Origin of the sequence: Streptomyces sp. NPDC085932, from assembly GCF_044540525.1 — a bacterium.
Taxonomy (GTDB): domain Bacteria; phylum Actinomycetota; class Actinomycetes; order Streptomycetales; family Streptomycetaceae; genus Streptomyces; species Streptomyces levis.
The window spans coordinates 228356-286026 of record NZ_JBITSJ010000009.1 but is presented as its reverse complement, the minus strand read 5'-3'; the positions used below and the strand labels follow the sequence as shown (position 1 = coordinate 286026).

The 57671-nt window shown below is 72.6% G+C and carries 43 protein-coding genes (1 of these 43 cut by a window edge); 8 read left to right on the top strand and 35 right to left on the bottom strand.

Going from position 1 to position 57671, the window contains the following annotated elements; all coding sequences use genetic code 11:
• The 9 genes from ACIGAQ_RS36085 to rimP form a co-directional block, all read right to left on the bottom strand.
• Positions 1-386 carry the 5' portion of a bifunctional riboflavin kinase/FAD synthetase gene (locus ACIGAQ_RS36085; protein WP_311688506.1) on the bottom strand. The gene continues 571 nt to the left of window position 1, outside the view, so 386 of the gene's 957 nt are visible here — the first part of the coding sequence; its start codon is at positions 384-386; its stop codon lies beyond the left edge, outside the window.
• Between the two features lie 149 nt (positions 387-535).
• Positions 536-4006 (bottom strand): trypsin-like peptidase domain-containing protein, encoded by a 3471-nt coding sequence (locus tag ACIGAQ_RS36080; RefSeq protein WP_399790534.1) that lies wholly within the window; start codon positions 4004-4006, stop codon positions 536-538.
• A gap of 256 nt (positions 4007-4262) precedes the next feature.
• Positions 4263-5168: a tRNA pseudouridine(55) synthase TruB gene (gene truB / locus ACIGAQ_RS36075; protein ID WP_399790531.1), complete on the bottom strand. Its 906-nt coding sequence runs from the start codon at positions 5166-5168 to the stop codon at positions 4263-4265.
• Positions 5165-5617 carry a 30S ribosome-binding factor RbfA gene (gene rbfA / locus ACIGAQ_RS36070; protein WP_311688512.1) on the bottom strand — a complete coding sequence of 151 codons (453 nt, stop codon included), beginning with the start codon at positions 5615-5617 and terminating at the stop codon, positions 5165-5167. Before rbfA ends, truB begins: the two co-directional genes overlap by 4 nt.
• 44 nt (positions 5618-5661) lie before the next feature.
• On the bottom strand, positions 5662-5955 hold the full coding sequence (locus ACIGAQ_RS36065) for a DUF503 domain-containing protein (RefSeq protein WP_010042759.1): 294 nt from the start codon (positions 5953-5955) through the stop codon (positions 5662-5664).
• 202 nt (positions 5956-6157) lie between these two features.
• Complete coding sequence (infB, locus tag ACIGAQ_RS36060; RefSeq protein WP_399790527.1) at positions 6158-9250, bottom strand: translation initiation factor IF-2; 3093 nt, start codon at positions 9248-9250, stop codon at positions 6158-6160.
• 147 nt (positions 9251-9397) lie between these two features.
• Positions 9398-9694, bottom strand: a complete 297-nt coding sequence (locus ACIGAQ_RS36055; protein WP_399790524.1) for a YlxR family protein — start codon at positions 9692-9694, stop codon at positions 9398-9400.
• A 180-nt stretch (positions 9695-9874) separates the two neighbouring features.
• Positions 9875-10861, bottom strand: coding sequence for a transcription termination factor NusA (nusA, locus tag ACIGAQ_RS36050; protein WP_311688518.1), 987 nt, complete (start codon positions 10859-10861; stop codon positions 9875-9877).
• Positions 10862-10863: 2 nt separating this feature from the next.
• Complete coding sequence (gene rimP / locus ACIGAQ_RS36045; protein ID WP_311688520.1) at positions 10864-11376, bottom strand: ribosome maturation factor RimP; 513 nt, start codon at positions 11374-11376, stop codon at positions 10864-10866.
• Positions 11377-11593: 217 nt separating this feature from the next.
• On the opposite strand from rimP, the gene ACIGAQ_RS36040 reads away from it, so the two are divergent.
• Genes ACIGAQ_RS36040 through ACIGAQ_RS36030 form a run of 3 tightly spaced genes read left to right on the top strand, consistent with a single transcriptional unit; the run spans position 11594 to position 13539 of the window.
• Positions 11594-12127 (top strand): hypothetical protein, encoded by a 534-nt coding sequence (locus ACIGAQ_RS36040; RefSeq protein ID WP_399790520.1) that lies wholly within the window; start codon positions 11594-11596, stop codon positions 12125-12127.
• Complete coding sequence (locus tag ACIGAQ_RS36035) at positions 12124-12588, top strand: ferritin-like domain-containing protein (protein ID WP_399790518.1); 465 nt, start codon at positions 12124-12126, stop codon at positions 12586-12588. Before ACIGAQ_RS36040 ends, ACIGAQ_RS36035 begins: the two co-directional genes overlap by 4 nt.
• Before the next feature lie 48 nt (positions 12589-12636).
• Positions 12637-13539 (top strand): aminoglycoside phosphotransferase family protein, encoded by a 903-nt coding sequence (locus ACIGAQ_RS36030; protein WP_362281682.1) that lies wholly within the window; start codon positions 12637-12639, stop codon positions 13537-13539.
• A gap of 45 nt (positions 13540-13584) precedes the next feature.
• On the opposite strand, the gene ACIGAQ_RS36025 is transcribed toward ACIGAQ_RS36030, so the two are convergent.
• The 4 genes from ACIGAQ_RS36025 to ACIGAQ_RS36010 all read right to left on the bottom strand — a co-directional run bounded on the left by ACIGAQ_RS36025 (position 13585) and on the right by ACIGAQ_RS36010 (position 18898).
• Entirely contained in the window at positions 13585-15285 is a 1701-nt protein-coding gene (locus ACIGAQ_RS36025) for a proline--tRNA ligase (protein WP_399790514.1), read from the bottom strand.
• 72 nt (positions 15286-15357) lie between these two features.
• A complete protein-coding gene (locus ACIGAQ_RS36020) occupies positions 15358-15888 on the bottom strand; it encodes a GNAT family N-acetyltransferase (RefSeq protein ID WP_311688530.1) in 531 nt (176 codons plus the stop codon).
• Positions 15889-15931: 43 nt separating this feature from the next.
• Positions 15932-16780, bottom strand: a complete 849-nt coding sequence (locus ACIGAQ_RS36015) for a GNAT family N-acetyltransferase (RefSeq protein WP_094055832.1) — start codon at positions 16778-16780, stop codon at positions 15932-15934.
• 105 nt (positions 16781-16885) lie between these two features.
• Positions 16886-18898, bottom strand: coding sequence for a tetratricopeptide repeat protein (locus ACIGAQ_RS36010; protein ID WP_399790510.1), 2013 nt, complete (start codon positions 18896-18898; stop codon positions 16886-16888).
• Between the two features lie 188 nt (positions 18899-19086).
• Here ACIGAQ_RS36010 and ACIGAQ_RS36005 point away from each other — a divergent pair, with 188 nt between their 5' ends.
• Positions 19087-19308: a hypothetical protein gene (locus tag ACIGAQ_RS36005; RefSeq protein WP_311688533.1), complete on the top strand. Its 222-nt coding sequence runs from the start codon at positions 19087-19089 to the stop codon at positions 19306-19308.
• A 48-nt stretch (positions 19309-19356) separates the two neighbouring features.
• Here the strand turns inward: ACIGAQ_RS36005 and ispG are convergent, their stop codons facing one another.
• From ispG to ACIGAQ_RS35985, 4 genes are all read right to left on the bottom strand, one after another.
• The gene (gene ispG, locus ACIGAQ_RS36000; protein WP_399790507.1) at positions 19357-20514 is read right to left on the bottom strand and encodes a flavodoxin-dependent (E)-4-hydroxy-3-methylbut-2-enyl-diphosphate synthase; all 1158 of its coding nucleotides are present in this window, start codon (positions 20512-20514) and stop codon (positions 19357-19359) included.
• Between the two features lie 168 nt (positions 20515-20682).
• Positions 20683-21975 carry a site-2 protease family protein gene (locus ACIGAQ_RS35995; protein ID WP_311688567.1) on the bottom strand — a complete coding sequence of 431 codons (1293 nt, stop codon included), beginning with the start codon at positions 21973-21975 and terminating at the stop codon, positions 20683-20685.
• Positions 21976-21983: 8 nt separating this feature from the next.
• Positions 21984-23240 (bottom strand): 1-deoxy-D-xylulose-5-phosphate reductoisomerase, encoded by a 1257-nt coding sequence (gene dxr, locus ACIGAQ_RS35990; RefSeq protein ID WP_399790504.1) that lies wholly within the window; start codon positions 23238-23240, stop codon positions 21984-21986.
• Between the two features lie 94 nt (positions 23241-23334).
• Positions 23335-25275: an acyl-CoA dehydrogenase family protein gene (locus tag ACIGAQ_RS35985; protein ID WP_311688539.1), complete on the bottom strand. Its 1941-nt coding sequence runs from the start codon at positions 25273-25275 to the stop codon at positions 23335-23337.
• A 259-nt stretch (positions 25276-25534) separates the two neighbouring features.
• Between ACIGAQ_RS35985 and ACIGAQ_RS35980 the strand changes: the two genes are divergently transcribed.
• Positions 25535-26548: a LacI family DNA-binding transcriptional regulator gene (locus tag ACIGAQ_RS35980; protein ID WP_311688569.1), complete on the top strand. Its 1014-nt coding sequence runs from the start codon at positions 25535-25537 to the stop codon at positions 26546-26548.
• Between the two features lie 230 nt (positions 26549-26778).
• On the opposite strand, the gene ACIGAQ_RS35975 is transcribed toward ACIGAQ_RS35980, so the two are convergent.
• The 7 genes from ACIGAQ_RS35975 to ACIGAQ_RS35945 all read right to left on the bottom strand — a co-directional run bounded on the left by ACIGAQ_RS35975 (position 26779) and on the right by ACIGAQ_RS35945 (position 37695).
• Positions 26779-27492: a hypothetical protein gene (locus ACIGAQ_RS35975; protein ID WP_399790501.1), complete on the bottom strand. Its 714-nt coding sequence runs from the start codon at positions 27490-27492 to the stop codon at positions 26779-26781.
• 38 nt (positions 27493-27530) lie between these two features.
• Positions 27531-29726: a glycosyl hydrolase family 95 catalytic domain-containing protein gene (locus ACIGAQ_RS35970; protein ID WP_399790498.1), complete on the bottom strand. Its 2196-nt coding sequence runs from the start codon at positions 29724-29726 to the stop codon at positions 27531-27533.
• A complete protein-coding gene (locus ACIGAQ_RS35965) occupies positions 29723-31690 on the bottom strand; it encodes a beta-galactosidase (RefSeq protein ID WP_399790495.1) in 1968 nt (655 codons plus the stop codon). Before ACIGAQ_RS35965 ends, ACIGAQ_RS35970 begins: the two co-directional genes overlap by 4 nt.
• Complete coding sequence (locus tag ACIGAQ_RS35960) at positions 31690-33894, bottom strand: WD40/YVTN/BNR-like repeat-containing protein (protein WP_399790492.1); 2205 nt, start codon at positions 33892-33894, stop codon at positions 31690-31692. The genes ACIGAQ_RS35965 and ACIGAQ_RS35960 overlap by 1 nt, the downstream gene beginning before the upstream one ends.
• A gap of 115 nt (positions 33895-34009) precedes the next feature.
• Complete coding sequence (locus ACIGAQ_RS35955) at positions 34010-34945, bottom strand: carbohydrate ABC transporter permease (protein WP_362281703.1); 936 nt, start codon at positions 34943-34945, stop codon at positions 34010-34012.
• Positions 34942-35976 (bottom strand): ABC transporter permease subunit, encoded by a 1035-nt coding sequence (locus ACIGAQ_RS35950; RefSeq protein ID WP_311688550.1) that lies wholly within the window; start codon positions 35974-35976, stop codon positions 34942-34944. Before ACIGAQ_RS35950 ends, ACIGAQ_RS35955 begins: the two co-directional genes overlap by 4 nt.
• A 27-nt stretch (positions 35977-36003) precedes the next feature.
• On the bottom strand, positions 36004-37695 hold the full coding sequence (locus ACIGAQ_RS35945) for an extracellular solute-binding protein (protein WP_399790488.1): 1692 nt from the start codon (positions 37693-37695) through the stop codon (positions 36004-36006).
• A gap of 322 nt (positions 37696-38017) precedes the next feature.
• Here ACIGAQ_RS35945 and ACIGAQ_RS35940 point away from each other — a divergent pair, with 322 nt between their 5' ends.
• A complete protein-coding gene (locus ACIGAQ_RS35940) occupies positions 38018-40855 on the top strand; it encodes a glycoside hydrolase family 3 C-terminal domain-containing protein (protein ID WP_399790485.1) in 2838 nt (945 codons plus the stop codon).
• A gap of 107 nt (positions 40856-40962) precedes the next feature.
• Here the strand turns inward: ACIGAQ_RS35940 and ACIGAQ_RS35935 are convergent, their stop codons facing one another.
• The 3 genes from ACIGAQ_RS35935 to ACIGAQ_RS35925 form a co-directional block, all read right to left on the bottom strand.
• Positions 40963-42408, bottom strand: coding sequence for an aldehyde dehydrogenase family protein (locus ACIGAQ_RS35935; RefSeq protein ID WP_399790482.1), 1446 nt, complete (start codon positions 42406-42408; stop codon positions 40963-40965).
• A 122-nt stretch (positions 42409-42530) separates the two neighbouring features.
• Positions 42531-44204 (bottom strand): PucR family transcriptional regulator, encoded by a 1674-nt coding sequence (locus tag ACIGAQ_RS35930; RefSeq protein WP_399790479.1) that lies wholly within the window; start codon positions 44202-44204, stop codon positions 42531-42533.
• Positions 44205-44336: 132 nt separating this feature from the next.
• Positions 44337-46469 carry an ATP-binding protein gene (locus ACIGAQ_RS35925; RefSeq protein WP_311688559.1) on the bottom strand — a complete coding sequence of 711 codons (2133 nt, stop codon included), beginning with the start codon at positions 46467-46469 and terminating at the stop codon, positions 44337-44339.
• Between the two features lie 254 nt (positions 46470-46723).
• On the opposite strand from ACIGAQ_RS35925, the gene gabT reads away from it, so the two are divergent.
• Positions 46724-48058 carry a 4-aminobutyrate--2-oxoglutarate transaminase gene (gene gabT, locus ACIGAQ_RS35920; RefSeq protein ID WP_399790475.1) on the top strand — a complete coding sequence of 445 codons (1335 nt, stop codon included), beginning with the start codon at positions 46724-46726 and terminating at the stop codon, positions 48056-48058.
• A gap of 407 nt (positions 48059-48465) precedes the next feature.
• On the opposite strand, the gene ACIGAQ_RS35915 is transcribed toward gabT, so the two are convergent.
• Complete coding sequence (locus ACIGAQ_RS35915) at positions 48466-49068, bottom strand: DinB family protein (RefSeq protein ID WP_399790472.1); 603 nt, start codon at positions 49066-49068, stop codon at positions 48466-48468.
• A gap of 94 nt (positions 49069-49162) precedes the next feature.
• Here ACIGAQ_RS35915 and ACIGAQ_RS35910 point away from each other — a divergent pair, with 94 nt between their 5' ends.
• Positions 49163-49852, top strand: a complete 690-nt coding sequence (locus tag ACIGAQ_RS35910; protein WP_399790469.1) for a phosphatase PAP2 family protein — start codon at positions 49163-49165, stop codon at positions 49850-49852.
• Here the strand turns inward: ACIGAQ_RS35910 and ACIGAQ_RS35905 are convergent.
• The 7 genes from ACIGAQ_RS35905 to ACIGAQ_RS35875 all read right to left on the bottom strand — a co-directional run bounded on the left by ACIGAQ_RS35905 (position 49849) and on the right by ACIGAQ_RS35875 (position 57636).
• Positions 49849-50304, bottom strand: coding sequence for a hypothetical protein (locus tag ACIGAQ_RS35905; RefSeq protein WP_309096158.1), 456 nt, complete (start codon positions 50302-50304; stop codon positions 49849-49851). The genes ACIGAQ_RS35910 and ACIGAQ_RS35905 overlap by 4 nt on opposite strands.
• 176 nt (positions 50305-50480) lie before the next feature.
• On the bottom strand, positions 50481-51899 hold the full coding sequence (locus tag ACIGAQ_RS35900; protein ID WP_399790466.1) for an NAD(P)/FAD-dependent oxidoreductase: 1419 nt from the start codon (positions 51897-51899) through the stop codon (positions 50481-50483).
• An 18-nt stretch (positions 51900-51917) separates the two neighbouring features.
• Positions 51918-52718, bottom strand: coding sequence for an ABC transporter permease (locus tag ACIGAQ_RS35895; protein ID WP_311685270.1), 801 nt, complete (start codon positions 52716-52718; stop codon positions 51918-51920).
• Positions 52718-53647, bottom strand: coding sequence for an ABC transporter permease (locus ACIGAQ_RS35890; RefSeq protein WP_311685272.1), 930 nt, complete (start codon positions 53645-53647; stop codon positions 52718-52720). Before ACIGAQ_RS35890 ends, ACIGAQ_RS35895 begins: the two co-directional genes overlap by 1 nt.
• Positions 53647-54801: an ABC transporter ATP-binding protein gene (locus tag ACIGAQ_RS35885; protein ID WP_399790462.1), complete on the bottom strand. Its 1155-nt coding sequence runs from the start codon at positions 54799-54801 to the stop codon at positions 53647-53649. Before ACIGAQ_RS35885 ends, ACIGAQ_RS35890 begins: the two co-directional genes overlap by 1 nt.
• Entirely contained in the window at positions 54798-56045 is a 1248-nt protein-coding gene (locus ACIGAQ_RS35880) for a spermidine/putrescine ABC transporter substrate-binding protein (protein WP_399790459.1), read from the bottom strand. The genes ACIGAQ_RS35885 and ACIGAQ_RS35880 overlap by 4 nt, the downstream gene beginning before the upstream one ends.
• Before the next feature lie 55 nt (positions 56046-56100).
• Entirely contained in the window at positions 56101-57636 is a 1536-nt protein-coding gene (locus tag ACIGAQ_RS35875; RefSeq protein ID WP_399790456.1) for a gamma-aminobutyraldehyde dehydrogenase, read from the bottom strand.
• Positions 57637-57671: the final 35 nt, after the last annotated feature.

The following is a 57671-nucleotide window of genomic DNA, read 5'->3' as shown; positions in this document are numbered from 1 at the left end:
CCGAAGCGGAAGTTGGGGCCCTCGACGACCGCCTTGGCGTGCAGCTTGTCGACGAGCACCTTGACGACGAAGTCGGCCGGGGACAGCTTCGAGAACTCGGTCGTGAAGGGGAGGATGAGCACCGCGTCCACGCCGAGGTCCGCCATGAGTTCGGCGCGGCGGTGGTGCGGGGCGAGCAGCGGCGGGTGGCTGCCGGGGCGGACCACTTCGCTGGGGTGCGGGTCGAAGGTGACGACGACGGCGGGCACGCCCAGCTCCCGGGCGCGGTCCACGGCATGCCGGATGATCAGCTGGTGTCCGCGGTGGACTCCGTCGTAGGAGCCGATGGTGACGACGCTGCGCCCCCAGTCCTGGGGGATGTCCTCCAAGCCACGCCAGCGCTGCACTGTGCCTGCTCCTTGTCGAAAGCTCGTCGAACCCGTGTCCGGTCGGTTGTCCGTGGTGACGCGTACGCAGGTCTAAGGGTGCCATGCCGGGTCGCCGCCGCCCGCATCGGCATGGAGGCTGTGACCGGGCGCACGGCTCCCCGCGCCGGTCAGGCCGGGACGCCGACGCCGGCCAGGTTCTCGATCGTCCGGTGGGAGCTCGGCCCGACCAGGGCCGCCCACTCCTCCGGCGCGTCGGCGAGCCAGCCGGCCACGCGGGCGGCGAACCCGGGCACGTGCCGGCCGAGGTCGACCAGGGCGCGGTCGAAGCGGCCCGCGCCCTCGGGGGTGCGGCCCAGGAGCAGGCCGATGCGGTGAACGAGGTCGCGCAGGTCGTCGCCGCCGTTGCGGGCGGCGGCGTGCAGCAGCGCGTCCAGGACGTCGGTGTCGTGCTCACGGGCCAGCAGCACCTCGCGCAGCTCCCGGCGCAGCGGGCGCGAGGCGGGGATGCCGGGCGGGGTGAGCACGGCCGCGAGGGCACAGCGCAGCCGCACGGGGCCGCCCTCCAACAGGCCGGTGACCAGGGGCAGGAGCACGGCCCGGGCGGCGGGACCCCGGTCGAGCCGCTGGTCCACGTACGCGGCGACCGGCCCGGCGAGGTCCGGGCGCCGCTCCGCCGCGTGCCTCACCAGTGCGGCGACGGGCCGGGCCAGGCCGGGCGGGGTGGCGTCGGCGAGCGCCCGCAGCGCCTCGTCCGCGTCCGGCCGCTCCAGCCGGGCCGCGAAGGCGCCGAGCACCGGTTCGGGGTGGGTGAGCAGGGCCCCGGCGAGCGCGTCGGGCGGAAGGTGCGGGTCGCCCGCCGCGAAGTGTTCCAGCGCCCGGGGCAGGTAGCGGATCCGGGTGTGCGGGTCCTGGACGAGCAGGGCGAGCGCTCCGCCGTGCAGGGCGCGGTCGGCCGGGCGGGCGAGCAGGGTGAGGGCGGCGTAGCGCAGCAGGGCGCGGTCGCCCGCGGTGGTGACGTGGGGGGCGACGCGCAGTCCGTGCGCCATCGCCGCGGCGCGCCGGGCCGGCCGCTCGTCGCGCGCCCACCGGTCGGCGGCCCGGCACAGCGCCGACGGCTCCTCCTCGGCCAGCACCGCGAGCAGTTCGTCGGCCCGCCGGTGGGCGCGGTCGGCGAGCACGTCCGCCAGCTCGTCCAGGGCACGGTGGCGGTGGGTGTGCAGCAGGGCCTGCGCGGCCAGGGCCACGGTCGCGTGCGGGGTGGCGGGCAGCGGCTGTTCGTCGTCGAACCAGCGGACCAGCTGCGGCTGCGCGGCGACCGGGTCGGCGGCCAGCAGCCGTGCCACGGCGTCCAGGAAGCGCGGGCCGGTCTCGCACGGAGGTCCGTCCGCGTGCACCAGCCGCCTGAGCAGCCGGAACCGCGGGCCGTCCGGCAGCCGCAGACCGGTCCAGAAGTCCGGTCCGAGCACGTCCGGCACGGGCCGCTCCTGCCGCCGCCAGGCCACGACCCGGTCGGCGAGCAGTCGCAGCACGTCCGTGTACGGCGTCGCGTCCGGCACGGCCGACAGCGTCCCGGCCAGCAGCCGGGCGGCCCACCAGGATCCCGGGTCGGCGTCCAGGGCGTGCACCAAGTCGGCCAGGCGGGAGGCCAGCGGGCCGGTGCCGTGCTGCCGCTCCAGCCACAGCAGGGCCTGGACGACGGGTCCGATGCGGTGGTGCGGGACGGGGTCCGCCTGGTCGTCCCGGCCGCGGTGGACGAGGGCGTGCAGGGCCTCGTCGAGGTCGAGGTGCAGCCCGTGGAGCCAGTCGGCGAGCTCCTCGTGGGCGAAGCGGTAGCCGGCTCCGGAGGGCACGAGGAGGCCCTCCGCGAGCACGGCCGACGCCCAGCCGTCACCGCCCCCGAGCCGGTCGGGGGCGGTGCCCCACGGGAACACGGCCCCGAACGTGTCCCGGTCCAGGTCCCCGAGGCCCGGGCCGAGACTGCGCCGTGCGGCCTCGTGCACCTGCCCGGCGACCTTCGCGGCCAGCCGACGCACGGCGGTGCCGCGCAGGCCGTTGACGGCGGCCAGGCGCTGGGCGATCCGCAGGGCCGTCAGGTCCAGGTAGGCGGAGAAGACGTCGTTCCGGTCGAGGGTGGCGTTCCGGTCGAGGGCGACGTTCCCCCCGGCGGCGGCGCTCCGGTCGAGCGTGGCGGCGGGCCGCTCCGGGGCGTCGGCGAGCGCGGCCCGGACCTCGGCGAGCAGGCGGAGCGTGAGGGGGTGCCGGGCGTCGGTGCCGGTCAGGGCGCTCTCCGGGATGCCGAGGCGCTCGCGGGCCTGACGGGCCTCGTCCTCGGTGAGGTCGCCGAGCAGGACGCGTGCGGGCCGGTGCAGCGGGTCCGAGGCCTCCTCCCAGTACTCCGCGCGGCAGGTCAGCACCAGCCGTACACCCGTCTCGCGCAGCCACCGCAGCGTCCCCTCCGCCCAGTCGGCGAACCGGCGGGCCAGGGCCGGCGGCATCTCCTCGGGGCCGTCGAGCAGGAGGAGCAAGGGGTGGCCGAGAGCGGAGGCGCGGTGGGCGAGGCGTTCCGGCGAGAGGTCGCCGAGGCCGGCCGGGGTCCGGGCGGCGGCCACGGCGGGAGCGGCCCGGGTCAGGGCCCGGCGTGCCGCGTCAGCCACCGAGGTGTCGTCGTCCCGCAGGTCGCAGCCGCGCAGCCACAGTGTGGGACACCCGCCGCGGGCGCGGCGGGCCGCGAGCGCGGCGAGCTCCGTCGTACGGCCGCTGCCGGGCGCTCCGACCAGGCCGAGGACGGGCTCCGGTCCGCACGCGAAGGAGCTGAACTCGGCCGCCACCGCCGCCCGTTCGACCGGTTCCGCGAGCCCCGGCGGCGCCGGAGGGCCGTCCAGGCCCACGGAGACGCCGGTGAGCTCCAGCACTCCGGCCAGGTTGAGGTCGTCGCCGTACGCGGGGACCGTCGCCGCGTTCTCGGCGAGCAGGTCGGCGAGCGGGCCCGCCGCCCCGGGCACCCCCGGATGCAGGGGCACGGCGAACCCGACGTCGCGGTGGCCGGAGCGGAGCGCGGTGCCGAGGACGGCGACGACGGCCCCGGTCGCGGCGTCGACCACCGGACCGCCGGCCGCTCCCCCGCCCAGCCGCAGCGCGTCCCGCCCCGCCGTGCCGACCGCCAGCTCCAGCGCGCCGTCGATGCGGTGGAAGCGGTCCGTGGCCGCGTACGTCACACCGGTCGAGCCCAGGACCCGCGCCTCGCGCCAGCCGCCGGCGGCGATCCGCACGTAGGTGCCCGTCCCGGCCCCGTCCCGGGCGGTGACGGGCAGCGGCGGCACGCCGAGGCCCTCGGTCCGCACGAGGGCCAGGTCGAGGGCGGGCAGCGGCGTGATCGCGTCGGCGGTCACGACCCGGCGGCGGTCGCCCGCTCCGTACAGCACGAGCCGGGGCAGGCCGTCGACGGCCTCGTGGCTGGTGACGAGCGTGCCGTGGTGGTCGGCGAGGAAGCCGGTGCCGCGCGGGCGGCCCGCCAGGTCGTGGATGCGCACGAGCGCCTCGTCCGGGGGCGCCTGGTCCGCGCACTCCACCGCTCCGGGGTGGTCCGGGGAGTCCGGTGCGCTGTCGTCCGTCTCCCGGGACCGGTTCCGCGACGTCATCGTCGAGCCTCCCCGCCGTACACCCGTGCTCTTGTGTTCGACGTTAGGGGCGGGATGATCAGCGGGACAGATCGCTTCGCGAAAGCGCCCCCTTCCGCTCCCCCGGTTCACTCCGAGCGCCCGCACGGACGGGTGAACGGACGGGGGCGGCTGGATACACCCTAGGGGTGGGGGAACCGAGGGGGGACCGTGGAGCGGCGACAGTGGAGGTACCCCGTGGTCGCCGCTCCACGGGCGGACCGCCCCCGGGGGGCGGTCAGCCGAAGACGGCCAGGCTCCTGGCCTTGCCCCGCTGCTCCTCGACGAGGGCGAGGAAGCGGCCCTCCGGGTCGAAGACGGCGACCGGGCCGGAGCCCGCGTACTGATCGGGCATCTCCAGCCGGACGCCGTTGGTGAGCAGCTTGGCGCGGCGGGCGTCGACGTCCCAGCGGGGGAACGCGGCCGCGGCGGCCTCGGCGACCGGCATCACGGTCAGCTCCTGCTGGAGCTGGTCCAGGGTGCGGGCCGCGTCCAGCTTGTAGGGGCCGACGCGGGTGCGGCGCAGGGCGGTGAGATGACCGCCGACGCCGAGGTCGGCGCCCAGGTCACGCGCGAGGGCCCGGATGTAGGTGCCGGAGGAGCAGACGACCGACACGACCAGGTCGAGCACGGGCGTGCCGTCCTCGGCGACGGCGTCCCGGACGTCGTACACGCCGAAGTGGGAGACCGTGACGGGCCGGGCCGGGATCTCGAACTCCTCGCCCTCCCTGGCCCGCTTGTAGGAGCGCACGCCGTTGATCTTGATGGCGCTGACCTTGGACGGCACCTGCATGATGTCGCCGGTGAGCCGGGCGATGCCGGCGTCGATGCCGTCCCGGGTGACCCGCGAGGCGTCGGTGGAGGAGGTGATCTCCCCCTCGGCGTCGTCCGTGAGGGTGTTCTGTCCCAGGCGGATGGTGCCCAGGTACTCCTTCTCGGTCAGCGCGAGGTGGCCGAGGAGCTTGGTGGCCTTCTCGACGCCGAGGACGAGGACGCCCGTCGCCATCGGGTCGAGGGTGCCGGCGTGCCCGACGCGTCGCGTCCTGGCGATGCCGCGCATCTTGGCGACGACGTCGTGCGAAGTGAAGCCCGACGGCTTGTCGACGATGACGAGGCCGTCGGGCGTGGTGTGCTTCTGGGTCATTCGGCGGTGTCGTCCGTCTCGTCGTCCTCGTCCGGCTTGCGGTACGGGTCGGCCTCACCGGCGTACTTCGCCCCGGCGGACGCCTCACGCACCTTCGCGTCGGACTGGCGCGCCTTGTCGAGGAGGTCCTCGATGGTGCGGGCGTTGTCCGGCAGGGCGTCCATGACGAAGGTCAGGGTCGGCGTGAACTTCACGCCGGCGGCCCGGCCCACCTCGGAGCGCAGGATGCCCTTGGCGCTCTCCAGGCCGGCGGCGGCCGCCGCGCGCTCCTCGTCGTCCCCGTACACGGTGTAGAAGACGGTCGCCTCCCTGAGGTCACCCGTGACCCGGGTGTCCGTGATGGTGACGTGCGAGCCGAGCCGCGGGTCCTTGATCCCGCGCTGCAGCTTCTGGGCCACCACCTCTCGGATGAGGTCCGCCAGCCTTTTAGCCCGCGCGTTGTCGGCCACTGGTCCGTCTCCCGTTCTTTCCTGTCCGGTTCGTTCTCGGTTCGTCAGTCGTCTTCGCCGTGGAAGCGCCGCCTGACGGACAGCAGCTCCACCTCGGGGCGGGCGGCGACCAGCCGTTCGCACCGGTCGAGCACCTCGCTCAAGTGCCCCGCGTCGCCGGACACCAACGCCAGGCCGATGACCGCCCTGCGGTGGAGGTCCATGTGGTCCACCTCGGCCGCGCTCACCGCGTACTTGCGCTGGAGCTCGGCGACGATGGGGCGGACGACGGAGCGCTTCTCCTTCAGCGACCGTACGTCGCCGAGAAGCAGGTCGAAGGACAGAGTCCCCACGTACATGTGTGTGTCCGGATGACCCGCCGGTACGGGATCGATGGCCCGCGCGGTCGGAGCGCGGGAACACCAGGAACGTTACCGCGATCGGGCCGGGGGCTCGATCGGGTTTTCCGGCGCGCACCGCACCCCGACGCGCACCGCGGCCCCAACGGCCAGCCGGCCGACGCGGCGGGTGCCGCGTCGGCCGGCTGGTGATCCGTGGGTGTTACACCCGCGGCTTCTCGCGCATCTCGTACGTCGCGATGACGTCGTCGACCTTGATGTCGTTGAAGTTGCCGAGGTTGATACCGCCCTCGAACCCTTCGCGGATCTCGGTGACGTCGTCCTTGAAGCGACGCAGGCCCTCGATGTTGAGGTTCTCCGCGACCACCTTGCCGTCGCGGATGAGGCGGGCCTTGGTGTTCCGCTTGACCTCGCCGGAGCGGATGAGAACACCCGCGATGTTGCCCAGCTTGGACGACTTGAAGACCTCGCGGATCTCCGCCGTACCGAGCTCGACCTCTTCGTACTCCGGCTTGAGCATGCCCTTGAGGGCCGCCTCGATCTCCTCGATCGCCTGGTAGATGACCGAGTAGTACCGGACGTCCACGCCTTCGCGCTCGGCCATCTGCTGCGCACGCCCGGCGGCGCGCACGTTGAAGCCGATGACGATGGCGTCGGAGCCCATGGCCAGGTCGATGTCGGACTCCGTGACCGCACCGACGCCGCGGTGCAGGACGCGGATGTCGACCTCTTCGCCGACGTCCAGCTGGAGCAGGGAGGACTCCAGAGCCTCGACCGATCCGGACGCGTCGCCCTTGATGATCAGGTTCAGCTGCTGGATCTCGCCGGCCTTCAGCACCTTGTCCAGGTCCTCCAGCGACACGCGGCGCGTGCGCTTGGCGAACGCGGCGTTCCGCTCGCGGGCGGCGCGCTTCTCGGCGATCTGACGGGCCGTACGGTCCTCGTCGACCACCAGGAAGTTGTCGCCCGCGCCCGGGACGTTGGTCAGGCCCAGGACCTGGACCGGCGTCGACGGGCCCGCCTCGGTGACGAGGTTGCCGTTGTCGTCGTGCATCGCCCGGACCCTGCCGTACGCGTCGCCGACCACCATGGTGTCGCCGACCCGCAGCGTGCCGCGCTGGACGAGGACCGTCGACACGGCACCGCGGCCGCGGTCGAGACGGGACTCGATCGCGATGCCCTGCGCGTCCTGGTGCGGGTTGGCCCGCAGGTCGAGCGAGGCGTCGGCGGTGAGGATCACGGCCTCCAGCAGGGAGTCGATGTGCAGACCCTGCTTGGCGGAGATGTCGACGAACATCGTGTCGCCGCCGTACTCCTCGGCCACCAGCCCGTACTCGGTGAGCTGACCGCGCACCTTGGTCGGGTCGGCGCCCTCGACGTCGATCTTGTTGACCGCGACGACGATCGGGACCTCGGCCGCCTTGGCGTGGTTGAGCGCCTCGACCGTCTGCGGCATGACGCCGTCGTTGGCCGCGACGACCAGGATCGCGATGTCGGTCGACCGGGCACCACGGGCACGCATGGCGGTGAACGCCTCGTGACCCGGGGTGTCGATGAAGGTGATCTTGCGCTCTTCGTCGTTGACCTCGGTCGCGACCTGGTAGGCACCGATGTGCTGGGTGATACCGCCGGCCTCGCCCGCGATGACGTTCGTCTTGCGGATGGCGTCGAGGAGCCGGGTCTTACCGTGGTCGACGTGACCCATGACGGTGACGACCGGCGGGCGGACCACCAGGTCCTCCTCGTCGCCCTCGTCCTCGCCGAACTCGATGTCGAAGGACTCGAGCAGCTCGCGGTCCTCCTCCTCCGGGCTGACGATCTGAACCGTGTAGTTCATCTCGTCGGCGAGGAGCTGGAGCGTCTCGTCGGAGACGGACTGCGTGGCCGTGACCATCTCGCCGAGGTTCATCATGACCGCGACGAGCGACGCCGGGTTGGCGTTGATCTTCTCCGCGAAGTCGGTGAGGGACGCACCGCGCGACAGGCGAACGGTCTCGCCGTTGCCGCGAGGCAGCATCACACCGCCGACCGACGGGGCCTGCATGGCCTCGTACTCCTGGCGCCTCTGCCGCTTCGACTTGCGGCCACGACGCGCGGGACCGCCGGGACGGCCGAAGGCGCCCTGCGTGCCACCACGGCCACCCGGGCCACCGGGACGACCACCGAAGCCGGGACGGCCACCGCCGCCACCGGGACCACCCGGACGGCCGGCGAAACCGCCGCCACCGCCACCGGGACCACCGGGACGGCCGGCGAAACCGCCACCGCCGCCACCGGGACGGCCGGCGAAGCCGCCGCCACCCGGGCGACCGCCGCCGCCACCGGGACGACCGCCGCCACCGGGACCGCGACCGCCGGGGCCACCGCCACCGGGACGCGGGCCGGCAGCCGGACGCTGCGGCATCATGCCGGGGTTGGGACGCGGTCCACCGGGACCGCCGCCGGGACGCGGACCGCCGCCCTGCGGACGGGGCATGCCGCCCGGCGTGGGACGCGCGCCACCCGGAGCCTGCGGACGGGGACCGCCCGCCGCACCCTGGGGACGGGGACCGCCCTGGCCCTGCGGACGCGGAGCGCCGCCGGGCGCACCCGGGCCGCCCGGACGCGGGGCACCGCCGGGACGGGGCGCCTGCGGGCGCGCCATGCCGGTGGAGCCACCGGAGGTGAAGGGGTTGTTGCCCGGACGGGGACCCGCCGGACGAGCGCCGGGACGCGGGGCGCCGCCACCCGGACGCGGAGCGCCGGGACGGTCGCCGCGGTCACCACGGCCCTGGCCGCCCTGGCCGGGACCGGCCGGACGCGGAGCGCCCGGACGCGGGGTCTGGCCGGCCGGACGCGGGGCGCCCGGACGCGGGCCGGAGCCCTGGGAGGGCGCGGCGGGAGCCGACGGCGGCGCCGTGAACTCGGGCGTGGTCGGAGCCGGGGACGCCGGGGCGGGCCGCGGCGCGGGCTTCGGGCCCGGGGTGGGACGGGGGCCGGGAGTGGCCGGCGCGGCGGGAGCCGCGGGCTTCTCGGCGGCGGCCGGCTTGGGCGCCGGCGGGCGCGGGGCGGCCGGACGGGCGGCCTGCGCCGGGGAGGGGGCTGCCGGCTTCGCCGGGGCAGCCTTGCGGGCGGAGGCGGGCTTGCCGCCACCGTTGCCCTGCTGGAGGGCGTCCGTCAGCTTGCGTACAACGGGCGCTTCGATGGTCGAAGACGCCGAACGGACGAATTCACCGAGTTCCTGGAGCTTGGCCATGACGACCTTGCTCTCGACACCGAACTCCTTGGCGAGTTCGTAGACCCGGACCTTAGCCACTTCGCTCCTTTGAGGTCCGGGTTGCGTCCGGACCGTCGCTAGTTCATGGGCGTACTCATCGCGTACTCATCGAGTGCTCATCGCAATCTCGACCTGCTTTCGACTCGCGAGGTACCTAGACCACACGGGGTTCCGTGCGGCACGTTCTTACGGTGTTGCCCGATCGGCAACTGTTGTCTGCTCGACGTATCGGCGCAACGCCTTTGTGTCGAGCGCTCCCGGGACGCGCAGTGCCCTCGGGAACGCCCGGCGGCGTACCGCCTGGTCCAGACAGACCTGGGCGGGGTGTACGTACGCACCCCGGCCGGGCAGCGTACCGCGTGGATCAGGGACGCACGCGTCCTCGATCGCCACGATCCGCAGCAGTTCAGCCTTGGCCGCTCGCTCCCGGCACCCCAAGCAGGTGCGCTCGGGGCATGCTCGGTCGCGTGTCCGGCCAGACACAGTTAAGTCTACCTCCCCGTACGCGCCTCACCCCTGCGGGGCAGCATTCGAACAGTTGCAGCGCGTGAACCTGTCGTGATCTGAACGACTCACGGCTTGGATCCATTCCCCGGATGCGGCGCGGATCCGCCGTCGATCTTCGGCCGATCTGTTCCGCGCCTGCTCCGGGCCCGCTCGCGGCTACTCCGCGGCCGGTTCCGTGTCCGGGCGGATGTCGATCCGCCAGCCGGTCAGCCGGGCCGCGAGGCGGGCGTTCTGGCCCTCCTTGCCGATGGCCAGGGACAGCTGGTAGTCGGGCACGGTCACCCGGGCGGACCGGGTCGCCATGTCCACGATCTCGACCTTGGAGACACGGGCCGGGGAGAGCGCGTTCGCCACCATCTCGGCCGGGTCCTCCGACCAGTCGACGATGTCGATCTTCTCACCGTTGAGCTCGCCCATCACGTTGCGCACCCGGCCGCCCATGGGGCCGATGCAGGCACCCTTGGCGTTCAGGCCCGAGCGGGTGGACCGTACGGCGATCTTGGTGCGGTGACCGGCCTCACGGGCGATCGCGGCGATCTCCACCGATCCGTCGGCGATCTCCGGCACCTCCAGGGCGAACAGCTTCTTCACCAGATTGGGGTGCGTGCGCGACAGCGTGACGGACGGGCCGCGGACGCCCTTGGCCACCCGGACGACGTACGACCGCAGCCGCATGCCGTGCGGGTAGGTCTCGCCCGGCACCTGCTCCTGCACCGGCAGGATGGCCTCCAGCTTGCCGATGTCCACGAGCACGTTCTTCGGGTCGCGGCCCTGCTGGACCACACCGGTGACGATGTCGCCCTCGCGGCCGGCGTACTCGCCGAGCGTCGCGTCGTCCTCGGCGTCGCGCAGGCGCTGCAGGATGACCTGCTTGGCCGTGGTGGCGGCGATACGGCCGAAACCGGACGGTGTGTCGTCGAACTCGCGGGGCTCCTGGCCCTCCTCGAGGTCGTCCGCGTCCTCCTTCGCCCACACGGTCACATGGCCGGTCTCCCGGTTGAGCTCCACGCGCGCGTGGCGGCGGCTTCCCTCGGTGCGGTGGTAGGCGATGAGGAGGGCCGACTCGATCGCCTCGACCAGCAGGTCGAAGGAGATCTCCTTCTCCCGAACCAAGCCCCGCAGGGCACTCATGTCGATGTCCACGGCTACGCCTCCTCTTCCTTCTCGTTGTCCTGCTTGTTGTCCTTGCGGCTGAACTCGACCTGGACACGCGCCCGGACGATGTCGTCGAAGGCGAGTCTGCGCGCGGTGGCCTTGCGGCCCTTGACCCCGGGCACCTCGGTGTCGACGCCGTCGTCGTCGACCTTCAGGATCCTGGCGACCAGTTCGCCGCCCTCGGCCAGCTGGAACTTCACCAGCCGGTCCGTGGCCCGGACGTAGTGCCGGTGTTCCGTGAGGAGGCGCTCCGCGCCCGGGGTGCCGACCTCGAGGGTGTACTCCCCCTGTCCCATCGCGTCCGTCTCGTCGAGCTTCGCCGAGAGCGCGCGGCTCACATCGGCGATCTGGTCCAGGTCCGCACCGGTGTCCGAGTCGACGACGACGCGCAGCACACGCTTGCGGCCGACGGAGTCCACTTCGATCTCTTCGAGGTCCAGGCCCTGGGAGCTGACGAGCGGTTCCAGTAGCTCTCGCAGCCTCTCGCTCTGGGTGGTGCTCATCCGGGTGACTCCTCGGCCGCGTGTGCTGTTGTGGGATGGGTCGCGTGTCTGGTCAAAGGGTATCCGGTCGCAGGGAGTGTTGCCGTCCACCCGGTGACGAACGGTGCCGCTGAGTGGTCCCGGGCGACGGCCCGGGTACCGTGATCACGGGCGGGCAGCCCTTGCGGTCCCTTCCTTCTCGCATGTTTCCCACCACGAGCCCCCGAGGACGTCTGACGTGCCGTTCCCCTCATCGCCGCGCCCCCGCTCGGGGCCGCGCAGAAGGAGTCTGCTCGCGGTCGGGCCCGCGGCGCTCGCCCTGGCGGGCTGCACCGCCGGTCCGGAGGGGTCCGCGGACCCGGGCGAAGGAAACTCGGACGCCGAACGCCGGGCACGCGCGCGTGCGGCCCGGGACAGCGAGGGGCTGCTGGAGCGGTACGACGCGGTGATCGCCGCCCGGCCGGCCCTGGCGGGGCGGCTGGGACCACTGCGGGACAACGTCGTCCGGCACGTCCAGGCGTTCGGAGGTGGCCGAAAAGCATCGCCCTCGGCGTCGGCCTCGCCGTCCCGCGCGGCAACGGCGTCGGCGCCGGTCGCCGTGCCGGGGAACGACAAGGACGCCCTGGCCGGGCTCGCCGCCGCGGAGCGGGAGCTCGCCGACCGGCGCTCCAAGGAGCTGCTCGGAGTGCCCGGCGAGCTGGCGCGGCTGCTGGCGTCGGTCGCGGCGGCCGGGGCGGCGCACGTGTACGTGCTGACGGAGGGGGACGCGTGAGCGAGGCGAAGGACCGCGAGCTGCGGGCCCTGCAGGCGGCCCTGGCGGCCGAGCACGCGGCGGTCTACGGGTACGGAGTCGTGGGCGGGAAGATCGGCGAGGGGCAGCGCGGCGAGGCCCGGACCGCGTACGACGCGCACCGGGCGCGCCGGGACGCGCTGGTGCGCGAGGTGAAGGACCTGGGCGGCCGGCCCGTGGCGGCGGCCGCCGGGTACGCGCTGCCCTTCGCGGTGCCGGACGCGGCGGCGGCCGCGCGGCTGGCCGCGGAGCTGGAGGACCGGGTGGCCGGGGTCTACTCCGACCTGGTGCGGGCCGCGGCCGGTGAGCGGCGGGCGCTGGCCGCCGAGGCGCTGCGGGAGGCGGCGGTGCGGGCGGTGCGCTGGCGCGGGGAGAGCGTAGCCTTCCCTGGGCTCGCCGAGCGGGCGGGCACGGCCCCGCCCTCGGCGGCGCCGACGGCGTGAACCGGTCGGGGCACGCTCCGCCACCAGCACGAAGGGAACGACTCGCGCATGGTTTTCGAGCCGCCGCGGCGCCTGGTCAGGGCGCTCGGAGAGACGGCCCCGGAGGGTGACGACTGGCTGGAGAAGCTGCCCGAGGCGGCACGGCAGGCCGTCGCGCTACGCGAGTTGACCGTGGAGCGGGTGCAGGTGCCCGGCGGGCGCAGCAGCCTGGTCGTGCTGGTGCGGACGGCCGACGGGACGCCCGCCGTGCTGAAACTGGCGCCGGGGCGGGCCCGGCCGGAGGCGGAGCGGGCCGCGCTGGCGCACTGGGCCGGGCGGGGCGCCGTGCAGCTGCTCGAACCCGACCAGCCGACCGAGGGGGTGCTGCTGCTGGAGCGGCTCCATCCGGACGTGTCGGTGCGGTCCCTGCCGGAGGCGAAGGCGCTGCTGGAGGCGGCGGGGACGCTGCGGCGGCTGTGGATCGAGCCGCCCGCCGGTTTCCCGTTCGAGACGGTGGCCGAGCGGACCGGGCGGCAGGCCGAGGCGATGCGGGCCCGGGCGCAGGCCGACCCCGAGGTGGCCCCGCTCGTGGGACCGGCGCTGGCCGCGCGCGAGGAACTGCTGGCCGCACCGCCCGAACACCGGCTGCTGCACGGCACGTTCCGGCAGAGCAAGGTGCTCGCCGGGGAACGGATGCCGTGGCTGGCCGTGGGACCCGACCCGGTGGTCGGCGAGTGCGCGTTCGACCTGGCCCGGCTGGTCCGCGACCGGGTGGAGGACCTGATCGCCCAGCCGTCCGGCGCGGCGACGACCCGGCGCCGGGTGAAGCGGCTGGCCGAGTCGCTGGAGGTGGACCAGGAGCGGCTGCGCGGCTGGACCCTGTTCCGGGCCGTGGAGTCGGGTGTGCGGGCGGGGCGGGTGGGGCGCCCTCGCGACGCCGAGCTGCTGCTGGAGTTCGCGAGCTGGCTGTGAGCGCCCCGGCCTTGCGGAGCGCTCACCCCTGCCCCTGCCGGGGCCTTACGCCGTGACGCGGGCGACGGCCTCCTCGACCGTCAGTTCCTCGCGCTCGCCGGTGCGGCGGTCCTTCAGCTCCACCACGCCCTCGGCGGCGCGGCGGCCGGCGACCAGGATCTGCGGGACGCCGATCAGCTCGGAGTCGGTGAACTTGACGCCCGGGGAGACACCGGCGCGGTCGTCGACCAGGACGCGGACGCCGGCCGCGGCCAGCTTCTGGGAGATGTCGAGGGCCAGTTCGGTCTGCAGGGCCTTGCCGGCGGCGACCACGTGGACGTCGGCCGGGGCGACCTCCTTGGGCCAGCACAGGCCCTTGTCGTCGGCGCTCTGCTCGGCGAGTGCGGCGACCGCGCGGGAGACGCCGATGCCGTAGGAGCCCATGGTGACGCGGACCGGCTTGCCGTTCTGGCCGAGGACGTCGAGCTTGAGGGCGTCGGCGTACTTGCGGCCCAGCTGGAAGATGTGGCCGATCTCGATGGCGCGGTCCAGGACGAGGCCCGTGCCGCACTTCGGGCAGGGGTCGCCCTCCTGCACGACCACGACGTCGACGTACCGGTCGACCTCGAAGTCACGGCCCGCGACGACGTTCCTGGTGTGCGTGCCGGGCTTGTTCGCGCCGGTGATCCAGGAGGTGCCCGGGGCGACACGCGGGTCGGCGATGTACGTGACCTTGTCCAGGCCCTGCGGTCCGACGTAGCCGCGGACCAGGTCGGGGCGGCCGGCGAAGTCCGTCTCGGTGACCAGCTCGACGGTGGCCGGGGCGAAGTGCGCCTCGACCTTGTCCAGGTCGACCTCGCGGTCACCGGGCACGCCGACGGCGACGATCTCGCCGTCGACCTTCACGAGGAGGTTCTTCAGCGTGGCCGAGGCGGGGACGCCGAGGGAGGCGGCGAGGGTCTCGATGGTCGGGGTGTCCGGGGTGGGGATGTCCTCGGCGGCCGGCACGCCCGCTGCGTCGACGGGCTTCAGCTCGTAGGTGATCGCCTCCGTGTTGGCGGCGAAGTCGCAGTTCGGGCAGTCGGCGAAGGTGTCCTCGCCGGCCTCGGCCGGGGCCAGGAACTCCTCGGACTTGGAGCCGCCCATGGCGCCGGCGGTCGCGGCGCAGATGCGGTAGTCGAGGCCGAGCCGGGCGAAGACGCGCTGGTAGGCCTCGCGGTGCAGGGCGTAGGACCGCGCGAGGCCCTCGTCCTCGGTGTCGAAGGAGTAGGAGTCCTTCATCAGGAACTCGCGGCCGCGCAGGATGCCGGCGCGCGGCCGGGCCTCGTCGCGGAACTTGTTCTGGATCTGGTAGAGGATCACGGGCAGGTCCTTGTAGGAGGACGCCTGGTCCTTCACCAGCAGGGTGAAGATCTCCTCGTGGGTGGGGCCGAGGAGGTAGTCGCCGCCCTTGCGGTCCTGGAGGCGGAAGAGCTCGGCGCCGTACTCGTTCCAGCGGCCGGTCGCCTCGTAGGGCTCGCGCGGCAGCAGGGCGGGCAGGGACACCTCCTGGGCGCCGATGGCGTCCATCTCCTCGCGGACGATGCGCTCCACGTTGGACAGGACCTTCTTGCCCAGGGGCAGCCAGCTCCAGATGCCGGCGGCGGTGCGGCGTACGTAGCCGGCGCGGACGAGGAGCTTGTGGCTGAGGACCTCGGCGTCGGCCGGGTCGTCGCGCAACGTCTTCGCCAACAACTGGGACATGCGCTGGACCGGTGCGTTCGCCATGGTTCGTCTGCTCCTGCTACGTGTGGGTGATGGCAGGAGGTTAGCCGGGGGGCGGGGGGCGGCGGAAATCGGTTAGCGGCGCAGGAGCGGGAGCGGGGCGCCCATCACGGCGTACGGCTTGGGGGCGCTCGGGAAGAGGACCTGGCGGGCCAGGTCCCGGTAGCCGAGGGAGCGGTACAGGGCGCGGGCGGGGCTGTCGGTGTCGATCGCGGAGAGGATCGAGCGGGGTTCGTCGGCGCCGTCGGTGATCGTGGTGATCAGGGAGCGGCCGATGCCGCGGTTCTGGTGGGCGGGGTGCACGTGCAGCTCGGTGATCACGAAGGAGTCGTCGAGCCAGTGGTCGTGGTGCTGGGCCCGCAGGTAGGGCTCCACGACGGTGGACCACCAGTGGGTGCGGTCGTTGGGCATGCCGTAGACGAACCCGACCAGGCGTCCGCCCGCGGTGGCGCCGAGGGCGCGGGCCCCCGGGTAGGTCATGTGGCGCAGGACGATCTGGCGGCGGACGGCGACCTCGTCGGGGCCGAGCCCGAAGGCCACGGCCTGCACGGCCAAGGCCTCGTCTACGTGGGCGGAGAGGTCGAGGGAGCCGATCACCAGGTCCATGGCGGGGAGCCTACAGGGGGGTTTCCGCCGCCGTCCGGGTGCTTCAGAACAGAACGCTCATGAAGGCGCCGACCTCCTGGAAGCCCACGCGCCGGTAGGTCCTCCTGGCCGCGGTGTTGAAGTCGTTCACGTAGAGGCTGACGAGGGGGGCCACGTCCGCCAGGGCGTAGCGCAGCACGGCCGCCATGCCGGGGGCCGCCAGACCGGTCCCCCGGTATTCGGGGGCGACCCAGACGCCCTGGATCTGGCACGCGCGGTCCGTAGCGGCGCCGATCTCGGCCTTGAAGGCGACCTTGCCGTCGGCGTCGAAGCGGGCGAAGGCGCGGCCGGAGCCGACGAGTTCGGCGACCCGGGCCTGGTAGAGCAGGCCGCCGTCCCCGGCCAGCGGCGAGACGCCCACCTCCTCGGTGAACATCGCCACGCACGCCGGCAGGATCGTCTCCATCTCGTCCTTGCGGACGCGCCGGACGTAGGGGTCGGGGGTGACGTCGTCCGGCAGCCGGTCGGTGATCATCAGCGGCTGGTGGCGGCGTACCTCGCGGGCCGGGCCCCAGTGGGGCTCCAGGAGCCGCCACAGGTCGGCGGTGGGTCCGGCGGGGCCGACGATGGAGGAGCAGCGGCGGCCGGAGCGGCGGGCGCGGTCGGCGAAGGCGCGCACGGCACGCGGACCGGCGCAGATCGGGACGAGGTTGGCGCCCGCGTAGCACAGGGAGGTGAGGATGCCGTCCTCGTACCAGCCCCACATCTCACCGCCGAGCCGCCACGGGTCGAGTCCGGCGATCTGCACCCGTGACGTCACGAAGGCGTTCGCGACCGGCTCGCGGTCGAGGACGGCGAGCGCGGCGTCCAGGTCGCTCGGTTCGAGGACCCGTGAGGTGGTCTGCGTCAACACGTGCGGGGCGCCTCACACACTGGGGTCGGCTGATTCCCCGCACTGTACCTGGCGGAGCTGGGGAGTGCCGCCGCGCCGGCGGCCGGGACGGGCACGGGCCCGGCCCTACGGCCCGTCCAGCCGCTCCCTGAGCCGGCCCACCTCGTCCCGGAGGCCGCTCACCATCCGGTACAGCGCCTGCACGGCCACGACGGAGACTCCGTTGGCGTCGATGGGGTGGATGGTCCGGTCGTCGGCGCCCAGACCGAGCGCCGCGTACCAGTCCTGGGCCATGGGGCCGAGGTGCCGGACGCCCTCTTCGCCCAGGTAGCTCCAGGTGCTGACGGGCAGGGCGGCGACGGCACGCAGGACGGCGTAGCCGTCGGTCGGGGGGTGGGCGCCGGGGTCCGGCCCGGCGGACCAGGTGACGGGTTCGACGGCCGACTTGAGGGCCCGGTCGCTCTGTCCGCCTCCGCCGTCGTACGAGGTGCCGTACGAGCGCCCGTACCCCTGCGGTGGGACGGGCGGGGCGCTCGCCGCCCGCCGCGGCTCCCGCTCGTCGATGTCGCGCAGCAGTTCCCTTGCCAGTCGGGTCTCCTGGTGGTCGTCGCCCAGCACTCTGCGCAGCGATTCGACGGCCCGGGCGCACAGGTGCACGGCCTCCCGCACCTGCCCGTCCTCCAGGGTGGCGATGACCAGGTTCATGCGGACGCGGAGGGTCGCGGGGTGGTCCTCGCCCAGGGTCGCGGCGAGATCGCGGGCGAGTTCGCGGAACAGGTCGAGGGCGGGTCGGGGGCCGTCGACCGTGGCGAGGACGGCCGCGTGGTTCGACCTGGCCTGGGCGGTGTGGGGGTGGGTCCGGCCGAGATGCCGCTCGCGGCGGTCGACGACGTGCCGGAGGGCGACGATCGCGGCGTCCGGGTCGATGTCCAGCCGGCACAGCGCCTCGACCTCGGCGGCCTCGGTGCTCAGGGGGTGGTCCGGTCCCAGCAGCCGTTCGGAGCGCTGCCGCACGGCCGTGGCCGTGGCGAGTGCCTCCTCGGCCGCGCCGCCGCGCTGCGCCCAGTAGGCCAGCGAGGTGAGGATGCGCAGGCTCGTGGGATGGTCCGGGCCGAGGGTGGCGTCGCAGTCGTCCGCGAGCCGTGCGAGCAGCGTGCGCGCCGTGTCGTGGTGGCCGGCCCGTGCCGTGGCCCAGGCGTGGGAGTGGCGGGCGTCGAGCGTGGCCGGGGCGTCCGGCCCGAACTCCTCGATCAGCTCCGGCAGCAGTTGGTCCAGTTCGATGTGCGCGTGGATCCAGTTGCCCGACCGGCCTCCCGTGCGGGCCATGCCCCAGCGGGCGAGCAGGAGCAGGGTCCGGTCGCGGTCGGGGAACGACGACTCGCGGTGGGCGGTCCTCGCATAGAGGCGGTTGGCCTCGTGCCAGTGGCCCATGTGTCCGAGCCACAGGGCCCGCCGCAGTGCGGCGAGCCGGGTGAGGACGTGTGCGGGCCCCAGGTGGCGCGAGCAGTCCTCGTGCAGGTCGGTGGTGAGGTCCAGGGCGCGGCGGACGTCCTGGGTGTGGCCGGTCCAGAAGGCCAGGGCGTGCCGGGCGGCCAGGGTCCTGGGGTCGGCCTCGCCGAACGCGGCCACGGCGCCGGTGGCGAGCCGCGACGCGGCGTGGCGGGCCAGTTCCGGCTCGCAGGCGGCGCTGAGACGGGCGACCGCCTGGGCGAGGGCGTCGAGGCGCTCCTGACCCGCCGGCCAGACCGCGAACTCCTGGGCCGAGGAATAGGCCAGGACGGCGTCGGCCGCGCCGTCCCAGCCGCCGATCCAGGTGTCGGCCGACAGACGCGGGGCCGGCTCCCCGCCCTGTCGGCGGGAGGGTCCCTGGCGGTCACGGAGCCGCTGCCAGTCCCGCTGCCACCGGGCATGGTCGATCACGAGGGTGTGGCCGTTGGCCCGCGCGAGCTTCTCGATGCAGCGCAGCAGTGCCCCGACGGTCTCCCAGTCGCCGTTGCCGACGCCGGCCTCACGGTCACGCCGGTAGCCGTAGAGCGTCTCGCGTCCGATGGGGATCTCCCGGACCACCTGCGCGACGGTGACCCCGTTCTCGTCCATGAGCCGGGCGAGTTCCGCCCGGAAGTGCCGCCACGTCTCCACGGTGCCCTCTCGACGACCGGTCCGGGACAGGTGTCCATGGTGTCCGGGCGTCCGGGAGGGCGTCCAGCGGATCGCGCCAGTCCGGATGCGGTGTCCCGGACGTCCGGGCTTTCCCCGTCCGGGGGCGGCTCGCGGTGGGCTCCTCCCAGGTGCCCGGCGCTGGTGCCGGGCCGTTCCGGGAGGTGCTCGTGTCTCACTTCGTCGTCGGTCTGCTGGACGGTTCACCGGTCGTCGCCGTCCTGGCGTTCGCCGTGCTGTCGGCGCCGGTGCTGCTGAGGCAGCTGCTGCTGTTCCTCGGCTTCCGGTGGGCGCTGCGCGGCGCGCGGCAGGACGTGTCGCGGGTGTCGCTCTTCAGCACGTACTCCGCCGCCCTGACGGCGCGCCGGGCGCGCACGGGCCGTCGTCGGTGACCCGGCCGGGAGCGGGTGTGTCCCCCGGCCCGAGTGGATACTGCGCGGTCAGCCCGCGACGGCCACCGACGGCTCGCCGGAGGCCACGCCGTCCTTCTCCATCTGCTCGGCCAGCTTCATGGCCTCCTCGATGAGGGTCTCGACGATCTTGGACTCGGGGACGGTCTTGATGACCTCGCCCTTGACGAAGATCTGGCCCTTGCCGTTGCCGGAGGCGACACCGAGGTCGGCCTCGCGGGCCTCGCCGGGGCCGTTGACGACGCAGCCCATGACGGCGACGCGGAGCGGGACCTCCATGCCGGTCAGGCCGGCCGTGACCTCTTCGGCCAGCTTGTAGACGTCGACCTGGGCCCGGCCGCAGGAAGGGCAGGAGACGATCTCCAGGCCGCGCTGCTTGAGGTTCAGGGACTCCAGGATCTGGATGCCGACCTTGACCTCCTCGGCGGGGGGCGCGCTCAGGGACACCCGGATCGTGTCGCCGATGCCCTGGGAGAGCAGGGCGCCGAAGGCGACGGCCGACTTGATGGTGCCCTGGAAGGCGGGGCCGGCCTCGGTGACGCCGAGGTGCAGCGGGTAGTCGCACTGCGCGGCGAGCTGCTTGTACGCCTCGATCATGACGACCGGGTCGTTGTGCTTGACGGAGATCTTGATGTCGCGGAAGTCGTGCTCCTCGAAGAGGGACGCCTCCCACAGGGCCGACTCGACCAGGGCCTCGGGAGTGGCCTTGCCGTACTTCTGCAGGAGGCGCCTGTCGAGGGAGCCGGCGTTGACGCCGATGCGGATCGGGGTGCCGTGGTCGCGGGCCGCCTTGGCGATCTCCTTGACCTTGTCGTCGAACTGCTTGATGTTGCCGGGGTTGACGCGCACCGCCGCGCAGCCGGCCTCGATCGCGGCGAAGACGTACTTCGGCTGGAAGTGGATGTCGGCGATGACCGGGATCTGCGACTTGCGGGCGATGGTCGGCAGGGCGTCGGCGTCGTCCTGGGTGGGGCAGGCGACCCGGACGATCTGGCAGCCGGAGGCGGTCAGTTCGGCGATCTGCTGGAGGGTCGCGCCGATGTCGGACGTGCGCGTGGTGGTCATCGACTGGACCGAGACGGGGGCGTCTCCGCCGACCGCGACGGACCCGACCTGGATCTGGCGGCTCTTCCGGCGCTCGGCGAGCTTGGTCGGAACGGACGGCATGCCGAGAGAAATCGCAGTCATCTGCTGTGCAACCCCAAGTCGTGGATCAAGGTCCGGTCCCGTGAGCAGCGGGCTCCGAGCTTCGAGATTACGGCACAGGCACGGGCACGGGCACATCACACCCGCGGTGCCACCCGATGGAAGGCGGCCCGGCGGAAAGCCTGCCGGGCCGCCGCGAACTCCGTATGGCTAGGAGATTCTCACCGGGTTAACCACGTCGGCGATCAGGACCAGGATCGTGAAGCAGATGAAGATGCCCGCGACCACGTAGGCGACCGGCATGAGCTTCGCCACGTCGAAGGGGCCCGGGTCGGGCCGGCGCAGCAGCTTGGCGGTGTTGCGGCGCAGCGACTCCCACAGGGCGCCCGCGATGTGGCCGCCGTCGAGCGGCAGCAGCGGGAGCATGTTGAACAGGAACAGGGAGAGGTTGAAGCCGGCGACCAGCATCAGGGCCATGGCCAGCTGCTGGGTGGGCGGGATGTCGAGGGTGAAGATCTCACCGCCGACGCGGGCCGCGCCGACCACGCCCATCGGGGAGTCGGACTCGCGTTCGGCGCCGTCGAAGGCCGCGTTCCACAGGGCCGGGATCTTGCCCGGCAGGGCGGCGAGGGAGTCGACGGCCTCGCCGATCCGGTCGCCCATCCAGGTCACGGAGTCGCCGAAGTCCTGTTTGACCACGCCCGTGGCGGCGCTGAAGCCGAGGAAGCCGGCCTGGACGTACTGCCCCTCGACGATCTGGCCACTGGAGTCCTTCTTCGCGACCTGGTTCGAGGCGATCTTCGCGTGCAGGGTGACCTCCTGGCCGCCCCGCTCCACGACGATCGGCACCTCCTTGCCGGGGTTGGCGCGGATCAGGTCCGACAGCTCGTTCCAGTCGTCGGTGCGCGTGCCGCCGAAGGAGACGATCTTGTCACCCGCCTTCAGGCCCGCCGCCGCGGCCGGGGAGGCCGGGTCGCCCTTCTCGCACTTGTCGCGGTTCTCGCTCTGGGCGATGACGCACTGGGAGACCGAGCTGACGGAGGTGGTCTGCTGCGTGATGCCGAAGCCCATCAGGACGGTGAGGAACAGCACCACCGCGAGGATCAGGTTCATGAAGGGGCCGGCGAACATGACGATCACGCGCTTCCAGGGGGCGCGCGTGTAGAACATGCGCTTCTCGTCGCCCGGCTGGAGCTCCTCGTAGGCGGCGGAGCGGGCGTCCTCGATCATGCCGCGCCACGGGGAGGTGGAGCGGGACTCCAGACGGCCGTCGGGGCCGGGCGGGAACATCCCGATCATGCGGATGTAGCCGCCGAACGGGATGGCCTTGACGCCGTACTCGGTCTCGCCCCTGGTGCGCGAGAAGAGCGTCGGGCCGAAGCCGACCATGTACTGCGGCACTCGGATGCCGAAGAGCTTGGCGGTGGACAGGTGCCCCAGCTCGTGCCACGCGATCGAGAACAGCAGGCCGACCGCGAAGAGGACTATGCCGAGGATGAACATCAGGGTCGTCATGCACGGGCCTCCGCCGTCTGTGCCGCCAGTTCCCGGGCCCGGGTGCGCGCCCAGGTCTCCGCTTCGAGGACGTCCGACACGGTGAGCGAGGTTCCCGTACCCGGGGTGCCGTGCTCCTCGACGACCCGGGTGACGGTGTCCATGATCCCGTTGAACGGCAGTGCGCCCCGGCGGAACGCCTCCACGCACTCCTCGTTGGCCGCATTGAACACCGCCGGGGCGGTGCCCGCGAGCTCGCCGACGTGCCGGGCGAGGTTCACCGAGGGGAAGGCCTCGTTGTCCAGCGGGAAGAACTCCCAGGTCGAGGCCTTGCTCCAGTCGAAGGTGGGGGCGGCGTCGGGGACGCGCTCGGGCCAGCCGAGGCCGATGGCGATGGGCCCGCGCATGTCGGGCGGGGTCGCCTGGGCCAGTGTCGATCCATCCGTGAACTCAACCATCGAGTGGACATACGACTGGGGATGCACGACGACCTCAATGCGGTCGAAGGGAATGTCGTAGAGCAGGTGCGCCTCGATGACCTCCAGGCCCTTGTTGACGAGGGTCGCGGAGTTGATCGTGATGACCGGCCCCATGGCCCAGGTGGGGTGGGCGAGGGCGTCCTCCACGGTGACGTGGGACAGCTCCTGCTTGGTGCGGCCGCGGAAGGGGCCGCCGGAGGCGGTGACGACCAGCTTGCGCACGTCGGCGCGGGTGCCGGCGGCCAGGGCCTGGAAGAGGGCGGCGTGCTCGGAGTCGACCGGGATGATCTGGCCGGGCTTGGCGAGGGCCTTGACCAGCGGGCCGCCGACGATGAGCGACTCCTTGTTGGCGAGCGCGAGGGTGCGGCCCGCCTCCAGGGCGGCGAGGGTCGGGGCGAGTCCGATGGAGCCGGTGATGCCGTTCAGGACCGTGTGGCAGTCGGCGGCGGCGAGCTGCGTGGCGGCGTCCGGGCCGGTGAGGATCTCGGGGAGCGGCTCGCCGGTGCCGTACCGCGCGGTGAGCGCCTCGCGCAGGGCCTCCACGACGTCCTCCTGGGCCACGGCGACCGTGCGCACGCGCAGCCGGTGGGCCTGCTCGGCGAGGAGGGCGACCCGGCCGCCGTTGGCCGAGAGGCCGGTGACCCGGAACCGGTCGGGGTTGCGCAGCACGAGGTCGATGGCCTGGGTGCCGATGGACCCGGTGGAGCCGAGGATCACCACGTCCTTCGGTCCGTCGCCCGCTACCGGGTCGTAGACGAGGTGCGGGTCGGCGAGGGGGGCTGGACTGTCGCTCATCCCTCCATTGTTGCCGTAAGCCTCGTGTGTGAGGACAGCGCATCCCCTTCCTGGGGGCGCGCGCCGCAGTGGTTCGCGCCCCCAGGGGGCCGGGCTAGCGGATCGGCCGGTGGACGTTCTCCTTCGCGGACGGTCCCGGGGTCGCGTCGGCGATCCAGGGGCCGTCGCCCGAGGGGTCGACGATGCCCCGCTCCAGCCAGGTGTAGGTGCCGGACAGGACGCCCTTGACGACCTTGCGGTCGAGGTCGTCGGTGTTGGTCCACAGGCGGGTGAAGAGCTCTTCGATCCGGATGCGGGCCTGGCGGCAGAAGACGTCGGCGAGCTGGTAGGCCTCACGGCCGTGGTCGCCCTGACTGCGCAGCAGTTCGGCCCGGACGCAGGCCGCGCTCATGGCGAACAGCTCGGCGCCGATGTCGACGATCCGGCCGAGGAAGCCCTGCTTGGACTCCATGCGGCCCTGCCAGCGGGACATGGCGTAGAACGTGGAGCGCGCGAGCTTGCGGGAGGTGCGCTCCACGTAGCGCAGGTGCCCGGAGAGGTCCACGCCGTGCTTGAAGGCGGCGTAGGAGGTGGGGAGCTGGCCCGGGCCCGCGACCAGCTTGGGGAGCCACTTGGCGTAGAAGGCGCCGGCGTTCGCACCGGCCTTCGCCTTGTCGCCGAGGGACTTCTCGGGGTCGATGAGGTCGCCGGCGACCGAGAGATGGGCGTCGACCGCCTCGCGGGCGATCAGCAGGTGCATGATCTCCGTCGAGCCCTCGAAGATGCGGTTGATGCGCAGGTCGCGCAGCAACTGCTCGGCGGGGACGCCGCGTTCGCCGCGGGCCCGCAGGGACTCGGCCGTCTCGAAGCCGCGGCCGCCGCGGATCTGGACGAGTTCGTCGGCCATCGTCCAGGCCATCTCGGAGGCGTACAGCTTGGCCAGGGCGCCTTCGATGCGGATGTCGTTGCGGTCCTCGTCGGCCATCTGCGAGGCCAGGTCCGTCACGGCCTCCAGGGCGAAGGTGGTCGCCGCGATGAAGGAGATCTTGGAGCCGACCGCCTCGTGGTGCGCGACGGGCTTGCCCCACTGCTCGCGGGCCGCGGACCACTCGCGGGCGATCTTCAGGCACCACTTGCCGGCCGCCACACAGGAGGCGGGCAGGGACAGCCGTCCGGTGTTGAGGGTGGTCAGGGCGATCTTCAGGCCCTGGCCCTCCTCGCCGACGCGGTTGGCGGCGGGGACGCGGACCTGGTGGAAGCGGGTGACGCCGTTCTCGATGCCGCGCAGGCCCATGAAGGCGTTGCGGTTCTCGACGGTGACGCCCGGCGAGTTCGTCTCCACGACGAAGGCGGTGATGCCGCCGCGGTGGCCCTCGGACTTCGGCACCCGCGCCATGACGACCAGCAGGTCGGCCACGACGCCGTTGGTGGTCCACAGCTTCACGCCGTCCAGGACGTAGTCGTCGCCGTCGGGCACGGCCGTGGTGGCCAGGCGCGCCGGGTCGGAGCCGACGTCGGGCTCGGTGAGCAGGAAGGCGCTGATGTCCGTGCGGGCGCAGCGCGGCAGGAAGCGCTCGCGCTGTTCCTCGGTGCCGAACAGTTTCAGCGGCTGGGGCACCCCGATCGACTGGTGCGCGGAGAGCAGCACGCCGATCGCCGGGCTGGCGGAGCCCGCCAGGGCCAGCGCCTTGTTGTAGTACACCTGGGTGAGACCGAGACCGCCGTACTTGGTGCCGATCTTCATGCCGAAGGCGCCGAGCTCCTTCAGCCCGTCGATCACCTCGTCGGGGATCCGGGCCTCGCGCTCGATGAGGGCCGGGTCGACCTTCGTCTCGACGAAGTCGCGGAGCTTGGCGAGGAACTCCTCGCCGCGCTCGGCCGCCTCGTCCTCGGGGACGGGGTGGGGGTGGATGAGGTCGAGCCGGAAGCGGCCGAGGAACAGCTCCTTGGCGAAGCTGGGCTTGCGCCAGTGCTGTTCCCGGGCGGCCTCCGCCACCTCACGGGCCTCCCGCTCGGTGACGGCGGGACGGGATGAGGGGGTGGTGGAAGCGGACATGAGGGTCACCTCGCCGCATCTAGGATTGGTGATGACTGTACGTTACCGACCGGTGCTACTGGATCGTTGGTACCCGATACGGGACGCTGCCACCAGTCCTCGCGCGTCCGTTCAGCCGAAGGGGGCGGAAATCGGAATCGAAGCGCTTCGACAGCCTATGGACACCCACACACGCTGAAGCTACTGTCGAACCACCCCCACCCGTTCTTTTCAGCACGGCGCGCTGTCGAAGCGCTTCACTAACAGCTTGGAGAGCTGGATGGTCACCCTCGCCGAGGTCGCCCAGCACGCCGGAGTCTCGGCGAGCACGGTGAGCTATGTCCTCAGCGGCAAGCGGTCGATCTCCTCGACCACCCGGCAGCGGGTCGAGCGGAGCATCCGCGAACTCGGGTACCACCCGAACGCGGGGGCGCGCGCCCTGGCGAGCAGCAGGTCGAACATCATCGCGCTGATGATCCCGCTGCGCACGGACATGTACGTGCCCGTGATGATGGAGATCGCCATCGCGGTGGCGACCACCGCGCGTACGTACGGCTACGACGTGCTGCTGCTCACCGGCGAGGAGGGACCCGACGCGGTGCGCCGCGTCGCCGGCAGCGGGCTCGCCGACGGCATGATCCTGATGGACGTCGAACTCGACGACGAGCGGCTGCCGTTGCTGCGGTCGACGGACCAGCCGTCGGTACTGATCGGGCTGCCCGCCGACACCGCGGGGCTGACCTGTGTCGATCTGGACTTCCGGGCGACGGGTGCGCTGTGCGTGGAGCACCTGGCGAAGCAGGGGCACCAGGACATCGCCGTCATCGGCGAGGCCCCGGCGGTCTACGAGCGGCACACGGGCTTCGCCGAGCGCACGCTCGACGGGCTGCGCTCCCGCGCGCGGGAGCTGGGCGTGCGGCTGCTGCACCGGCCCTGCGAGGGCGGGTACGACGCCATGGCGGTGACGCTCGCCCGGATCCTCGACGAACGCCCGGACACCTCGGGATTCGTCGTGCAGAACGAATCGGCGGTCGAGCCGCTGCTCGCCCTGCTGCGGCAGCAGGGCCGGGCCGTGCCGGAGGACATGTCGGTGGTCGCGATCTGCCCGGATCAGGTGGCGACGCAGGCCTCGGTGCGGCTGACGGCGGTCGCCATTCCCGCCCAGGAGATGGGCCGGCGCGCGGTGGAGCACCTGGTCGCCAAGCTGGAGGGACGCGGCAGCGACGAGGTCGTGCTGCTCGCGCCCGAGCTGACGGCCCGGGCGAGCTCGGGCCCGGCGCCGAGCCGCGCGTAGGCGTCTCCCCCGCCGCCGCCTGCACTCCCCGCCGGTCGCGCACCCCGCGGCGGCGACCCGGACGAGCCGGCGTACCGGCAGGTGACGGTGCGCTGGTCCCGGTTCGGCGCGCTGTCGCCGGGCCCGGACATGACCGGCGGCCCGAACGCACCCCGGCGTCGGCGGCGCAGGCGGGCGGACGGGCCGGCCTCCCCGGGCAGGGAGGCCGGCCCGCCGTGCCGGTCGGCCGGTCAGCTGCTGCTGACCGTCAGGTTGTGGGTCGTGAAGTTCAGGCCGCCGGACGACGAGGTGATCTCGTAGCCGAACTGCAGGTCACCGATGGTCTCGTTGCCCATCCACTTCTTGGTGTCCTTGATCCACTTCAGGATCGGCAGGATGCTGACACTGCCGGAGCTGGAGTCGGACGTCCGCAGGAACGAGAAGACCTCGTTGGCCCCGTTGCTGCCCTTGTAGACGTTCCACGTGTGGCCGCCGAGGGTGACGCTGCCCTGGGAGGTGCCGAGGGGTCCGACGGCGCCGTTGTGGTTGACCCAGAGCATGATCTCGTAGTCGTAGTCGGTGTCCCAGATGTCGTACGACGTGTTGTACGCGCCGGACGACGGGACCGTCACGTTGTAGCTGCTGGTGAGTGAGGTCAGCGAGGTGATCGTCTTGTTGATCACCTTCTTGGAGTTGGGGTAGGACTTGATGCCGCCGGTGTTGGGGTGGTCGGCCCAGACGCCCCAGTTGGTGCCGGAGTTGGCCCAGACGCACTGGCTGCCGGCGCCGGAGCCCCAGATGTTGTTGTAGAGCGTGTAGCCGTTCAGGCTCGTGTTGCCCCACTGGTCGCAGGAGTTCCAGACGGCGGCGGAGGCCGGGGCGGAGGCGAGGCCGACGGTGGCGCCGAGCGCGAGGGCCGGGGCCAGCAGGGCCCTGGTGAGCCTGCTCGGAATGCGTGATGCCATGGTGTCCCTTCCATGGGTGGGGGGAATCGCGGGGGTGATCACCGCGCTCTCACGGTGAGGACGCGGTCTTCTCCGGCGACCAGGTCGAGGGGCTCGGCGCCGGCGGAAGTCCTGAGTTCGACACGGGCGTCGCGGTCGGGCCTGAGCACGGCGGTGGCGGCGCCGTCCCGGCTCCAGGTGAGGTCGAGTGCGGCGCCGAAGCGGGTGCGCACACCCCGCAGGGCGCCACCGCCGAGGTCCGCCGGGAGCGCGGGCAGCAGCACGAGCCGGTCGGGCGTGGACTGCACGAGCATCTCGATCAGCACGGCGGGCAGGGTGTGCGCGGCGTCGGCGTTGTAGACGTCCCGCTCGGGGTAGTGGGCGCTCATCAGGGAGGCGTGGAAGAAGTCGCCGTCCAGGACCCGGCCGAGGGCGTGGGCGACGCGGTCGCCGTCCCGCAGCCGGGCCGCGACGAGTGCGTGGTGCAGATGGCCGTGCGCGGAGTCGTTCTCGGCGCCGCGCAGTTCCAGGGCGCGGTGGGCGGCGGCGGCCAGGTCGGGGGTGTCGTAGGGGGTGATCTCGTCGAGCGGCCAGACCCCGTAGAGGTGGCTGAGGTGACGGTGGTCGTAGGAGTCCTCCAGGCCCGGCCAGGCCCATTCGGCCAGGGCTCCGTCGGCGTTGACGCGGTGCGGCGGGAGCCGGTCGGCGAGGGCGTGCCAGCGCTCGGCGTCCGGGGTGCCCGGGTGGTAGGCGGCGGCCGTGCGCAGGGCGTGGCGGGCCGCGGACAGGTCCATGGCCGCGTTGATCGTGCCCCAGCTCGCGTTGGCGGGGCGGTTCTCGGGTGAGTAGGACGGGACGACGACGAGGTGGCCGTCGTCGTCGGTGCGGGTGAGGAAGTCCTCGTAGAAGAGGGCGACTTCGGCGAGGGCGGCGGCGGTGCGCGGGTCGCGGGCGCCGCGGGTGTCGTCGTGGTCGACGAGCGGCTTGAGCAGCCAGTCGGCACCGGCGGTCCACAGGTGCAGCGGGTACTCGCGGTCGAAGTGGTGGGAGTGGCCCGACTCACCGTCCGTGTGGGCGGGGGCCACGGCGCCCCGGGTGCCGAAGATCGCGCCGGCGTTGTCGCGCCAGTCGGGCAACTGGCGCTGAATCAGGCGCGCGTGGGCCTCGGTGACCTCGGGGAGGGCCGCCGCGGCGGCCGAGGCCGTCTGGAGGTTGAGGTTGGCGTCCTGGGTGAAGGCGCCCGACCAGGCGGTGTTCCAGTCACCGGTCCACAGTCCGGTCAGGCGGGGCGGGAAGAGGCCGCTCGCGCTGAGCAGGTGGTAGCGGCCGGCGGCGAAGAGGCGCTCCAGCAGCGCGGGGCTGTCCGGCCGCTGGAGCAGCTCGGAGCCGGGCAGGGCGCGTTCGGCGGGGTCGGCGCGCAGGTCGAGGGTGACGCGCTCGTAGGCGGTGCGGTGCAGGGCGGCATGGCGGTCGAGGAGGGCGTCGTGATCGGTGCCCAGGTCCCGCAGGGCACGGCCCTCGGCGACCACGTCGAGTTCGCCGGTGTGCCGGAACACCCGGGTCAGGAGCAGGACGGACCGGGCGCCCTCGATGCGCACGCCCGGCGGGACGAGGGCCGTGGTACCGCCGGTGACGGTGACGCGGGTGACGCCGGTGCAGGCCAGGTCGCTGTCCGGGTAGCGGGCGCGCAGGCTGAGCAGGGCGCCCTCGGGGGTGAGGACGGCTCCGTGGCCGACGCCCAGTCCGGCGGGGGCGCCGGGGAGCCGGTGGTCCAGGTCGATGTCGAGGGTCAGGGCGGCGCCCGTGACGTGCTGGACGATCACGTCGTCGGCGCGGGAGACGAAGACCCGTCCGGTCCAGCCGTCGCAGGTCGCGCTCACCACGCCGGTGGTGAAGTCGACGTCCCGGCGGTAGCCGGGGCGGTCGCCGGGCGGCCGGTTCACGCGGACCTGGAAGGCGGGGTGGAAGGGCTGCACCCATTCCAGCGGGCGGCCGTCCGTGAAGCTCTCGGCTGCGCTCGTGTCACCCGCGAGGAGGCGGTCCTGCAGGGCGGACAGGCCGGCCGCGAGCTGTGGGGGCCGGTCGTCCCGGCCGTTGGGCCGCACCAGCGTGTGATGGGTGACGACGACCCGCTCGGCGTTCGGGTCTCCGAACACAAGGGCGCCGTGGTGGCCGTTGCCGCTGAGGAACGCGTCCTCCCAGCGGCCGGCCGGGCGCGGCTCCCACGTGCCGTGGACGGGGGTGGAGTCGGTCATGGCCGGAGCACCGCCGCCCCGTAGCGGCCGAGCGTGATCCGGCCGGTGACCTCGGTGCCGGTCAGCAGGTCGTGGTGGGTGCCGGGCACCTCGACGGTGACCGGTTCACGGCCGTGGTTGAGCACGAACAGCACCTCTCCCCGGCGCACGGCCTCCACCTGGCCGGGCAGTGCTTCGAGCACCGGCCGGACGCCCGCGCCTTCGGCGATCCGGGCCAGCAGGCGGCGCAGGGCCCCCTCCTCGGGGAGGGTCGACACGTACCAGGCCCGGCCCTTGCGCAGCACGGCGGGCAGTCCGTCGAGCTCGCCGCCCTTGTAGGGCAGGGTCTCGTCGGCGGTGCCGTCGCCCTCCAGTTCTTCGGACCACAGGGTGCCATGGAAGCCCTCGCAGGCGGCGGTCTCCCCCTCGTCCAGCGGCCACCACTCGTGCAGCGTGCGGATGCCGAACAGCTCCCGCAGCCGGGCGTCCATGCCGCCGGGGCGGATCCGGTCGTCCTCGTCGGCGACACCGGTCTGGAAGCCGCAGACGAGGGTGCCGCCCTGGCGCACGTAGGCGAGGAGGTTGCCGATCGCGGTGTCGGTGAGTGCGTACAACTGCGGTGCGACCACCATCGCGTACGGCGTCAGGTCGTGGGCCGGGTGGGCGAAGTCGGTGGCGAGGTGCGCCTGCCACAGGGCCCGGTGCCAGGCGCGCAGGACGTCGGGGTACTCCATCCGGCCGGACGGGCGGCCGTCCTGGGCCCCGGCCCACCAGGCGTCCCAGTCGTGCAGGACGGCGATGTCCGCGGTGACGTGCCGGCCGGTCACCTCGGGGGCGATCCGCGCCAGGTCGGCGCCGAGCCGCTTGACCTCCTGGTACGTCCGGCCCTCCGCACCGGCGTGGCTGACCATGCCGGAGTGGAACTTCTCGGCGCCCTGCCGGGACTGCCGCCACTGGAAGAAGCAGACGGCGTCGGCGCCCCGGGCCACGGCCTGCAGCGACCACAGCCGGTTCAGGCCGCGGGGCTTGGGGTGGTTCACGCCCCGCCAGTTGACCGGCCCGGCCGCCTGCTCCATCAGCATCCAGGGCCCGCGCGCCTGGGAGCGGGTCATGTCCTGCACCAGGGCGCCGCTCTGGGCGCCGAGCGGATCGCGCGGGTCGGGGTAGAGGTCGACGGAGACGACGTCCTCCTCCCCGGCCCAGCGCCAGGCGTCCTGGCCGGACCAGAGCGGCATGAAGTTGGTGGTCACCGGGATGTGCGGGGTGTGGCGGCGGACGATGTCCCGCTCGGCGGTGAAGCACTCCAGGAGCATGTCGGAGGTGAAGCGCCGGAAGTCCAGGACCTGGCCGGGGTTGCGCAGGTAGTGCGGCAGGCGGGGCGGCAGGACGCCGTCCCAGGTGTCGTAGCCCTGGCTCCAGAAGGCGGTGCCCCAGGCCTCGTTGAGGGCGTCGAGCGTGCGGTACCTGGCGCGCAGCCAGCGCCGGAAGGCCGCCGCGGCCTCGTCACCGTAGTCGTAGGTGCAGTACTCGTTGTTGATGTGCCACATGGTCAGGGCCGGGTGGCCGCCGTAGCGGGCGGCCAGGTCCTCGGTGATGGCGGCGGCGTAGCGCCGGTAGGTGGCGCTGGAGTGCGAGAAGTGCTGCCGGCCGCCCCACCACTCGGTGCGGCCGTCCTCGGTGACGGGCAGGGTGTCCGGGTGCAGCCGGCCCATCCAGGGCGGGGGCGAGGCGGTCGGGGTGGCGAGGACGACGCCGATGCCGTTGTCGTGCATCAGGTCCATCAGGGTGTCCAGCCGGCCGAACTCCCGCGCGCCTGGCTCCGGTTCCAGCGTTGACCAGGAGAAGACCCCGAGGGTGACGGAGTTGACCCCGGCGGCCCTCATCAGCCGGACGTCCTCGTGCCAGGTCTCCTGCGGCCACTGCTCCGGGTTGTAGTCGCCGCCGAAGAGCAACCGGCCCCTGGTCGCGTCGCGCAGGCCGGGCATCAGGCGGGCTCCCCGTACTGGACGCCGCGCCCGTTGGTGGCGACGTAGACCCGGCCGTACACGCGCGGGTCGCCGGTGATGGCGGCGCCGGTCCAGCCCCACTGGTGCCGGTCGTCGTTGACGCGCACCCAGGTCCTCGCCTCGTCGTCCGAGCGGTACACGGCCGTGACGCCACCGGTGGAGCCGACCATGTAGAGCGCCGGGTAGGAGGCGCCCTCGGCGGCCTTGCCGAAGCCGAGGGTGTACGACGCCCGGCAGCTGCCGACCTTGCCGACGGTCGCGCCCCCGTCGGTGGAGCGGTACAGCCCGTTGCCCTTCAGGCTGAGCCATAGGTCGCCTGAGCGCCCCGGGGCGGCGGCGAGCTGGAACTCGGTGTCGCCGGAGCCCGGGCCGGTGGCCCGGGCCGTGAAGGTGCGGCCGCCGTCCGTGCTGGCGAAGAGGGTGCCCGTGGTGGTGTCGAAGGCGTAGAAGCGCCGGGGGTCCACGGGATCGGCGACCGGGGCGGCGCCCTGCGGGAAGGTGGCGACCTCGGACCAGGTCGCGCCGTTGTCGGCCGAGCGGAAACCGGGGTGGCCCGGGCCGAAGGACCACAGCAGGACGCTGCCGTCGGCGTTGGTGGCGATCGGTCCGGGCGCGGTCCTGGCCGGGTCCGGCTGCGCGGCGAACGGTGCCCAGGTCCGGCCTCCGTCGTCCGACCAGGCCCCGTTGCCGTGGTCGCCCCAGCCCGCCCGGACCACGTACGACGGCCTGGCCGGGGCCAGCGACAGCCCGGTGGACGTGCCGAAGACCGGGTTGGACGCCATACCGCGCGAGGGCGAGGCGGTGAGCCGCTCGTGGTACATCACCCCGATGTCCCCGCACCCGCTGAGCAGGTGCGCCCGCCCGGTCGGCGGGGAGACCAGCTGGCGGACGGACGCCTCCTCCAGGCCCCGGATCTGCGGGGCCCAGTGCGTGAGGTCGCGGGTGCCGTAGAGGGTGGCGCCGGTGCCGTACACGACGTGCTTCGAGTCGTACGGGTCGAGGGCGAGGGCCTGGATCCACCAGCCGAACTTGGGCCGGTCGCCGCCCCACTTGAGGAACGGCGTCTCGGAGACGTCGAGGACGGCCGTGTCCTTCAGGGAGGTCCAGCTGCGGCCGCCGTCGGTGGAGCGGAACACGGTGTCGATCTCCGCCCAGCGGTTGTTGGTGGAGACGACGACCGTGCCGGGGCGGCGGGCGTCGACGGCGACGCCGCCGTAGCCGAAGGAGTCCCTGCCGCCCTCGCTCGTCGTGCCGCCGGGCCTCACCGGTGTGACCTCGGTCCACTTCCCGTCCGTGGTGCGCAGCTTGTGCACACTGCCGTCGGACTGGCCGTTCGGACCGGGGGCGTCGGCGTAGGTGACGTACAGCTCGCGCGTGTGCCGGTCGTACGCGGCGCGGACCGGCACCTTGGCGGCGGTGCCCGTGGGCTGTCCGGGCACGGCCTCCCAGGTGGTGCCGTCGGCCGTGCGGTAGAGGTTCGCGGCGGTGCCGCCCGCGTCGCCCCAGCCGGCGTAGACGGTACGGCCCGCCGCCACCAGGAGCGTGATGCCCTGCCCGGTGGCGCTCGGCGCGGCCGGGAAGGCCACTGCCTGCCAGGTGGCGCCCCGGTCGGCCGACCTGAGCAGCCCGTCGTGCCGGGTGCCCAGCCACAGGGTGTCGCTGTCGCGCGGGTCGACGAGCAGCCGCTCACCGCAGCCCCGCCCGTCCTCGTTGGCCCCGAGCTTCACGTTCAGGTCGGTGCGCCGCCAGGTCGCTCCCCGGTCCTCGGAGCGCAGCACGGCTCCGTTGCCGGCCCACGGCTGGGCGTAGGTGCCGAGGGCGAGGTACAGCCGGTCCGGACGGGCCGGGTCGACGGCCATGGCCTCCACGCCCATCAGGTTCCAGTCGTCCCAGCCGATGTGGTCGACGAGCGGCACCCACCGGCCGGTCCGGTCCTCCCAGCGGTAGGCGCCGCCGATGTCGGTACGGGCGTAGGCGAGACCGCGGACGGCGGGGTGGAACAGCACGCCGGTGATGAATCCGGTACCGCCCTGGACGACGTTGCGCCAGCGGTACGCCTCGCCCGCGGCGCCGGCCGCACCGGCGGCGTGCGCGCGCCCGGGCAGGAGAGGAGCACCGCTGAGCGCGGCGACGGCCGCGGCCCCGGCCAGGACGGTTCTTCTGCTCGGGCTGGACGCATGCATGGCACACCTCGGCATCTGGGTGGGGAGGGGGAAGCGTCCCCGAAGGGGCGCGGGGAACTGCGCGATCGACCACGGCGAAGGCCGCACACGGACGGCGACGGACAGCCCGGGGGCGTCAGCCCTTCACCGCGCCCGTCAGCATCCCCTTCTTGAAGTGCCGCTGGACGAAGGGCGACAGCACGGCGACCGGCAGCAAGGCCATCACCATGACCGCCATCTGCACCGCCAGCCCCGACAACTGACCCGTCTTGATGGCCTGGCCGAGACCGACCGGCGCCTCCTGCTTCTGCACGAGCTGGATCATCACGTTCTGCAACGGCATCATGTCCTGGTCGTTCAGGTAGAGCGACGCGTTGAACCACGCACTCCAGTAGCCCACGGCGTAGAACAGCGTGATCACCGCGAGGACGGCCCGGGACAGCGGCATGACGATCTGCCGGAGGATGCGGAAGTCCCCGGCACCGTCGATGCGCGCGCTGTCGACGAGCTCCTGCGAGATGCCCATGAAGAAGCCGCGCAGCACGAGGATGTTGAAGACGCTCACCGCGCTCGGCAGGATCAGCGCGAGATAGCTGTCCGTCAGCCCGAGGGACTGCACGAGCAGGTACGTGGGGATGAGGCCGGCGCTGAAGAACATGGTCGCCAGCAGCGTCATCAGGATCCAGCGGTGGCCGAGGGACCCGCTGCGGGACAGGCCGTAGGCGCACAGCACGGACACCGCCATCGAGAACAGCGTGCCGACCAGGGTGACGAGGACGCTGATGACCGCGGCGCGGGTGACCTGGCCGCCGCTGAGCAGCTCCCGGTACGCGATGAAGGTGATGCCCTCGGGCACCAGCACCAGGCCGCCCGCCTCGTCGATGGTCTTCCGTGAGGAGAGGCTGGTGACGATGACGATCCACAGCGGGAAGAGGATCGCCAGGCAGGCGAACGACAGGGCGATGCCCTTGCCCGCGAGACCGGCCTTCGAGGGCTCCTCCTCCCACGCGGGGCGGGGCGGGGCGGCCCACGGGCGCGGCTTGTCCACCGGTTTGCCGACGACGGCGCTCACTTCTTGTACACCCCCTGCTCGCCCATGAGATGGGCCACCTTGTTCGCGGCGAGGACCAGGCCGATGCTGACCACGCCCTTGATCAGACCCGCGGCGGCCGCGTAGCCGAAGTCCTGGTTGCGCACGCCGTTCCACCACACGAAGGTGTCGAGGACCTCCCCCGCTCCCGGTCCGACGGCGTCGCGTTGCAGCAGGATCTGCTCGAACCCGACGGTCAGCGCGTCACCGACGCGCAGCACCAGCAGGAGCGCGATCACCGGGCGCAGCGCGGGCAGCGTGACGTGCCACATGCGGCGCCAGCGTCCGGCGCCGTCCATCGCGGCCGCCTCGTAGTGGTCCTGGGACACCGAGGCCAGGGCGGCGAGGAAGACGATGATCCCCCACCCGGCGTCCTTCCACACGCTCTGCGCGGTGAGCAGGAAGGCGAAGGTGTCCGGGTTGGTCATGATGTCGATGCCGTCGTACCCGTTCTGCCGCAGCAGCTGCGAGAGCATGCCCGCGCCGCCGAACATCTGCTGGAAGACGGCGATGACCAGCACCCACGAGAAGAAGTGCGGCAGGTAGAGCACCGCCTGCGCGACGGCCCGCACGCGGGGCCGGACCACGCTGTTGATGAGCAGCGCGAGCAGGATCGGGATCGGGAAGAACAGCACGAGCTGGACGAAGAACAGCACCAGCGTGTTCTCGACGGCGTTCCAGAAGGCCGAGTCCTCGACGATCCGCCGGAAGTTCTCCAGACCCACGAAGGGGCTGTTCAGGATGGAGACGACGCCGTTGTCGCTGATGTAGGGGTCGTATTCCTGGAAGGCGACGACGTTGCCGAGGATGGGCAGGTAGTTGAAGACCAGCACCAGCAGGACGGCCGGCAGGGTCATGAGGATCAGGGCGCGATCGCGTCGGAACCGGTGCCGGAGGCCGAGCCCGCCCTCGGGTGGCTTCTCCGGGGAACCGGTGGCGTCGGCGGACGCCGCCGGGGTCTTCTCGGGCGTTGCGGCCTCGGTACCGCTCCGAGGCACCGTGCTGTGCGACACGGCTGTTCTCCTTGCCTCAGGGCCGGGTCAGCTCGCCGCCGAGCCGTTCTCGTCGAGGAGCTTCCGGTACCAGTCGCGCAGCTCGTCGCCGCCCTTGCTCTTCCAGTCGGAGACGAACTGCTGCATGTCGCCGATCTTCTTCCGGCCGCGGACGATGTCGTCCTCCAACTGCTCGACGTCGTTGGTGAGGTTGGTGTACCGGGCGGGCTCGGTGATCTGCATGCCCCAGAAGGCGGACTTCCTGGCGAACGCGCCCATCCGCTGCTGCCACTCGACCTGGCCCTTGGCGACCTCGGGGAAGTCGGGGTGTGCGAGGGTCGCGGCGGGAGAGGCGACCATGACGTAGGCGTTCATCACCTCGATGTTGCCCTTGTCGGTCTTGACGGGGACGCCGTCCTTGACGGTGTAGTGGGTGCCTTCGACGCCGTAGTTGGTCATCATGTACTCCTTGGTGCCGTACGGCGCCGCGGTGACGTTGGCGACGGCCAGCACGTCGCGCACGACCGACTCGGAGGCCTTCTTGTTGACGAAGGCGAAGATGCCGGCGGGCTGATCGGCCCACAGGACGGGCTCGCCTCCGTCGTGGCCCCAGACGTCCATGCCCCAGATCTTGAACTCGGGGTTCTGCGCGGCCTGTTCGGCGGTGCGGCCCCACCACTGGGAGATGTTGTTGGGGTAGATCAGGAACTCGCCCGCCGCGAACTTCGGGCCGGCGTCGGGGGCGTTCTTGCCCATCTTCGAGTCGGGGTGGACGACCCCGGCGGCGAAGAGCTTGCGGGACCACTCCAGGGCTTCGAGGAACTCCTCGGTCTCGATGCGGTTGACGAGCTTGCCGTCGACGAGGTTCCAGCCGAGTGGCTTCTCGCTGCCGGAGAGCACACCGAAGGCCTGGAAGGCGGTCCACTTCATGTCCAGGCAGGCCCACCGCCTGGCCCGGGCGTTGGTGATCTCCTTGGCCAGCGCCATGAACTCGTCGCAGGACTTCGGGACTTCGTAGCCCTCCTTCTCGAAGACGTCCTGCCGGTACAGGGGCACCATGGAGGGGGCGGACGGCGCCGGCATGGGCAGGCCGCGCAGCTTGCCGCCGAAGATGGAACGCCGCCAGGCGTCGGTCGGGATCGCGGCGAGGTTCGGGTACCGCTTGACCTCGTCCCCGGACAGGTAGGGGCCGAGGTCGGCGAACTTGCTGATGATGGCGCTGGGTATCTTGCCGCCCATGTTCCACCCCGGGACGACCACCACGTCCGGGACGTCGCTGGAGGCGAGGACCGCGCCGAGCTTCTGGTCGTAGGTGTTGCCGTCCTGGTTCTGCCAGACGACGTCGACGCCGATCAGGTCGTTCATCGCCGTGTAGTAGGCGTTGCCCTGCTTCGGCGGCGAGCCCCAGAACGGCGCCATGACGGTGACCTTGCCGCCCTTGCCGAGCTGCTTCGGGACCGAGGTCTTGAGGGTGGCGAGGTCCAGCTTGCCGGTGAATCCGATGGCCGAGCCGTTCCTCGACGGGATGTCCGGCTTCACCACGTTGCTCGCCACGAAGGCGGGCAGGATCTTCTCGGCGTCCTTGCCCGAGGTGGTGCCGTCCCGCGTTCCGCTGTCCGATCCGCCGCACGCGGCGAGCAGGGGCACCCCGCCCGCGACCGCTGCGGTGGCGACCGCCGTGGAGGCGAGGAAACTTCTCCGGCTCGGTCCCGAGGAGGCGGAGGCGGCGTTCGGCGTCATTGCGTCAACCCTTCATGGCACACCAGGACACCCGGCGGGGGCCGTCGGCTGCGGTGTCTCGAGTGGAACTGGCTGAGCTGAAGCGGGACTTCGACCGCTGCACCCGGTCACCCAGTCGAAGCGCTTCGATGTTGCTGCGAGGTTAAGTGAACGCCCCAGGGTGCACAAGGGTCGTTCCCAAAGTTCCTCCCGTCCCCGGTAAGCCCTTTCCCCGTGCACCGCTTGAAGTGATGATGCCGATCCCTTGACACCCGACCTGTCGTCGAATGAGCATCGAAGCGCTTCGAAAGCGCCTCGCCGATTCAGTGCAAGGGATCCCCACGTGACCGCACACACGCCACCCACCGCGCCCTTCCGCGACCCGCGGCTGCCCTTCGCGGAACGCGTCGACGACCTGCTGGGACGGCTCACCCTCGACGAGAAGATCTCCTTCCTGCACCAGTTCGCGCCCGCCGTCGAACGGCTCGGGATCGCCGCGTTCCGCACCGGCCAGGAGGCCCTGCACGGCGTCGCCTGGATGGGCCCGGCGACGGTGTTCCCGCAGGCCGTCGGGCTCGGCGCGACCTGGAACGCCGACCTCGTACGACGGGTCGGCGACGCCGTGTCCCGGGAGGCCCGTGCCATGCGCGCCAAGGACGACCGGGTCGGCCTCAACGTGTGGGCCCCTACGGTGAACCTGCTGCGCCACCCCCTGTGGGGCCGCAACGAGGAGGGCTACTCGGAGGACCCGAAGCTGACCTCGGCGATCGCCACCGCCTACACGCACGGCCTGCGCGGCGACCACCCGGTGTACTGGCGCACCGCGCCCGTGCTGAAGCACTGGCTCGCCCACAACAACGAGACGGACCGCTCCACCACGTCGAGTTCGGTGCGCCCGCGCGTGCTCCACGAGTACGACCTGCGGGCCTTCCGCGACACGGTGCAGGCGGGCGCGGTGGCCGGGGTGATGCCGGCCTACAACCTGGTCAACGGCCGCCCCAACCACGTGTCCCCGTACCTGCGCGAGCACCTGCGCACCTGGACCGGCCAGGAGCTGCTGGTCTGCTCGGACGCGGGCGCGCCGAGCAACCTGGTCGACTCCGAGCACTACTTCGACACGCACGAGGAGGCGACCGCCGCCTCGCTCGTGGCGGGCGTCGACAGCTTCACCGACCACGGCACGGACTCCTCGCGGATCACCGCGCGGCTGCGCGGTGCCCTGGAGCGCGGCCTGCTGACGGAGGCGGACCTCGACACGACCGTCCGCCGCCAGCTCTCGGTCCGCTTCCGGCTCGGCGAGTTCGACCCGCGGGACGACCCGCACGAGGCGACGGCCGCGTTCGACACCCCCGGGCACCGCGCCCTCGCGCAGGAGGCCGCCGAGCAGGCGATCGTGCTGCTGAAGAACGACGGGCTGCTGCCGCTGGCCCCCGGCACCCGCGTCGCCGTGGTGGGGCTCCTGGCCGACGAGTGCAAGCTCGACTGGTACAGCGGCACCCTCATCCACCGTTCGACGCCGCTGGAGGGCCTGTACGAACGGTTCGGGGCGGATCGGGTGGAGTTCGCCGAGGGCGTGGACCGGGTCCGGCTGCGGACCGCGTCGGGCGCGTTCCTGCACGTACCGGTGGCCGGGGACGCCGCCGACGTGGTGCGCGGCGCCGAGGGTGCCCTCGACCCGGCCCTGCTCGCGGGCCGCACCGACCTGCCCGCGCTCACCACCGACGCGGCCGGCACGGAACTGGCGCTCGTCGACTGGGGCGAGGGCGTGCTGACCCTGCGGGCACCCGACGGACGCTACCTCTCGGTCGCCGGGGACGGGTACGTCCGCGCCGCCGCCGACCAGCCGGGCGGCTGGGTCGTGCAGGAGACGTTCGGCCTGGAACCGCACGGGAACGGGCACCTCCTCAGGCACCTGGGAACCGGTCGCCACGTCTGTGTCTCCGCCGACGGCGTGAAGGTTGCCGACGAGGATCCCGAGGTCTTCGAACTGGTCGTCGCCGAGCGGGGCGAGGAGGCGGTGGCACGGGCCGCCGCGGCGGCCGACGTGGTGGTGGTCGTGGCGGGCAACGACCCGCACCTCAACGGCCGCGAGACCGAGGACCGTACGACGCTCCGCCTCCCCGGCCACCAGGAGCGGCTGCTGCGGGCGGCCCGCGCGGCGAACCCGGCCACCGTGCTCGCCCTGGTCTCCGCCTACCCCTACGCCGTCGACCCGGCGGACCTGCCGGCCGTGCTGTGGACCGCGCACGGCGGCCAGGCGGCCGGCACCGCCCTGGCCCGGGTCCTGGCCGGTGACGTCTCCCCCGCCGGCCGGCTCCCGCAGACCTGGTACGCCTCCGACGCCGACCTGCCGGACCTGCTCGACTACGACGTGATCGGCAGCCGCCAGACGTACCTCTACTTCGAGGGCACCCCCCTGTTCCCCTTCGGACACGGGCTGTCCTACGCCTCGTTCTCCTACGCCGGTCTGACGGCCCGGACGCAGGACGGGTCGGTGCGTGTCTCCTTCTCCGTCACCAACACCGGCGCGGTCACCGCCGACGAGGTCGCCCAGCTCTACGGCCGGGCCGTCGACCCCGCCGTCCCCCGCCCGCGGCGCGAACTGCTGGACCACCGGCGGATCACGCTCGCCCCGGGTGCGACGGCCGAGCTGCGCTTCGACGTCCCGCTGTCCGCCTTCGCCCTCTGGGACGTGGCCCGGGGGCGGTGGCGGGTGGAGCCGGGCGCGCACGAGCTCCTGGTGGGGGCGTCCAGCGAGGACGTCCGGCTGCGGACGACCGTCACGCTGCCCGGCGAGCCGGCCCTGCCACGCGCGGTCGTCACCGACGGCCTGGCCGCGGCCTCCTTCGACGAGCAGCACGGCATCGAGATCGTCGACCGGACGAAGGTGTCGGGCGACGCGGTGACGCCGGCGGATCCGGCCGGAGGCGAACTCGTCTACCGCGCCTGCGACTTCGGGAGCGGCATCACCGGGGTGACGTTCGAGGTGTCCGGCTCGGGCACGGTCGAACTGTCCCTGGACGGCGGCCCGGTGCTCGCGGCGCTGTCGACCGCGGCACCCACGGCGGGCCCGTACGACTACGTCCCGCTCGTCGCCGTCGTCGCCGCCGCCGGCGTCCACGACGTGCGCCTGAGGCTGCGCGGCCCGCTGCGGCTCGCGCACGTCGGCTTCTCCGGTTGAGGGTCCGGAACAGGCCGGCGCACAGCAGAGGCCCGGCACCGGAAGGCATCGGTGCCGGGCCTCTGCACAGAGCTTATGTGAAAATGGTTCCCATAAGCCAGAGGGGGTCAGAGGGTGATGCCGGCGAGGACCATCACGCGCTCGTAGGTGTAGTCCTCCATGGCGAAGCGCACGCCCTCGCGGCCCACGCCCGACTGCTTCACGCCGCCGTACGGCATCTGGTCGGCGCGGTAGGACGGCACGTCCCCGATGACCACGCCGCCGACCTCCAGGGCCCGGTGGGCGCGGAAGGCGGTCTGCAGGTCGTGCGTGAACACGCCCGCCTGCAGGCCGTACTTGGAGTCGTTGACGGCGGCGAAGGCCTCGGCCTCGCCGTCCACCTTCTGCACGGTGAGGACCGGCCCGAAGACCTCCTCGCAGGAGATCGTCACGTCGGCGGGGACCTCGGCCAGGACGGTCGGCGCGTAGGAGGCACCGTCGCGCTTGCCGCCGGTGAGCAGCCGGGCACCGGCGTCCACGGCCTCCTGCACCCACTTCTCGACGCGCCGGGCGGCCTCCTCGCTGACCAGCGGGCCGACGTCCGTGCTGTCGTCGCTCGGGTCGCCGGTGACCTGGGCCTCGACGGCGGCGACGATGCGCGGCAGCAGCCGGTCGTACACCGAGGCGTCGGCGATCACGCGCTGGACGGAGATGCAGGACTGGCCGCCCTGGTAGTTGGAGAAGGTGGCGATGCGGTTCGCCGCCCGGTCCAGGTCCTCGTCGCTCGCCCAGTCGGCGAGGACGACGGCCGCGCCGTTGCCGCCCAGCTCCAGGGTGCAGTGCTTGCGCGGCACCGAGTCCATGATCGCGTAGCCGACCTTCTCGGAGCCGGTGAACGAGATCACGGGCAGGCGCTCGTCCTGCACCAGTGCGGGCATCTTGTCGTTGGCGACCGGCAGGATGCTCCAGGAGCCGGCGGGCAGCTCCGTCTCGGCCAGCAGGTCGCCGATGATCAGGCCGGACAACGGGGTCGCGGGGGCCGGCTTGAGGATGATCGGAGCGCCGGCGGCGATGGCCGGGGCGACCTTGTGGGCGCACAGGTTCAGCGGGAAGTTGAAGGGCGCGATGCCCAGCACGACACCCTTGGGGAAGCGGCGCGTGAGGGCGAGGCGGCCCTGGCCGCCGAGGTCGGTGTCGAGGCGCTGGGCCTCGCCGCCGTTGAACCGCCGGGCCTCCTCGGCCGCGAAGCGGAACACCGACACGGCCCGGCCGACCTCGCCGCGCGCCCACTTCATGGGCTTGCCGTTCTCGGCGGAGATCAGCCGCGCGATCTCCTCGGTGCGCTCGGCGAGGCGCTTGCTGACGTGGTCGAGGGCGGCGGCGCGCACGTGCGCCGGGGTGGCGGCGAACTCGTCGCGCACGGCGTGGGCGGCGGCGACGGCCTCCTCGACCTGCGCGTCGGTCGGCACGCTCACCTTGCCCACGAGCCGTCCGTCCCACGGGGAGGTGACGTCGAAGGTGTCCTCGCCGGTGGCCTGGCGGCCGGCGAGCCAGAAGGCGTGGGTGGAGGTCATGTTCGTTCCGGCCCTTCGGCGTTGGGGGTGATCCAGTCGTACGGGACCCACCGTAGGGGCGGAGTGGCCGAAGGGCGCTTGTCCGGCACGTAGCAGTGGCGCCCCGGGACACTACGGTTTGGCTAGTCGGTGCTGGTGGCCTTCAGCGCCAGCCAGAGCTCCATCCGCACGTCCGGGTCGTCCAGGGAGCGGCCCAGGATCTCCTCGACGCGGCGCATGCGGTAGCGCAGGGTGTGGCGGTGGACGCCGAGGTCGGCCGCGGCCGCGTCCCACTGGCCGTGCCGGGACAGCCAGGCGCGCAGGGAGGCGACCAGGTCGCCGCGGCCCGTGGCGTCGTGCTCGTACAGCGGGCGCAGCACGCCGTCCGCGAAGGCTCGTACGGCGTCGTCCGCGAGCAGCGGCAGTACGGATCCGGCCGCCATCTGCTCGTGCTCCACCAGGACGCGTCCGCGCCGCCTGGCCACGGACAGGGCCTGCTCGGCCTGCTTGTACGCGGCCGACGCGGCGATGGGCCCGGCCGGTGCGGACAGGCCCACGACGAGCTCGTCCTCCTCGCCGCCGGGCACCTTCTCGCGCACGCCGGTCCGGGCCGTCTCCAGGGCGGCCGCGTACTCCGCGCAGGCCGCCGCCGCGGCGCCGCCGTCCGCGGCCAGCACCACCAGCCGCTCCCCCTCCGGCACGACCAGCACGGCCTCGCCGGCCCGGGCCGCCGCGGACTCCATCACGTCGGCGAGCGCCGCGAGGGGGTCGCCGCCCGGGTCGGCCGCGGCGAGCGCGGCGGCGGAGGACCGGTCGGGGGCGGGGGCGGCGGCGCGGCCCTCGGCCCGGGCCAGCGCCGCCGATGCGGACACCGGCACCCGCTCGGCGACCAGCATCCGGAACGGCGCGTCCAGCAGCCCGCCGTACAGGTCCCCGGCGACCGCCCGCGCGTGGTCCGGCTCCCCGGCCAGCAGCATGCGCAGCACCGCGGCCCCGATCCGCTGCTCGGCCGCCTGGAGGGACCGGGAGCGTTCCGTGGTCAGGGTCAGCAGGGCGATGGCCGAGTGGACGGCGTACCGCTCGGCGGTGCCCAGGGTGGCGGCGGTGCCCACGGCGAGCGCCGCGCGGGGCCGCCGGCCGGTGCCCACGGTGTGCAGCTCGACCCGGTCCTCGTTCTCCGGCCCGCCGACCACCGACGAGGCCGGCGCGGGCCGGTCCCGCAGCCGCTGCACGTCGCCGGTGAGCCGTGCCGCCCGCCGCCCGGCCCACTCGGGAGCCGCGGCGACGACGGCGCCCGACGCGTCGTACAGCGCCGCCCAGCCGTCGACCTGCGCGGCCAGCGCGGCCAGCAGCCCCTCCGGACCGCCGGTCTGCGCCTGCCGGGTCAGCTCCCGCTGGGCGGCGAACCCGGCCGTGACGGCCTTGTACTGGTCGGCGGCGATCGCGGCGGAGACGGCCTTGCTGATGGCGAGGAACGGGGTCCGGCGCGGGACCTCCAGCAGCGGCAGGCCCTCCTCCTCGGCCGCGGTGACGAGCGCCTCGGGGATCTCCTCGTAGTTGACGCCGACGGCGAAGCCGAGCCCGACCACTCCGGCGCCGGCCAGCCGTCGCACGTAGCGCCGCATGGCCTCCGGGTCCTCGGCGTCCAGCTTGAGCGCCGTGATCAGCAGCAGCTCCCCGCCCTCCATGTAGGGCACCGGGTCGGCGAGCTCGCTGACGTGCGCCCAGCGGACTGGCACGTCGAGGCGGTCCTCGCCCGCCCGCACGGTCAGCTTCAGCGCGGAGTGGTGGACGAGCGAGGCGAGCGTCGGGGGCATGAGGCCTTCAGGTCTGCGTCAGGGCTGTGTGGGCGTTGTGGTCTTTTGGCCGCCGCGTATGAACGACCTGTGACGATTCTGCCTCACCGTACGGTCCCGGCGTACCGCGCCGGCCACACAGCCCGTGGGATCTCAGCCCCGCAGGTTCACCAGCAGGGGCGGTGCGTGCTCGCCCTGCACGGTGGTCAGCGACAGCACCGCGTGCCCGGCCGGCACGCCGTGGGCCAGCTCCGAGGCGGACCAGCGCTCGCGCTCGACCTGCCGGACGGTGACCGCCCGGGCGGTCGGCGCCTTGCCGGTGATCACCCGCCGGACCGCGTGCAGCGCCTTGCCGGCCGGGGTCTCGGCGATGATCTGCCGGTCGGTGACGTCGCGGGCCTCGGTCCACTCCTTGCCCCACACCTCGGCGAAGTCCTGCCCGTCCCAGGGCGTGAGCCCGGCCAGCGCCATCCGGCACCCGGTGGCGCCGAGCAGCGGCCCGCGCAGGGGCCGGGCCACGTCGTCGAGCGTGCGCAGGGTCAGCACCACACCGGCGTTGCCGGACCGCAGCCGCTGGATGCCGCGCACGGCCTCGGGCGTGATCACGCCGGTCGCGTCGTCGAGCACCAGGCAGGCGAACAGCGACCGGTCCTCGCGTACAGCGACACTGGCCGTGAACTGGGCGAGCACCAGCCGCGCGAGCATCCGGGAGGCGTCGGCGTGCCCGCGCTCGGGCAGGTCGATGCGGACCCGCACGGGGTGGTCGAGGGCTTTCAGCGTGAAGGGCCGGGACTGGCCGGAGGTGTCGAAGAACCCGGCGAAGGCGGGCCGGTCGAGCAGTGCGACCCGGTCGGCGAGCACCCCGCCGACGTCCCCGGGCTGCCCCATCTGCCGCTCCCGGGCGTCCAGCTCCCGCAGCAGCGACTCCTGCCCGGACTCCTGCAGCCCCTGCCGCAGCGCGGCGAACGGCCCCGGCGCCCCGTCCAGCAGCTGCCGCAGCTCCGGTACGGAGGGGAAACGCCCGTGCACGGCACGGAACGGTCCGAGCAGCTGGGCGAGGACGGTGGTGGAGCGCCGGGTGTCGCTGCCCGGGTGCGGATCGGCGAGGTCCCCGACCAGGCCCTCGGCGAGCACGGCCGCGGCCTCGTCCGGGTCGCCGGTGCCGCCGTACAGGTCGAGGTCGTACTCCGAGTCCTGATGGCCGATCCGCACGACGACGTCGTACGCGTCGGCCGGGCCGAGCCCCGCCCCGGCCCCCCCGACCACCACGACGGCGGCCCGCCCGGCCAGGGCATGCAGACACAACGACTCGGCGAGGGGCCGCACGACGGTCCCGGTCTTACCGGAACCGGCGGGGCCGACGGCGACGAGCGAGGTGCCCAGCAGGTCGGGTCCCAGGGCGAGCCCGGCGCCGCGGTAGGTGTACGGGTTGCGGACGTCGTCCACGGTGGTGCCGAGCCGTACCTGTCCGGTGAGCAGGTCGTGCCGGGCCAGCCGGGTGGGCAGGTCGCGCTCTCCGGAGGGGTGCAGACAGGCGGCGGCGCCGTCCTTCAGCACGGCACCGCTGAAGGTGGCGAGGCTGTGCCGTCCGGTGCGCACCCCCTGCCAGGCCCGCTGGATCCGGGCGTGGTCGACGTCCCGCATGAGCCCGGAGCGGGCGTCGGCGGCGAGCCGCTCGGCCGCGTCGACGGCTCCGGCGGCGCGCAGCTCGTTCCACTGGGCCGGGTCGTCCTGGGGGGCCGTCGGGTCGGCCTGCGCTTCGGGCCGGCGGAAGCGCGCGGCGACGAAACGGCGCCAGACCTCGCCCCAGCGGCCGAGCCGGGCCACACCGACCATGATCGCCAGGGCGACGAGGAGCTCGTACCCCCGGTAGACCAGGAACGTGCCGGTCTCGCCGAGATCGCTGTCGGCGCCGCGCCAGGCGTCGGGGACGATCAGGTCGAACGGCACCCACCACCAGTTGCCGAGGTATCCGTTCTGCAGCAGCGACCAGATCAGCCAGCCCACCAGGAACGCGATCACCGCTCCGCTCAGCAGCTGCCGGGTGGGCGTGACGTCGAGCTCCTCCGCGGGCCGCGGCCGGTGCCCGAACCGCCACACGCCCGGCGCGGCCTCGGGCCGGGGCGTGCGCAGCCAGGCGAGGAAGGCCGAGCCGTCCGGCAGCGGCGGGGTCGCCGGTGCCCGGGGCGGCCGGGGAGGCATCGAAGGCACCTCCGGCGGCCCCGCCGGACGCGGTACCGGGTTCGCATGCGTGCCCCGGGCCTCCTGCGTCCCGTCGCTGTCCATCGCCCTTGCCCCCTGACCAGCCGCTCCGTCCACCATCAGCGAGCCAATCTAACGCCCTCCCCTGGGGAGTTCACCGCTTACGCGGCCGCGTCGTGGGCACGGGTGGCCGAGAGTGCCATGTCCACCCCGGACAAGCCGCCGGGCCGACAACGCCCACATGGAGCATGCCCACCCCCCTCCCCCCGCCCTAGCCTGCGGGAAAAGAAGTCACAGTGTCTGTACAGGTCCGTCCGCACCACCCCCAGGAGCCCCGCATGAGCGCACTGCCGCAGGAGCGTCGTGTCGTCACCGCCATCCCCGGCCCGAAGTCGCAGGAGCTGCAGGCCCGCCGCACCGCCGCGGTCGCGCAGGGCGTGGGCTCCGTGCTGCCCGTCTTCACCGCGCGCGCGGGCGGCGGGATCATCGAGGACGTCGACGGCAACCGCCTGATCGACTTCGGCTCGGGCATCGCCGTGACGTCCGTCGGCGCCTCCGCCGAGGCCGTCGTACGCCGGGCGTCGGCCCAGCTCGCCGACTTCACCCACACCTGTTTCATGGTCACGCCGTACGAGGGCTACGTCGAGGTCGCCGAGGCGCTCGCCGAGCTCACCCCGGGTGACCACGCCAAGAAGAGCGCGCTGTTCAACTCCGGCGCCGAGGCCGTCGAGAACGCGGTGAAGATCGCCCGGGCCTACACCAAGCGGCAGGCCGTCGTCGTGTTCGACCACGGCTACCACGGGCGCACCAACCTGACGATGGCGCTCACCGCGAAGAACATGCCGTACAAGCACGGCTTCGGGCCGTTCGCGCCCGAGGTGTACCGGGTGCCCGTCGCCTACGGCTACCGCTGGCCGACCGGTCCCGAGAACGCCGGCCCCGAGGCCGCCGCCCAGGCGATCGACCAGATCAGCAAGCAGGTCGGCGCCGAGAACGTCGCCGCGGTCATCATCGAGCCGGTGCTCGGCGAGGGCGGCTTCATCGAGCCGGCCAAGGGCTTCCTGCCGGCGATCCGGAAGTTCACCGAGGACAACGGCATCGTCTTCGTCGCCGACGAGATCCAGTCCGGCTTCTGCCGCACGGGCCAGTGGTTCGCGTGCGAGGACGAGGGGATCGTCCCGGACCTGATCACGACCGCCAAGGGCATCGCCGGCGGCCTGCCGCTCGCGGCCGTGACCGGGCGTGCCGAGATCATGGACGCCGCGCACGCGGGCGGTCTGGGCGGTACGTACGGCGGCAACCCCGTCGCCTGCGCGGGCGCGCTGGGCGCGATCGAGACCATGCGCGAGCTCAACCTCAACGCCAGGGCCCAGAACATCGAGGCCGTGATGAAGGCGCGCCTTTCGGCCATGCAGGAGAAGTTCGACATCATCGGCGACGTGCGCGGCCGCGGCGCGATGATCGCCATCGAGCTGGTCAAGGACCGCGCCACCAAGGAGCCGAACCCGGAGGCGACCGCCGCACTGGCCAAGGCCTGCCACCAGGAGGGCCTGCTGGTCCTGACCTGTGGCACCTACGGCAACGTCCTCCGCTTCCTGCCGCCGCTGGTGATCGGCGAGGACCTGCTGAACGAGGGCCTCGACATCATCGAGCAGGGCTTCGCCCGCATCTGACCCTCCTGACGCGCATCTGAGCCCCCGTCGGGGCAGGTGAGCCGCCCCGGTTCCGCTACCGGGGCGGCGAGCGGCAGAGCGTGTGAAGAAGGTGTGCGAGGTGGATGACAGGGCGCCCTGCGGCCTGTCCTCCGCCCTGCCCCTGTCGTAGGTTCTACCCAGATGAGAGATACACCCCGCCCACAGGGGACTGTGGGTGACATCAGGCCGGGGCCTCCCCAGCTTCGACCTGGTCGTGCCCTCGCGCACACAACCGGAGCCTGAGGCTCTGGATCTCCTCACCGATCGGACGGTCGCCCGCCCCAAACCCCCCGGGGCGCGCGACGTTCCGGTCCAGCGGCCGCCTCGGAACCACCCCCCTGTTCCGGGGCGGCCGACCTCCTTCTTTCCTCTTCTCTTCCTGACGCTCAGCCGTCCGAGGCCTCCCGCGCGGCCCGCTCCAGCCGGGCCCGGTGCCGGTCCCACCACGCCCGGTCGCCCGCCGGCAGGTTGTCCGCGGCAGGGTTCAGGCCGGCGCTGCCGTCGATGAGCTCGCGCACGATGTCCGCGTGGCCGGCGTGCCGCTGCGTGTCGGAGATCACCCGCACCAGCACGTGGTGCAGCGTCACCTCCCGCCGCTCCTGCGGCCACCACGGCACCTGCCCGGTCGCCTCCAGGTCCAGCGCCTCGACCGTCCGGTCGGAGTGCCGCCACGCCTGCCGGTAGAGCCCGGTGATCTGCTCGCGTGACTCCTCCGCCGTGGCCCACATGTCCGCGTTGGGCTCGGCGTCCCGCGTGTACCACCAGGGCGGCGGCGGTTCCGTCTCGAAGTAGGGCCGTCCGAACGTGTCGCCGAGGTACCCGAGCTCCACCCCGGCGACGTGCTTGACCAGGCCGAGCAGGTTGGTCCCGGTCGGGGTGAGCGGGCGGCGGACGTCGTACTCGGAGAGGCCTTCCAGCTTCCAGAGCAGCGCGTCCCGGGCTTCCTGCAGGTAGCGGAGCAGGTCCGCCTTGGCGTGGGGTGCGGTCATGCCGGGCAGTCTCGCACCGGGCACCGACACCGGCCCCGGGCCGCGGCGGCCACGGGCGACGGGAGGACGTCCGCGCTCGTGCCAAGCTGTCCCCATGCCGATCTCCGCACAGGCGCACCGGGAAGACGCCCCGTCCCGTGTGCGCCCCGGCACCCTGGTCCCGCTGCTCGGCCTTCCCGCCCTGCTGTTCGCCCTGATCACCTGGCAGGTCGTCGCCGACGGCCCGCTGCTGCGGCTCGACGAGCGGTTCAGCCGGGTGCTGCTCGTCCCCGACCGCTTCTCCGAGCTGCTGTCGGACCTGGGCGACGTCGCAGTGGCGGTCCCGGTCCTCGCCGTCGCCCTCGGGTACGTCGCCGTGCGCGGCCGCCGCGACGGCACCGGCCGCTGGTGGCTGCCGGTGGCGGCCGCCGCCCTGCTCATGGCGCTGGTCCCGGCGCTGGTCGTCCCGCTGAAGGAACTCACCGACCGCCCGGGCCCGCCGGTCGTCCCCCCGGGCACCGGCTACTACCCCTCCGGTCACACCGCCACGGCCGCCGTCGCCTACGGCGGCGCGACCCTGCTGCTGCTCCCGTGGCTGCGCACCGCCCTGGCCCGCCGCGTCCTGATCGCCGTCTGCGCCGCCCTCGTGCTCGGCGTGAGCTACGGCCTGGTCCGCCGCGGCTACCACTGGCCCCTGGACGTGGCGGGCAGTTGGTGTCTGTGCGCGGTGCTGCTGTCGTCGCTCTGGCTGTTCCTCCGCCGAACGGCGCCGTCCGAGCAGCCCCGTGGGGCGGACACGGCCTAGTCACCGTTCTCCGTGGCCAGGCCGGCCGCCGCCTCGTGCATGGCCAGTTCCAGCAGGGCGGGATCCGTCAGCAGGCCCGAGCCGTCCGGCGGGACCAGCCAGCGCACGCCGCCCGGTGACGACCGGCCCGGGTACGGCACGACGATCCAGGTGCCGGCGCCCGCCGTGCGGATGCCCGTGCCGAGCCAGCGGGCCGCGGTGCCGGGCGGTACGAAGAACCCCATGCGGGCGTCGCCGAAGTCGACGAGCACCGGGCCCGGCTGGTCGAGGACGCGGCTGAGCACGTCGAGCGTGGCGTAACCGAGTTCCCCGGGCAGGATGAGCACGTCCCAGGCGCTGCCGGCCGGCAGCAGCGCGACCCCGAGCGGGTTGCGCTCCCACTCCCAGCGGCAGGCCTCGGGATCGGGTGCGACGGATGCGAGCCACTCGACCGCCGTCTTGGCCCCTGTCATGAGGAGGACCCCCTTCTCTCGTGAAGCTCGTGGATCCCGTGGACGCGCGCTGCGTGCACGGGGGCACCACGAGGGAGAAGGGGGTCTCCCCGGGGTCATTACGCGGGTTCCACCGCCTCGTCGGAGTGAACCGGCTCACACCCGCCGGGCCGGGTCGGCGGGGCGGGTCCGTCGGCTCAGCTGTCGAAGCCCAGACCGAGTCGGTCCATCGTCCGCAGCCACAGGTTGCGGCGCCCGCCCTGCGCGTCCGCGCGGGCCAGCGACCACTTGGTGAGGGCGATGCCCGTCCAGGCGAACGGCTCGGGCGGGAACGGCAGCGGCTTCCTGCGGATCATCTCCAGCTCGGTCCGCTCGGTGCGCTCCCCCGCCAGCAGGTCCAGCATCACCTCGGCGCCGAACCGGGTGGCCCCGACGCCGAGGCCCGTGTACCCGGCCGCGTAGGCCACCTTGCCCTGGTGGGCCGTGCCGAAGAACGCCGAGAAGCGGGAGCAGGTGTCGATGGCGCCGCCCCAGGCATGGGAGAAGCGCACGCCCTCCAGTTGCGGGAAGCAGGTGAAGAAGTGCCCGGCGAGCTTGGCGTAGGTCTCGGGCCGGTCGTCGTACTCGGCGCGGACGCGGCCGCCGTAGGGGTAGATCGCGTCGTAGCCGCCCCAGAGGATCCGGTTGTCGGCGGACAGGCGGAAGTAGTGGAACTGGTTGGCGCTGTCGCCGAGGCCCTGGCGGTTCTTCCAGCCGATGGAGGCCAGCTGGTCGTCGGTGAGCGGCTCGGTCATGAGGGCGTAGTCGTAGACCGGGACGGTGTAGGAGCGCACGCGGCGGACCAGGTTGGGGAAGATGTTGGTGCCGAGGGCGACCCGGCGGGCGCGGATCCGGCCGTAGGGGGTGCGGACGGCCATGCCCGCGCCGTAGGGCTTCAGGTCCAGCGCGGGCGTGTGCTCGTGGACGCGGACGCCCAGGGCGAGACAGGCCCGCTTCAGGCCCCAGGCGAGCTTCGCCGGGTTCAGCATGGCGACGCCCCTGCGGTCCCACAGGCCCGCCTGGAACGTGGGTGAGTTCACCTGCTCCCGTACGGCGTCGGCGTCCAGGTACTCGACGCCCTCGGCCAGGCCGCGGCGGGTCGTCTCCTCGTGCCACTCGCGTAGTTCCCGCGCCTGGTAGGGCTCGGTGGCGACGTCGATCTCGCCGGTGCGCTCGAAGTCGCAGTCGATGGAGTGCCGGGCGACCGCCGCCTCGATCGCGTCGAGGTTGCGGGCGCCCAGCCGCTGGAGCGTGTGGATCTCGTCCGGCCAGCGGGTGAGGCCGTTGGGCAGGCCGTGGGTGAGGGAGGCGGCGCAGAACCCGCCGTTGCGGCCCGAGGCGGCCCAGCCCACCTCGCGGCCCTCCACCAGCACCACGTCCCGCCGCGGGTCGCGCTCCTTGGCGATCAGCGCCGTCCACAGGCCGCTGTAGCCGCCGCCGACGACCAGCAGGTCACAGGTCTCGGAGGTGGTGAGGGCGGGTTCGGGGCGGGGCCGGCCGGGGTCGTCCAGCCAGTACGCGACCGGCTGGGCGTCGGAGAGCGAATGAGTCCACCGATTCATGGCGCCAGGGGCCATGATTTCAACTCCCTACGGTTATGCCTTTTGTCTGTTGCGGCGATTTCCGATGACCATGGAGATCAGGACGAACAGTACGGCGACGATGAACATGGCCGTACCGATGACATTGATCTGGACGGGCGTTCCGCGCTGCGCCGAGCCCCAGACGAACATCGGGAACGTGACGGTCGAACCGGCGTTGAAATTGGTGATGATGAAATCGTCGAAGGAGAGCGCGAAGGCGAGCAGCGCACCGGCCGCGATACCCGGTGCCGCGATCGGCAGGGTGACCCGGACGAAGGTCTGGAACGGGCCGGCGTACAGATCCCGTGCCGCCTCCTCCAGTTTCGGGTCCATCGACATCACGCGCGCCTTCACGGCCGTGACCACGAAACTCAGGCAGAACATGATGTGCGCGATGAGGATCGTCCAGAAACCGAGCTGCGCGCCCATGTTCAGGAACAGGGTGAGCAGCGAGGCGGCCATGACCACCTCGGGCATCGCCATCGGCAGGAAGATCAGCGAGTTCACGGCGCCGCGGGCGCGGAACCGGTAGCGGACCAGGGCGAACGCGATCAGCGTGCCCAGGAGCGTGGCGCCGAGGGTCGCCCAGAAGGCGATCTGGAGGCTGACCGACAGCGAGCCGCACAGGTCGGAGACGCCGCACGGGTCCTTCCAGGCGTCCAGCGAGAACCGCTGCCACTCGTAGTTGAAGCGCCCCTTCGGTTTGTTGAAGGAGAACACCGTCACGATGACGTTCGGCAGCAGCAGATAGGCGAGCGTGAAGAGTCCCGCGATGACGACGAGATGTCTCTTGAGCCAGTTGACGAAGGGCATTAGACCAGATCCTCCGTCCCGGACCTGCGGATGTAGAAAGTGACCATGAGGAGAATGGCCGCCATGAGGATGAAGGAGAGCGCCGCGGCCGTCGGGTAGTCGAGCACTCTGAGGAACTGCGTCTGGATGACGTTGCCGACCATGCGGGTGTCGGTCGAGCCGAGCAGGTCGGCGTTGACGTAGTCACCGGTCGCCGGGATGAAGGTCAGCAGGGTGCCGGAGACGACACCCGGCATCGACAGCGGAAAGGTGACCTTGCGGAAGGTCGTCCAGGGCCGGGCGTACAGGTCGCCGGCGGCCTCGTGGAGCCGGCCGTCGATGCGCTCCAGCGAGGTGTACAGCGGCAGGATCATGAACGGCAGGAAGTTGTACGTCAGACCGCAGATGACCGCCAGCGGCGTGGCCAGCACACGGTCGCCCGCGGTCAGGCCCAGCCAGCTGGTCACGTCCAGCACGTGCAGCGAGTTGAGCGCGCCGACGAGCGGGCCGCCGTCCGCGAGGATCGTCTTCCAGGCCAGGGTGCGGATCAGGAAGCTGGTGAAGAACGGCGCGATCACCAGGATCATGATCAGGTTCCGCCAGCGGCCCGCCCGGAAGGCGATCAGATAGGCGAGCGGGTAGCCGAGCAGCAGGCACAGGATCGTGGCGGTACCGGCATAGAGCACCGAGCGGACGAACTGCGGCCAGTAGGCCGACAGCGCGTCCCAGTAGGTGGCGAAGTGCCAGGTGACCTCGTAACCCGTCTCCAGGGAGCCCGTCTGCACGGAGGTGGAGGCCTGGTAGATCATCGGCAGCGCGAAGAAGACGACCAGCCAGAGCATGCCGGGCAGCAGCAGCCAGTACGGGGTCAGGCGGCCCCGGCGCCTGGGCGGCTTCGCTTCGGGCGCCTGCGGGGTGAGCGGCGGTGGCGCCTCGGTGAGTGTCGACATCAGGCCGCCTCTTCCACTCCGGCCTCGGCGTCCTGGGCGGCGTCCAGGCCGAAGGTGTGGGCCGGGTTCCAGTGCAGGACGACCTCGGTGCCGGGCACGAGCCGGGGGTCGCGGTCGATGTTCTGGGCGTAGACCTCGAAGTCCGGGCAGACCGGGCTGTCGACGACGTACTGCGTCGAGACGCCGATGAAGCTGGAGTCCGCGATCCGGCCGGTGATGCGGTTGCGGCCCTCCGGGATCTCGCCGGCGTCGTCCGCGTGAGTGAGGGAGATCTTCTCCGGGCGGACCCCGACCAGCACCTTGCCGCCGGTGGTCGTGGGCGCCGCACAGCGCGCCTCGGGCAGGACGAGCTTGCCGCCGCCCGCCTTCAGCACGATGTCCTCGCCGCTGCGGGAGTCGACCTCGGCCTCGATGAAGTTGGAGGTGCCGAGGAAGTTGGCGACGAACGTGGTGCGCGGGTTCTCGTACAGGTCGGCGGGTGTGCCGAGCTGCTCGACGCGGCCGCCGTTCATCACGGCGACCGTGTCGGCCATGGTCATGGCCTCCTCCTGGTCGTGCGTGACGTGGATGAAGGTGATGCCGACCTCGGTCTGGATGCGCTTGAGCTCCAGCTGCATCTGGCGGCGCAACTTCAGGTCAAGGGCGCCGAGCGGCTCGTCGAGCAGGAGCACCTTGGGGTGGTTGATCAGCGCGCGGGCCACGGCGACGCGCTGCTGCTGGCCGCCGGAGAGCTGGTGCGGCTTCTTGCGGGCCTGCTCGCCGAGCTGGACCAGCTCCAGCATCTCCTCGACCTGCTTCTTCACCGACTTCAGGCCGCGCCGGCGCAGGCCGAAGGCGACGTTCTCGAAGATGTCGAGGTGCGGGAAGAGGGCGTAGGACTGGAAGACCGTGTTCACCGGCCGCCGGTACGGCGGCAGGGCCGTCACGTCCTGGTCGCCGAGGAAGACGGTGCCGGCGGAGGGTTCCTCCAGCCCGGCGATCATGCGCAGGGTGGTGGTCTTGCCGCAGCCGGAGGCGCCGAGCAGGGCGAAGAAGGAGCCCTGCGGGACGGTCAGGTCGAGCGGGTGGACGGCGGTGAAGGAGCCGTAGGTCTTGCTGATGCCCGTGAGGCGGACGTCGCCGCTGGGGTCCGTCGTGTTCGTCATGGTGGTCACGCCCCCGTCAGCTTCGCGAACTTCTCTTCGAACTCGGTCTCTTCCTTCGAGCTCAGCGAGCGGAAGGCGTGCGACTTGGCCGCCATGGCCTTGTCGGGGATGATCAGCGGGTTGTTCGCCGCGTCCTCGTCGATCTTCGCCAGCTCGGCCTTCACGCCGTCGACGGGACACACGTAGTTGATGTACGCGGCCAGTTCGGCGGCCGGCTTCGGCTCGTAGTAGAAGTCGATGAGCCGCTCGGCGTTCGTCTTGTGCCGGGCCTTGTTGGGGACGAGCAGGTTGTCCGTGGACGTCATGTAGCCGCTGTCGGGGATCAGGAAGTCGATGTCGGGGCTGTCCGCCTTGAGCTGGACGACGTCCCCGGCCCAGGCGACGCAGGCCGCGAAGTCCCCGCTGGTCAGGTCGGAGGTGTAGTCGTTGCCGGTGAAGCGGCGGATCTGGCCCTTGTCGACGGCCTTCTGCAGCCGGGCGATGGCCGCGTCGTAGTCGTCGGCGGTGAAGTCGGCCGGGTCCTTGCCCATGTCGAGCAGGGTCATGCCGACGCTGTCGCGCATCTCCGACAGGAAGCCGACGCGGCCCTTGAGCTTCGGGTTGTCGAGCAGGTCGGAGATCGACGTCACCTCGACGCCGTCGAGGGCCTTCCTGTTGTACGCGATGACCGTCGAGATGCCCTGCCAGACGTAGGAGTAGGCGCGGCCCGGGTCCCAGTCGGGGTTGCGGAACTGGGCGGACAGGTTGGCGTAGGCGTGCGGCAGGTTGCTCGCGTCGAGTTTCTGCACCCAGCCCAGGCGGATGAGGCGGGCGGCCAGCCAGTCGGTGAGGACGATCAGGTCGCGGCCGGTGTCCTGGCCCGCGGCGAGCTGCGGTTTGATCTTGCCGAAGAACTCGTTGTTGTCGTTGATGTCCTCGGTGTACTTGACCTTGACGCCGGTGCGCTCGGTGAACTGCTCCAGCGTGGGGTGGTGCTTGCCGCTGTCGTCGACGTCCATGTACTCGGTCCAGTTGGAGAAGTTCACGGTCTTCTCCTTGGCCGAGCGGTCCTCGGCCGGGACGCCGCCCTGCGACTGACCGGCCGCCGGGATGCCGCAGGCGCTCAGTGTCCCGAGACCGCCGACGGCGAGCGCGCCGCCCGCGGAGGCGCGCAGCAGCGACCGCCGGGTGAGGGCGGCCCTGCCGTTGGTGATGCTGCGCCGCATCGCGGCCACTTGGGCCGCGGACAGGCGGTCGGGCTCGTACTGCTCCATGCGCGTGGTGCCCTTTCGGAGGGTGGGCGGCCGCTGGTCGGGCGGCCTGATACGGCTAGCGGTCCCCGAAGACGGTGCGGTGCCAGTCCTTGGCGGCCACCGCGGTGTTGTCGAACATGACGTGCTTGATCTGGGTGTACTCCTCGAACGAGTACGCGGACATGTCCTTGCCGTAGCCGGAGGACTTGTAGCCGCCGTGCGGCATTTCGCTGATGATCGGGATGTGGTCGTTGACCCACACGCAGCCGGCCTTGATCTCGCGCGTGGCCCGGTTGGCCCGGTACACGTCCCGGCTCCAGGCGGAGGCGGCCAGCCCGTACGGGGTGTCGTTGGCGAGGGCGATGCCCTCGTCGTCGGTGTCGAACGGCAGCACGACCAGGACCGGTCCGAAGATCTCGGACTGGACGACCTCGCTGTCCTGGGCCGCGTCGGCGATCAGGGTGGGCCGGTAGTACGCACCCTTGGCGAGCTCGCCCCCCGGTACCTCACCGCCGGTCACCACGCGCGCGTAGCCGCGCGCCCGGTCGACGAAGCCGGCGACCCGGTCGCGCTGCGCGTGCGAGACCAGCGGGCCCAGGTCGGTGCCGGCGGCGAACGGGTCGCCGAGCCGGACCGTCTCCATGAGCGCCGCCGTCCGCTCCACGAAGGCGTCGTACAGCGGCCGCTGCACGTACGCGCGCGTGGCGGCCGTGCAGTCCTGCCCGGTGTTGATGAGCGCACCGGCGACGGCGCCGTGGGCGGCGGCCTCCGGGTCGGCGTCGTCGAAGACCACGAAGGGCGCCTTGCCGCCGAGCTCCAGGTGGAGGCGCTTGACCGTGGCGGTGGCGACCTCGGCGACGCGCTTGCCGACGGCGGTGGAGCCGGTGAAGGAGGTCATGGCCACGTCGGGGTGGCCGACGAGGTGCTCCCCGGCCTCCCTGCCCGTGCCGGTGACGATGTTGATCACGCCGTCCGGGATTCCGGCGTCGGTGGCCGCCTGCGCGAAGAGCAGCGAGGTCAGCGGGGTGAGCTCGGCGGGCTTCAGCACGATGGTGTTGCCCGCCGCGATCGCCGGGAGGATCTTCCAGGCGGCCATCTGCAGCGGGTAGTTCCAGGGCGCGATCGACCCGACGACCCCGATCGGCTCGCGCCGGACGTACGAGGTGTGGTCGCCGGAGTACTCGCCCGCGGACCGCCCCTGCAGATGCCGGGCGGCACCGGCGAAGAAGGCCGTGTTGTCGATCGTCCCGGGGACGTCGAACTCGCGGGTCAGCTTCAGCGGCTTGCCGCACTGGAGCGACTCCGCGCGGGCGAAGTCCTCCGCCCGGTCGGCCAGGACCGCGGCGAACCGGTGCAGGGCGTCGGACCGCTCGCCGGGGGTGGTGCCCGCCCAGCCGGGGAAGGCCTCGCGGGCCGCGGCGACGGCCCGGTCGACGTCGGCCGTGCCCGCCAGCTCGTAACGCAGGACCTCCTCGCCCGACGCCGGGTCGACGACCGCGTGCGTACGGCCGGAGGTGCCCCTGGTGAGGCGGCCCGCGATGTACTGCGCGCCCTGCTGGAAGCGCTCCTCGGCCGGGAATCGGTCGGGGGTGGCGTTGCCCGGGTTGTGCATGTCGCTCTCCTCCGTGTCCCCATGATGGGGCCGGC

What these genes read in the sequence shown, in the direction of transcription:
- ACIGAQ_RS36080 (WP_399790534.1), bottom strand. Translation starts at nt 4,006, where the DNA reads ATGACGTCGCGGAACCGGTCCCGGGAGACGGACGACAGCGCACCGGAC.
- truB (WP_399790531.1), bottom strand. Translation starts at nt 5,168, where the DNA reads ATGACCCAGAAGCACACCACGCCCGACGGCCTCGTCATCGTCGACAAG.
- ACIGAQ_RS36065 (WP_010042759.1), bottom strand. Translation starts at nt 5,955, where the DNA reads ATGTACGTGGGGACTCTGTCCTTCGACCTGCTTCTCGGCGACGTACGG.
- rimP (WP_311688520.1), bottom strand. Translation starts at nt 11,376, where the DNA reads ATGAGCACCACCCAGAGCGAGAGGCTGCGAGAGCTACTGGAACCGCTC.
- ACIGAQ_RS36030 (WP_362281682.1), top strand. Translation starts at nt 12,637, where the DNA reads ATGGTTTTCGAGCCGCCGCGGCGCCTGGTCAGGGCGCTCGGAGAGACG.
- ACIGAQ_RS36025 (WP_399790514.1), bottom strand. Translation starts at nt 15,285, where the DNA reads ATGGCGAACGCACCGGTCCAGCGCATGTCCCAGTTGTTGGCGAAGACG.
- ACIGAQ_RS36020 (WP_311688530.1), bottom strand. Translation starts at nt 15,888, where the DNA reads ATGGACCTGGTGATCGGCTCCCTCGACCTCTCCGCCCACGTAGACGAG.
- ispG (WP_399790507.1), bottom strand. Translation starts at nt 20,514, where the DNA reads ATGACTGCGATTTCTCTCGGCATGCCGTCCGTTCCGACCAAGCTCGCC.
- ACIGAQ_RS35995 (WP_311688567.1), bottom strand. Translation starts at nt 21,975, where the DNA reads ATGTTCATCCTCGGCATAGTCCTCTTCGCGGTCGGCCTGCTGTTCTCG.
- dxr (WP_399790504.1), bottom strand. Translation starts at nt 23,240, where the DNA reads ATGAGCGACAGTCCAGCCCCCCTCGCCGACCCGCACCTCGTCTACGAC.
- ACIGAQ_RS35985 (WP_311688539.1), bottom strand. Translation starts at nt 25,275, where the DNA reads ATGTCCGCTTCCACCACCCCCTCATCCCGTCCCGCCGTCACCGAGCGG.
- ACIGAQ_RS35980 (WP_311688569.1), top strand. Translation starts at nt 25,535, where the DNA reads ATGGTCACCCTCGCCGAGGTCGCCCAGCACGCCGGAGTCTCGGCGAGC.
- ACIGAQ_RS35975 (WP_399790501.1), bottom strand. Translation starts at nt 27,492, where the DNA reads ATGGCATCACGCATTCCGAGCAGGCTCACCAGGGCCCTGCTGGCCCCG.
- ACIGAQ_RS35970 (WP_399790498.1), bottom strand. Translation starts at nt 29,726, where the DNA reads ATGACCGACTCCACCCCCGTCCACGGCACGTGGGAGCCGCGCCCGGCC.
- ACIGAQ_RS35965 (WP_399790495.1), bottom strand. Translation starts at nt 31,690, where the DNA reads ATGCCCGGCCTGCGCGACGCGACCAGGGGCCGGTTGCTCTTCGGCGGC.
- ACIGAQ_RS35960 (WP_399790492.1), bottom strand. Translation starts at nt 33,894, where the DNA reads ATGCATGCGTCCAGCCCGAGCAGAAGAACCGTCCTGGCCGGGGCCGCG.
- ACIGAQ_RS35945 (WP_399790488.1), bottom strand. Translation starts at nt 37,695, where the DNA reads ATGACGCCGAACGCCGCCTCCGCCTCCTCGGGACCGAGCCGGAGAAGT.
- ACIGAQ_RS35935 (WP_399790482.1), bottom strand. Translation starts at nt 42,408, where the DNA reads ATGACCTCCACCCACGCCTTCTGGCTCGCCGGCCGCCAGGCCACCGGC.
- ACIGAQ_RS35930 (WP_399790479.1), bottom strand. Translation starts at nt 44,204, where the DNA reads ATGCCCCCGACGCTCGCCTCGCTCGTCCACCACTCCGCGCTGAAGCTG.
- ACIGAQ_RS35925 (WP_311688559.1), bottom strand. Translation starts at nt 46,469, where the DNA reads ATGGACAGCGACGGGACGCAGGAGGCCCGGGGCACGCATGCGAACCCG.
- gabT (WP_399790475.1), top strand. Translation starts at nt 46,724, where the DNA reads ATGAGCGCACTGCCGCAGGAGCGTCGTGTCGTCACCGCCATCCCCGGC.
- ACIGAQ_RS35915 (WP_399790472.1), bottom strand. Translation starts at nt 49,068, where the DNA reads ATGACCGCACCCCACGCCAAGGCGGACCTGCTCCGCTACCTGCAGGAA.
- ACIGAQ_RS35910 (WP_399790469.1), top strand. Translation starts at nt 49,163, where the DNA reads ATGCCGATCTCCGCACAGGCGCACCGGGAAGACGCCCCGTCCCGTGTG.
- ACIGAQ_RS35905 (WP_309096158.1), bottom strand. Translation starts at nt 50,304, where the DNA reads ATGACAGGGGCCAAGACGGCGGTCGAGTGGCTCGCATCCGTCGCACCC.
- ACIGAQ_RS35900 (WP_399790466.1), bottom strand. Translation starts at nt 51,899, where the DNA reads ATGGCCCCTGGCGCCATGAATCGGTGGACTCATTCGCTCTCCGACGCC.
- ACIGAQ_RS35895 (WP_311685270.1), bottom strand. Translation starts at nt 52,718, where the DNA reads ATGCCCTTCGTCAACTGGCTCAAGAGACATCTCGTCGTCATCGCGGGA.
- ACIGAQ_RS35890 (WP_311685272.1), bottom strand. Translation starts at nt 53,647, where the DNA reads ATGTCGACACTCACCGAGGCGCCACCGCCGCTCACCCCGCAGGCGCCC.
- ACIGAQ_RS35880 (WP_399790459.1), bottom strand. Translation starts at nt 56,045, where the DNA reads ATGGAGCAGTACGAGCCCGACCGCCTGTCCGCGGCCCAAGTGGCCGCG.
- ACIGAQ_RS35875 (WP_399790456.1), bottom strand. Translation starts at nt 57,636, where the DNA reads ATGCACAACCCGGGCAACGCCACCCCCGACCGATTCCCGGCCGAGGAG.